The organism is Pseudomonas sp. LBUM1641, from assembly GCF_059716235.1.
Map to the genome: position 1 here is coordinate 5,880,785 of NZ_CP166815.1, position 57,671 is coordinate 5,938,455.

45 protein-coding genes and 3 pseudogenes (2 of these 48 running past the window's edge) are annotated in these 57,671 nt (G+C 60.8%); 27 read left to right on the forward strand and 21 right to left on the reverse strand.

Annotated elements, in window-relative coordinates; genetic code table 11:
* Nucleotides 1–414, reverse strand: partial view of an amino acid ABC transporter permease gene (locus ACA046_RS27055; RefSeq protein WP_497675323.1) — the 5' end (the start) only. 768 nt of this gene lie to the left of the window's left edge; the window shows 414 of its 1,182 coding nt (coding positions 1–414); its start codon is at nt 412–414; its stop codon lies off the left edge, out of view.
* 72 nt (nt 415–486) lie between these two features.
* Entirely contained in the window at nt 487–1,518 is a 1,032-nt protein-coding gene (locus ACA046_RS27060; protein WP_076015685.1) for an amino acid ABC transporter substrate-binding protein, read from the reverse strand.
* Nucleotides 1,519–1,865: 347 nt separating this feature from the next.
* Between ACA046_RS27060 and ACA046_RS27065 the strand changes: the two genes are divergently transcribed.
* The 3 genes from ACA046_RS27065 to ACA046_RS27075 all read left to right on the forward strand — a co-directional run bounded on the left by ACA046_RS27065 (nt 1,866) and on the right by ACA046_RS27075 (nt 5,418).
* Nucleotides 1,866–2,522: an alpha/beta hydrolase gene (locus tag ACA046_RS27065; RefSeq protein WP_003216319.1), complete on the forward strand. Its 657-nt coding sequence runs from the start codon at nt 1,866–1,868 to the stop codon at nt 2,520–2,522.
* A 96-nt stretch (nt 2,523–2,618) separates the two neighbouring features.
* A complete protein-coding gene (gene rhlB, locus ACA046_RS27070) occupies nt 2,619–4,106 on the forward strand; it encodes an ATP-dependent RNA helicase RhlB (protein ID WP_167662859.1) in 1,488 nt (495 codons plus the stop codon).
* Between the two features lie 175 nt (nt 4,107–4,281).
* Complete coding sequence (locus ACA046_RS27075; RefSeq protein WP_459023662.1) at nt 4,282–5,418, forward strand: NAD(P)/FAD-dependent oxidoreductase; 1,137 nt, start codon at nt 4,282–4,284, stop codon at nt 5,416–5,418.
* A gap of 105 nt (nt 5,419–5,523) precedes the next feature.
* Here ACA046_RS27075 and moaE read toward each other — a convergent pair whose 3' ends face one another.
* From moaE to ACA046_RS27100, 5 genes are all read right to left on the reverse strand, one after another.
* Nucleotides 5,524–5,973, reverse strand: a complete 450-nt coding sequence (gene moaE / locus ACA046_RS27080) for a molybdopterin synthase catalytic subunit MoaE (RefSeq protein WP_167662860.1) — start codon at nt 5,971–5,973, stop codon at nt 5,524–5,526.
* Between the two features lie 2 nt (nt 5,974–5,975).
* Complete coding sequence (moaD, locus tag ACA046_RS27085) at nt 5,976–6,218, reverse strand: molybdopterin converting factor subunit 1 (protein ID WP_459023664.1); 243 nt, start codon at nt 6,216–6,218, stop codon at nt 5,976–5,978.
* Complete coding sequence (moaC, locus tag ACA046_RS27090; RefSeq protein ID WP_010170404.1) at nt 6,215–6,688, reverse strand: cyclic pyranopterin monophosphate synthase MoaC; 474 nt, start codon at nt 6,686–6,688, stop codon at nt 6,215–6,217. The genes moaD and moaC overlap by 4 nt, the downstream gene beginning before the upstream one ends.
* A 143-nt stretch (nt 6,689–6,831) precedes the next feature.
* Nucleotides 6,832–8,226 (reverse strand): PhoH family protein, encoded by a 1,395-nt coding sequence (locus ACA046_RS27095; protein WP_088424175.1) that lies wholly within the window; start codon nt 8,224–8,226, stop codon nt 6,832–6,834.
* A gap of 349 nt (nt 8,227–8,575) precedes the next feature.
* Nucleotides 8,576–9,700 (reverse strand): polysaccharide deacetylase family protein, encoded by a 1,125-nt coding sequence (locus ACA046_RS27100; RefSeq protein WP_497675324.1) that lies wholly within the window; start codon nt 9,698–9,700, stop codon nt 8,576–8,578.
* A gap of 965 nt (nt 9,701–10,665) precedes the next feature.
* Here ACA046_RS27100 and yaaA point away from each other — a divergent pair.
* From yaaA to ACA046_RS27165, 13 genes are all read left to right on the forward strand, one after another.
* The gene (gene yaaA / locus ACA046_RS27105) at nt 10,666–11,445 is read left to right on the forward strand and encodes a peroxide stress protein YaaA (protein ID WP_076014351.1); all 780 of its coding nucleotides are present in this window, start codon (nt 10,666–10,668) and stop codon (nt 11,443–11,445) included.
* An 891-nt stretch (nt 11,446–12,336) separates the two neighbouring features.
* Nucleotides 12,337–13,653 (forward strand): nucleotide sugar dehydrogenase, encoded by a 1,317-nt coding sequence (locus ACA046_RS27110; RefSeq protein ID WP_076014352.1) that lies wholly within the window; start codon nt 12,337–12,339, stop codon nt 13,651–13,653.
* Between the two features lie 84 nt (nt 13,654–13,737).
* Entirely contained in the window at nt 13,738–15,219 is a 1,482-nt protein-coding gene (alg8, locus tag ACA046_RS27115) for a mannuronan synthase (protein WP_497675325.1), read from the forward strand.
* A gap of 36 nt (nt 15,220–15,255) precedes the next feature.
* Nucleotides 15,256–16,425: a PilZ domain-containing protein gene (locus tag ACA046_RS27120; RefSeq protein ID WP_497675326.1), complete on the forward strand. Its 1,170-nt coding sequence runs from the start codon at nt 15,256–15,258 to the stop codon at nt 16,423–16,425.
* A gap of 2 nt (nt 16,426–16,427) precedes the next feature.
* Complete coding sequence (gene algK / locus ACA046_RS27125; RefSeq protein WP_497675327.1) at nt 16,428–17,819, forward strand: alginate biosynthesis TPR repeat lipoprotein AlgK; 1,392 nt, start codon at nt 16,428–16,430, stop codon at nt 17,817–17,819.
* Nucleotides 17,816–19,303 (forward strand): alginate export family protein, encoded by a 1,488-nt coding sequence (locus ACA046_RS27130; protein WP_459023674.1) that lies wholly within the window; start codon nt 17,816–17,818, stop codon nt 19,301–19,303. The genes algK and ACA046_RS27130 overlap by 4 nt, the downstream gene beginning before the upstream one ends.
* Nucleotides 19,303–20,895 carry a mannuronan 5-epimerase AlgG gene (algG, locus tag ACA046_RS27135; RefSeq protein ID WP_459023676.1) on the forward strand — a complete coding sequence of 531 codons (1,593 nt, stop codon included), beginning with the start codon at nt 19,303–19,305 and terminating at the stop codon, nt 20,893–20,895. Before ACA046_RS27130 ends, algG begins: the two co-directional genes overlap by 1 nt.
* 11 nt (nt 20,896–20,906) lie before the next feature.
* Nucleotides 20,907–22,355 carry an alginate O-acetyltransferase gene (locus ACA046_RS27140; protein ID WP_459029420.1) on the forward strand — a complete coding sequence of 483 codons (1,449 nt, stop codon included), beginning with the start codon at nt 20,907–20,909 and terminating at the stop codon, nt 22,353–22,355.
* A gap of 8 nt (nt 22,356–22,363) precedes the next feature.
* A complete protein-coding gene (locus tag ACA046_RS27145) occupies nt 22,364–23,473 on the forward strand; it encodes a mannuronate-specific alginate lyase (RefSeq protein ID WP_143503550.1) in 1,110 nt (369 codons plus the stop codon).
* 217 nt (nt 23,474–23,690) lie between these two features.
* Nucleotides 23,691–25,256, forward strand: coding sequence for an MBOAT family O-acyltransferase (locus tag ACA046_RS27150; protein WP_497675328.1), 1,566 nt, complete (start codon nt 23,691–23,693; stop codon nt 25,254–25,256).
* An 11-nt stretch (nt 25,257–25,267) separates the two neighbouring features.
* Nucleotides 25,268–26,455: an alginate O-acetyltransferase gene (locus ACA046_RS27155; RefSeq protein WP_497675329.1), complete on the forward strand. Its 1,188-nt coding sequence runs from the start codon at nt 25,268–25,270 to the stop codon at nt 26,453–26,455.
* Between the two features lie 16 nt (nt 26,456–26,471).
* The gene (locus ACA046_RS27160; RefSeq protein WP_318303498.1) at nt 26,472–27,128 is read left to right on the forward strand and encodes an alginate O-acetyltransferase AlgF; all 657 of its coding nucleotides are present in this window, start codon (nt 26,472–26,474) and stop codon (nt 27,126–27,128) included.
* 215 nt (nt 27,129–27,343) lie between these two features.
* Nucleotides 27,344–28,795, forward strand: coding sequence for a mannose-1-phosphate guanylyltransferase/mannose-6-phosphate isomerase (locus ACA046_RS27165; protein ID WP_459023682.1), 1,452 nt, complete (start codon nt 27,344–27,346; stop codon nt 28,793–28,795).
* 103 nt (nt 28,796–28,898) lie between these two features.
* On the opposite strand, the gene ACA046_RS27170 is transcribed toward ACA046_RS27165, so the two are convergent.
* A complete protein-coding gene (locus ACA046_RS27170) occupies nt 28,899–32,282 on the reverse strand; it encodes a dermonecrotic toxin domain-containing protein (protein WP_497675330.1) in 3,384 nt (1,127 codons plus the stop codon).
* Between the two features lie 197 nt (nt 32,283–32,479).
* On the opposite strand from ACA046_RS27170, the gene ACA046_RS27175 reads away from it, so the two are divergent.
* Both ACA046_RS27175 and ACA046_RS27180 read left to right on the forward strand, forming a co-directional pair.
* Complete coding sequence (locus ACA046_RS27175) at nt 32,480–32,944, forward strand: multidrug transporter (RefSeq protein WP_167663427.1); 465 nt, start codon at nt 32,480–32,482, stop codon at nt 32,942–32,944.
* Between the two features lie 17 nt (nt 32,945–32,961).
* Entirely contained in the window at nt 32,962–33,774 is an 813-nt protein-coding gene (locus ACA046_RS27180) for an SDR family oxidoreductase (protein ID WP_497675331.1), read from the forward strand.
* 120 nt (nt 33,775–33,894) lie between these two features.
* Here the strand turns inward: ACA046_RS27180 and ACA046_RS27185 are convergent, their stop codons facing one another.
* Nucleotides 33,895–34,776, reverse strand: a complete 882-nt coding sequence (locus tag ACA046_RS27185; protein WP_459023688.1) for a LysR family transcriptional regulator — start codon at nt 34,774–34,776, stop codon at nt 33,895–33,897.
* A 111-nt stretch (nt 34,777–34,887) separates the two neighbouring features.
* Here ACA046_RS27185 and ACA046_RS27190 point away from each other — a divergent pair, with 111 nt between their 5' ends.
* Together ACA046_RS27190 and ACA046_RS27195 are read left to right on the forward strand one after the other, a co-directional pair.
* Nucleotides 34,888–36,078, forward strand: coding sequence for an MFS transporter (locus tag ACA046_RS27190; RefSeq protein WP_497675332.1), 1,191 nt, complete (start codon nt 34,888–34,890; stop codon nt 36,076–36,078).
* Nucleotides 36,075–36,476 (forward strand): DUF4440 domain-containing protein, encoded by a 402-nt coding sequence (locus ACA046_RS27195; RefSeq protein ID WP_076014367.1) that lies wholly within the window; start codon nt 36,075–36,077, stop codon nt 36,474–36,476. The genes ACA046_RS27190 and ACA046_RS27195 overlap by 4 nt, the downstream gene beginning before the upstream one ends.
* A 256-nt stretch (nt 36,477–36,732) precedes the next feature.
* On the opposite strand, the pseudogene ACA046_RS27200 reads toward ACA046_RS27195, so the two are convergent.
* From ACA046_RS27200 to ACA046_RS27215, 4 genes and pseudogenes are all read right to left on the reverse strand, one after another.
* A pseudogene (locus ACA046_RS27200) lies at nt 36,733–37,630 on the reverse strand (efflux RND transporter periplasmic adaptor subunit); the annotation flags it as partial.
* A 10-nt stretch (nt 37,631–37,640) separates the two neighbouring features.
* Nucleotides 37,641–37,841: a DUF1656 domain-containing protein gene (locus ACA046_RS27205; RefSeq protein ID WP_076014369.1), complete on the reverse strand. Its 201-nt coding sequence runs from the start codon at nt 37,839–37,841 to the stop codon at nt 37,641–37,643.
* Nucleotides 37,831–40,014, reverse strand: a complete 2,184-nt coding sequence (locus ACA046_RS27210) for an FUSC family protein (RefSeq protein WP_459023692.1) — start codon at nt 40,012–40,014, stop codon at nt 37,831–37,833. The genes ACA046_RS27205 and ACA046_RS27210 overlap by 11 nt, the downstream gene beginning before the upstream one ends.
* Nucleotides 40,015–40,024: 10 nt before the next feature.
* On the reverse strand, nt 40,025–41,536 hold the full coding sequence (locus tag ACA046_RS27215; protein ID WP_459023694.1) for an efflux transporter outer membrane subunit: 1,512 nt from the start codon (nt 41,534–41,536) through the stop codon (nt 40,025–40,027).
* Nucleotides 41,537–41,727: 191 nt separating this feature from the next.
* Between ACA046_RS27215 and ACA046_RS27220 the strand changes: the two genes are divergently transcribed.
* Nucleotides 41,728–42,696: a LysR family transcriptional regulator gene (locus ACA046_RS27220; RefSeq protein WP_003216257.1), complete on the forward strand. Its 969-nt coding sequence runs from the start codon at nt 41,728–41,730 to the stop codon at nt 42,694–42,696.
* 13 nt (nt 42,697–42,709) lie between these two features.
* Here the strand turns inward: ACA046_RS27220 and ACA046_RS27225 are convergent, their stop codons facing one another.
* Genes ACA046_RS27225 through ACA046_RS27240 form a run of 4 tightly spaced genes read right to left on the reverse strand, consistent with a single transcriptional unit; the run spans nt 42,710 to nt 49,031 of the window.
* Nucleotides 42,710–44,074: a heavy metal sensor histidine kinase gene (locus ACA046_RS27225; protein WP_497675333.1), complete on the reverse strand. Its 1,365-nt coding sequence runs from the start codon at nt 44,072–44,074 to the stop codon at nt 42,710–42,712.
* Nucleotides 44,064–44,741 (reverse strand): heavy metal response regulator transcription factor, encoded by a 678-nt coding sequence (locus ACA046_RS27230; RefSeq protein WP_003216255.1) that lies wholly within the window; start codon nt 44,739–44,741, stop codon nt 44,064–44,066. The genes ACA046_RS27225 and ACA046_RS27230 overlap by 11 nt, the downstream gene beginning before the upstream one ends.
* A gap of 31 nt (nt 44,742–44,772) precedes the next feature.
* Entirely contained in the window at nt 44,773–47,868 is a 3,096-nt protein-coding gene (locus ACA046_RS27235) for a multidrug efflux RND transporter permease subunit (RefSeq protein ID WP_076014373.1), read from the reverse strand.
* Nucleotides 47,865–49,031 carry an efflux RND transporter periplasmic adaptor subunit gene (locus tag ACA046_RS27240; RefSeq protein ID WP_459023699.1) on the reverse strand — a complete coding sequence of 389 codons (1,167 nt, stop codon included), beginning with the start codon at nt 49,029–49,031 and terminating at the stop codon, nt 47,865–47,867. The genes ACA046_RS27235 and ACA046_RS27240 overlap by 4 nt, the downstream gene beginning before the upstream one ends.
* Nucleotides 49,032–49,245: 214 nt before the next feature.
* On the opposite strand from ACA046_RS27240, the gene ACA046_RS27245 reads away from it, so the two are divergent.
* From ACA046_RS27245 to ACA046_RS27265, 5 genes and pseudogenes are all read left to right on the forward strand, one after another.
* On the forward strand, nt 49,246–49,488 hold the full coding sequence (locus tag ACA046_RS27245; protein ID WP_003216247.1) for a hypothetical protein: 243 nt from the start codon (nt 49,246–49,248) through the stop codon (nt 49,486–49,488).
* Nucleotides 49,489–49,655: 167 nt separating this feature from the next.
* Nucleotides 49,656–50,447: a transporter substrate-binding domain-containing protein gene (locus tag ACA046_RS27250; RefSeq protein WP_497675334.1), complete on the forward strand. Its 792-nt coding sequence runs from the start codon at nt 49,656–49,658 to the stop codon at nt 50,445–50,447.
* A 107-nt stretch (nt 50,448–50,554) separates the two neighbouring features.
* Nucleotides 50,555–50,836, forward strand: a pseudogene (locus tag ACA046_RS27255) (PAS domain-containing protein); the annotation flags it as partial.
* A gap of 246 nt (nt 50,837–51,082) precedes the next feature.
* Nucleotides 51,083–52,129 (forward strand): methyl-accepting chemotaxis protein, encoded by a 1,047-nt coding sequence (locus tag ACA046_RS27260; RefSeq protein WP_497677143.1) that lies wholly within the window; start codon nt 51,083–51,085, stop codon nt 52,127–52,129.
* A 158-nt stretch (nt 52,130–52,287) separates the two neighbouring features.
* Nucleotides 52,288–53,446 (forward strand): annotated as a pseudogene (locus tag ACA046_RS27265) (transporter substrate-binding domain-containing protein).
* A 1-nt stretch (nt 53,447) separates the two neighbouring features.
* Here ACA046_RS27265 and ACA046_RS27270 read toward each other — a convergent pair.
* The 4 genes from ACA046_RS27270 to ACA046_RS27285 form a co-directional block, all read right to left on the reverse strand.
* Nucleotides 53,448–54,191 (reverse strand): YkgJ family cysteine cluster protein, encoded by a 744-nt coding sequence (locus tag ACA046_RS27270; protein ID WP_459023703.1) that lies wholly within the window; start codon nt 54,189–54,191, stop codon nt 53,448–53,450.
* Between the two features lie 108 nt (nt 54,192–54,299).
* The gene (locus ACA046_RS27275; RefSeq protein ID WP_459023705.1) at nt 54,300–54,782 is read right to left on the reverse strand and encodes a GNAT family N-acetyltransferase; all 483 of its coding nucleotides are present in this window, start codon (nt 54,780–54,782) and stop codon (nt 54,300–54,302) included.
* A gap of 3 nt (nt 54,783–54,785) precedes the next feature.
* Nucleotides 54,786–55,688, reverse strand: a complete 903-nt coding sequence (locus ACA046_RS27280; RefSeq protein ID WP_063027220.1) for a chemotaxis protein CheV — start codon at nt 55,686–55,688, stop codon at nt 54,786–54,788.
* Between the two features lie 178 nt (nt 55,689–55,866).
* Nucleotides 55,867–56,841, reverse strand: a complete 975-nt coding sequence (locus ACA046_RS27285; protein WP_459023707.1) for a 2-hydroxyacid dehydrogenase — start codon at nt 56,839–56,841, stop codon at nt 55,867–55,869.
* A 349-nt stretch (nt 56,842–57,190) separates the two neighbouring features.
* Between ACA046_RS27285 and ACA046_RS27290 the strand changes: the two genes are divergently transcribed.
* Nucleotides 57,191–57,671, forward strand: the beginning of a protein-coding gene (locus tag ACA046_RS27290; protein WP_459023709.1) for an OprD family porin. 842 nt of this gene lie beyond the right edge of the window; only the first 481 of its 1,323 coding nucleotides appear in the window; its start codon is at nt 57,191–57,193; the stop codon falls past the right edge of the window.

Genomic DNA, 57,671 nt, shown 5'->3' on the forward strand with positions numbered 1-57,671 from the left:
CAGCAGCGGCGGAATGTTGCGGAACACTTCCACATACACGGTCGCCAGCTTGTTGATCATCCAGTTGGGCGACAAGCGCGCCACGCCGATGATGAACCCGAGGATGGTCGCCAGGACCACACCGATCACGGTCACCAGCAAGGTGTTGAGCAGACCGATCACAAAGACCCGGGCATAGCTGTCCGATTCGGTGTAGTCGATCAGGTGCTGAGCGATGCCGAAGCCGGCACTGCGCTCAAGAAAGTCGAAACCCGAGGTAATGCCCCGGTGTTGAAGGTTGGTTTGCGTGTTGTTGAACAGGTACCAGCCCAACGAGACCACCGCCACAATCGTGATGATCTGGAATAGCCACGCACGCACTTTTGGATCACTGAAGCTGAGCTTCTGTTTTGGTGCGCCGATTTGATTTTGCATTAAGTGCCCCAGGAATAATGGAACAGAACATCACCCGGCGGTTGGCCCACCGGGTGATAGAACCATCAGCGATCAGCGCACAGGTGGTGCGTATTGAATGCCGCCGTTGTTCCACAGCGCGTTCAGGCCACGGTCGATTTCCAGCGGAGTGCTTTTGCCGAGGTTTTTCTCGAACACTTCACCGTAGTTACCCACTTGCTTGACGATCTGTACGACCCAGTCCTTCTTCACTTTCAGGTCTTTGCCGTATTCGCCATCAGCACCCAGCAGACGGGCTACGTCCGGGTTCTTGGTGGATTTGGCTTCAGCTTCGACGTTTTTCGAAGTGATGCCGGCTTCTTCAGCGTTGAGCATGGCGTAGCCAACCCAGCGCACGATGGCCAGCCACTCGTCGTCGCCGTTACGCACGACAGGGCCCAGTGGTTCCTTGGAAATGGTTTCCGGCAACACCACGTAGTCCTTCGGCGAGGCCAACTTGCTGCGCTGGGCAAACAGTTGGGACTTGTCGGAGGTCAGTACGTCGCAACGCCCGGATTCCAGCGACTTGGCGCTTTCATCGGAGGTGTCGAACGTGATCGGGGTGTACTTCAGGTTGTTGGCGCGGAAGTAGTCGGAAACGTTCAGCTCGGTGGTGGTACCGGCCTGGATGCAGATGGTTGCACCGTCCAGTTCCTTGGCGCTTTTAACGCCAAGCTTGTTGTTAACCAGGAAGCCAACACCGTCGTAGTAGGTGATGAAGCCCGGGAATTTCAGGCCCATGCCGGCGTCGCGGGAGCTGGTCATGGTGGTGTTACGCGACAGGATGTCGACTTCGCCAGACTGAAGCGCGGTGAAACGCTCCTTGGCATTCAACTGGCTGAATTTGACCTTGGTTGCGTCGCCGAATACGGCAGCGGCAACAGCACGGCATACGTCAGCGTCGATCCCGAGGATCTTGCCACTGGCGTCCGGCACCGAGAAGCCTGGCAGACCGTCGCTCACGCCACACTGCACAAAGCCTTTCTTCTGCACGGCATCCAGAGTGGCGCCAGCCTGGGCAAAACCACTGACACCCAATACGGCAGCCGCGGTCACGATGGCCAGGGTGGATTTCAATACCTTCATTCAAACCTCCAGTTTTGCTCTTGTTGTGTCGGAGCTAGAACCCCACCGCACCCTTATGAGGCGACATCGACCCGTGTTGGCTTTTTTTGGGGTCAAACAGCATGAGGTTTTTGCTTTAAGTCCAGTTGCTATCCCCCAGGCGTCAGTCACTGATAGTGTTACCGCCTGGGGTGAGCCTTGACATCGGGTTTCTCATAGCAAGCCCCGTACCAGACTGGTGGCTGAGTCGTTTCAGCCCATGGTCAAGAGCAAAAGATTCAATCTTGCGACATTCTCTTAACAGATCAACTCGTCGCGCACCGTTCCGACGCACTCAATCGGAGCGCACGCACATTTATGGAGCAGACATGACCGAACCCTTGATTCTTCAGCCCGCCAAGCCCGCAGACGCCTGCGTAATCTGGTTGCATGGCCTGGGTGCCGATCGCTACGACTTCCTGCCGGTGGCCGAAGCCCTACAGGAAAAACTCCTGTCTACGCGCTTTGTCCTGCCCCAGGCGCCGACACGCCCGGTGACCATTAATGGCGGCTATGAGATGCCCAGCTGGTACGACATCAAGGCCATGAGTCCGGCGCGCTCAATCAGCGTTGAGGAACTGGAAGCCTCGGCAAAAATGGTCACTGACCTGATCAAGGAACAAAAAAGCAGCGGGATAGACGCCTCGCGGATTTTCCTCGCCGGCTTTTCCCAGGGCGGTGCCGTGGTGTTCCACACCGCTTTCCTGAAATGGCAGGGCGCCTTGGGTGGCGTGATTGCCCTTTCCACCTACGCTCCAACCTTCGGTGATGAACTTGAATTGTCGGCCAGCCAACAGCGGATTCCGGCGCTGTGCCTGCATGGCCAATACGACGACGTGGTGCAGAACGCCATGGGCCGCAGCGCCTATGAGCATTTGAAGTCGCGCGGTGTCACCGTTGCATGGCAGGAATACCCAATGGGCCACGAAGTGTTACCCCAGGAGATACACGATATTGGTGACTGGTTGGCCGCCCGCCTGGGCTGAAAACCGACCATTGTGTAGCCGTATGACCAACGCACTACGCCGCGCCCGATTCTTGCATTACACTGGCCGGCGTACATTCCTTAACCAATTGATGAGATGACCGTGCTCAAAGCACTCAAGAAGATGTTCGGTAAAAGCGAGGCTGAGCAGCTCGCGCCAGGTTCCAGTGCCCCCGCCCACGTTCAAGGCAGCCGCAATGACGGCCAGCAGCCTGGCCGGACCGCACCTGTAGCCTCGCCAAAAAAAGAGCCGGTGACCACACCCGCCACGGTTAACGTCGCTGAAGAGCCAGCCGCCGACCAACCACGCCAGGAGCCACGCCAGGAAAAACCGCGCCGCGAACGCGCGCCGAAACCTGTGGTTATTCCCTGGAAACTGGAAGACTTCGCCGTCGAACCCCAGGAAGGCAAAACCCGCTTTCATGACTTCAAGCTCGCCCCGGAACTGATGCACGCCATCCAGGACCTGGGTTTCCCGTACTGCACGCCGATCCAGGCGCAGGTATTGGGCTTCACCCTCGCCGGCAAAGACGCCATCGGTCGCGCACAGACCGGTACAGGCAAAACCGCCGCGTTTCTGATCTCAATCATCACCCAACTGCTGGAAACCCCGCCGCCGAAAGAGCGCTACATGGGTGAGCCGCGCGCACTGATCATCGCCCCGACCCGGGAGCTGGTGGTACAGATCGCCAAGGACGCCGCCGACCTGACCAAATACACCGGCCTCAACGTGATGACGTTTGTCGGTGGCATGGACTTCGACAAGCAGCTCAAGCACCTGGAAGCGCGCCACTGCGACATCCTGGTGGCCACACCGGGCCGCTTGCTGGACTTCAACCAGCGCGGCGACGTGCACCTGGACATGGTCGAAGTGATGGTGCTGGACGAAGCCGACCGCATGCTCGACATGGGTTTCATCCCACAAGTGCGTCAGATCATTCGCCAGACCCCGCCGAAAAACGAGCGCCAGACCCTGCTGTTCTCCGCGACCTTCACCGAAGACGTGATGAACCTCGCCAAGCAGTGGACCACTGACCCGTCCATCGTCGAGATCGAGGCACTCAACGTTGCCAGCGAGAACGTCGAACAGCACATCTATGCCGTGGCCGGCGCCGACAAATACAAGCTGCTCTACAACCTGGTCAACGACAACGGTTGGGAGCGGGTCATGGTGTTTGCCAACCGCAAGGACGAAGTGCGGCGCATCGAAGAACGCCTGGTGCGTGATGGCGTGAATGCTGCGCAACTGTCCGGCGACGTGCCGCAGCACAAGCGCATCAAGACCCTGGAAGGTTTCCGCGAAGGCAAGATTCGCGTGCTGGTGGCCACCGACGTGGCCGGGCGCGGCATTCACATCGACGGCATCAGCCACGTGATCAACTTCACCCTGCCGGAAGTGCCGGACGACTACGTGCACCGGATTGGCCGTACCGGCCGTGCGGGCGCTGCGGGCGTGTCCATCAGCTTTGCCGGTGAAGACGATTCGTATCAGTTGCCGTCAATCGAAACACTGCTGGGCCGCAAGATCAGCTGCGAAACGCCGCCGACGCATTTGTTGCGTCCCGTAGAGCGCAAACGCCCTTAAGCTGGAATGCGGTAAAAAATGTGGGAGCTGGCCTGTGTGGGAGCTGGCTTGCCTGCGATAGCATCACCTCGGTGTAACTGACATACCGAGGTGCCTGCATCGCGGGCAAGCCCGGCTCCCACATAAGCCCGCTCCCACATTTGGTTTCAGCGCTTTCAAATTCCAGGAGGAACACATGAACCAGGCCGACTACCTCATCATCGGCGGTGGCATCGCTGGCGCATCCGCCGGCTACTGGCTGTCACAACATGCGCGCGTCATTGTGCTGGAGCGCGAGTCGATGCCGGGCTACCACTCCACCGGCCGCTCCGCCGCCCTCTACATCGCGGCGTACGGCACGCCACAGGTACGCGCCCTCACCCTCGGCAGCCGCGCCTTCTTTGATCACCCGCCCACAGGCTTTGCCGAACACCCGTTGCTCACACCCCGCGGTGAAGTGTTGGTGGACTTGATCGGCGATCCCGATGAGCTGCAGCGCCAGTACCTGAGCGCCAAGGCCCTGGTACCGGAAACGCGACTGCTCGACGTCGAAGAGTCGATGGCCATGATGCCAATCCTGCGCCGGGAAAAAGTCCATGGCGGGATCTACGACCCGACCGTCTGTGACATCGACACCGATGCGCTCTATCAGGGTTACTTGCGCGGCATTCGGCGCAATGGCGGTGAAATCCACACCGACAACGACGTGCAGAAACTGACCCGCGACGTTCAGGGGGTGTGGCAGGTACGCACCGCGCAACAGCATTTCAGCGCCCCGGTGATCATCAACGCCGCCGGCGCGTGGGCCGATCACATCGGTGAGTTGGCCGGCGCACAGAAAATCGGCCTGCAACCCAAACGTCGCAGCGCCTTCGTCTTCGCCCCGCCTGCCGAATTGAACATTCATGCATGGCCGGAGCTGGCGGCCCTCGACGGTTCGTTCTATATGAAACCCGATGCGGGCATGTTCCTCGGCTCACCGGCCAATGCCGACCCGGTAGAGCCCCACGATGTGCAGCCGGAAGAGCTGGACATTGCCACGGGGATCTATCACATCGAGGAAGCCACCACCCTGACCATCCGCCGCCCCGCACGGACTTGGGCCGGGCTGCGCAGTTTCGTCAGCGATGGTGATCTGGTTTGCGGGTTCGATCCACAGGTGGAGGGATTGTTCTGGATTGCAGCCCAGGGCGGTTATGGGATTCAGACCTCACCGGCCATGGGCCAGGCCAGTGCTGCGCTGGTGCGCGGGAAGCCGTTGCCGGATGCATTGGCGGCGTTCGGGTTGACCGAAGCGATGCTGTCGCCGCACCGGCTGCAAGCCTCGACCTAACCCCTGTGGCGAGGGAGCTTGCTCCCGCTGGAGTGCGCAGCGCTCCCAAGATTTTGGGGCCGCTACGCAGCCCAGCGGGAGCAAGCTCCCTCGCCACACGTCTTGTTATTTCCAGCGATCAGCGGCAGCGTGATCGCTGTCGCGCCCTTCTACCCAGCGCGGCCCCTCACTGGTGTTTTCTTTCTTCCAGAACGGCGCCCGCGTCTTCAGGTAGTCCATCACAAAGGCACAGGCATCGAACGCTGCCTGACGATGGGCACTGGCCGCCGCAACGAACACAATCGGCTCACCCGGCTCCAGACCGCCGATGCGGTGCAGCACTTCCAGCTTGAGCAGCGGCCAGCGTTGCTCGGCCTCCACGGCGATTTTGCCGAGGGCTTTTTCAGTCATGCCCGGATAGTGTTCGAGGAACATTCCGGCCACATCCAGGCCATCATTGAAGTCGCGCACATAGCCAATAAAACTCACCACCGCACCCACGCCCACATTGGCCGCATGCATCGCGTTGACTTCAGCACCGGGGTCAAATGCCTCGGCCTGCACCCGAATCGCCATGATCAGCCTCCGGTCACGGGCGGGAAGAACGCCACTTCGTCGCCGTCAACGAGGGGCTCGTCCAGCGAGCACAGCTCTTCGTTGCGGGCGCACATCAAGCCAGTTTCATTGAGCACTTCAAAACCGGGGTCGCCCGCCAATGCCTGGCGTAAGGCGTCAATCGTGGCGAACTCACCTTCAACCTCCAGCGAGTCCAGGTCCACGGCTTCGCGGTAGCGCGCAAAAAACAGTACGGTAACGCTCATGCCTGGTCCGCCTTGAAATGCCCGCTCTTGCCGCCGAGTTTTTCCAGCAGCCGAATGTTTTCGATGGTCATGCCACGGTCCACGGCCTTGCACATGTCGTAGATCGTCAGGGCGGCGACACTGGCCGCGGTCAGCGCTTCCATCTCCACGCCAGTCTGGCCGGAGAGTTTGCAACGGGCGACGATGTGCACCGCGTCCAGGCCATCGGCGCTGAGTTCAACCTTGACCCCGGTGAGCATCAAAGGGTGGCACAGGGGAATCAGATCACTGGTTTTTTTCGCGGCCTGGATCCCGGCGATACGGGCCACGGCAAACACGTCGCCCTTGGGGTGGGCGCCGTCGACAATCATTTTCAGGGTCTCGGGCAACATGCGCACCCGCGCTTCGGCCACCGCTTCACGGAACGTCACGGCTTTTTCAGTGACGTCGACCATGTGGGCGCGACCTTGGGAATCGAGATGAGTCAGCACAGGGATACTCCTGATCAGGAGCCCCGATTGTAAACCCTGTAGGAGCGAGCTTGCTCGCGAAAAACCAGAGAACAACGCGGGGCACCAGATGCCCCGCGTTATCGTTGACGTCCTTCGCGAGCAAGCTCGCTCCTACAGGAAGGTTACAGGTGAGATTCGGCGTATTCAGCCAGAATCGAGCGAGGTACCCCTTGCAGCGCGATGTGCACGCCGTTCGGGAAGTCCTTGAAGCGTTCCGTCAGGTAAGTCAGCCCGGAGCTGGTCGCGGACAGGTAAGGGGTGTCGATCTGTGCCAGGTTACCCAGGCACACCACTTTGGAACCGGCGCCGGCACGGGTGATGATGGTTTTCATCTGGTGCGGCGTCAGGTTCTGGCACTCATCGATCAAAATCAGGCTTTGCTGGAAGCTGCGACCTCGAATGTAGTTGAGGGATTTGAACTGCAACGGCACTTTGCTGAGGATGTAGTCGACGCTGCCATGGGTGTTTTCGTCATCCATGTGCAAGGCTTCGAGGTTGTCGGTGATCGCCCCCAGCCACGGCTCCATTTTTTCCGCTTCGGTGCCGGGCAGGAAACCGATTTCCTGGTCCAGGCCCTGCACGCTGCGGGTGGCGATGATGCGGCGATAGCGCTTGGTAACCATGGTCTGTTCGATGGCGGCAGCCAGGGCGAGGATGGTTTTCCCCGAGCCAGCGGCACCGGTCAGGTTGACCAGGTGGATGTCCGGATCAAGCAAGGCATACAGCGCCAGGCTCTGGTAGATATCACGCGGTTTCAGGCCCCAGGCTTCCTGGTGCAACAGGGGTTCCTGATGCAGGTCGAGGATCAGCAGCTTGTCGACCTGGATCTCTTTGATCCAGCCCACAAAACCCTGCTCGTCGATGATGAATTCGTTGATGTGCACGGCCGGCAGGTTGTCGATCAGCTGTACCTGGTGCCAGGTGCGGCCATGGTCCTGACGGGTTTCGACCTTGCTGACGCGATCCCAGAACGAGCCGGTCATGGTGTGATAACCACGAGACAGCATCGACACGTCGTCAACCAGTTGGTCAGTACTGTAGTCCTCGGCAGCGATCCCACACGCTCGTGCCTTGAGGCGCATATTGATGTCTTTGGTCACCAGCACCAGGCGCAGGTCCTTGTCGCGCGCGTGCAGGTCGATCAATTGGTTGATGATTTTGTTGTCGTTCAGATTCTCCGGCAGCAGGCTGTTGGGCTCGCTGCGCTTGTTCATCAGAATCGACAGCAAGCCCTTGGGCCCGCTTTTGCCACGCTGGATCGGTACGCCCACCTCGACATCGTCGGGGGAGGCTTCGCCGAGGGTCTTGTCGATCAGGCGGATGGCCTGGCGGCATTCGGCGGCAACGCTGTGATGCCCGCTTTTGAGTTTGTCGAGCTCCTCAAGCACGATCATCGGGATGGCGACGTGGTGTTCTTCGAAGTTAAGCAGTGCGTTTGGATCGTGAATCAGTACGTTGGTATCAAGCACATAAAGGATTGGCTGGTCGGAAGAAGGGTTACGTCCATGATCATCCATACTCGGTCACCTTTGTGGGAGCCAGTCGACGCAATACCACGACAGTGCTGCGCCTCGATTCGACCGTCGAACGCACTTGAGGGGCGTCAAGTGCGGTGCACACAAGAGGTGTCTTGGAAGACGCCACCTGTGTTGCAGGTTTCGGCTGTCTGCCTTCGTAATACCGCAAAACACATGACAGGAAAAAGCACTTTGACGCTTTTTTGAAGTTTATTTTTCAGGATGACGAATAGCACTAGGCGAGCCGGCATTGCACCGTTAAAGTCGGAAGTCCGCCTGTATTGAAATATCTCCCAAATTCCCCCCTAAAAAACCTCAGCCCCAACAGGGCCGGGCTTTTTGTGCTTTTTCAGCGAAACGCTTCGCGGCAATCCTGCCAGCCGAGTCCACTTTCTGCCGTGGCGTGTAAAAGCCAGGGTAATGCGATGCGCGCCTTGTCCTGGGTGTCGTGGAATACGATCACCCCGCGCCGCCACAGCAGCATCAACGTGAGCACGCGGTTGGCCGACTCATCGGCCTTGAGCTTGCCGGGCTGGTCTTCTGAATCGATGTCCCACAACGCCACTTGCAGCCCTTGTGCCTGGAAGAAACCTTGGCTGTCGGAGCGGCGCTGGCCGTAGGGTGGGCGGAATAGCGGCAGGTAGTTTTCCGGCATCAGGCTTTGGGCCAGGGAGGCGCTGCGGGTGATGGAGGACTGCCAGTCGACCCAGTGGCTATGGGAACGGTACTGCCAGCCCTGGGTGCCGACGCACTGGCCCTGGTACAGCGCCTGCACATCGGTGGCCGAGCTTTTCTCGACGCGGGTTTGCAGGCTATTGCCGAGCACGAAGAAGAGGCCGTGCATTTTCTGTTTGCGCAGGTAGTCGGTGAGCCAGTCGGTGTTGCCGCTCACGGGGGACGGGCCGCTGTCGAAGGTCAGCAGGAACATCCGGTCGTTGAGTTCGTCGCCGTTGCGTTCGTGGTCGCCGAAGCGCGCGATTTCGCTGCTGATCTGGGGGAACAGGGCGGCCTTGCGCAACTGTTCATCCAGGTAGCGTTCGTGGAATGTGCGGCTGGGGCCGGCCCAGCCTATATAGAAGGAGTCGTCGCTCACTTCGAATTTGGCGGCTTGTTCGCGCAGGTCGTCCATGTTTTCCACCAGGTAGCAGAAGGAGGCGTCCTGTTCGCAGCTTTGTTGGGCGAAGGTGTAGTTTTCCAACAGGCGTTGCCACAGTTGGCGGCGCAGGTCGTCGATGGCGGCCAGGTTGATGATCTTCAGGCCCAGGCGCTGCTTGAGGGCGGGCTCGTCGAGGGATTCGCTGGCCAGCAGGGTGTGGGCGAACATCAGGATTTCTGCGCGTGAAGCGACGTCGAACAGGGCGGGGTTGCTGAGGCGTTCGGGCCAGATGCCGCGGTCCAGGGTCGCGACGTCCACGGGGGCGGCTTGGGCGCCCAGGCAGATGAGCCAGGCTGACAATAAAAACGCAATTCGCACGAAGGGTCTCCCTTTCCAGAGTCGTCGGGCACTATAGCCGATCGTGTGGGGGGGCTATTGGGTTGGTGTGTATATCCGTTGTTTGGGTGATGGCTTGTATTGGTTCCGCTCTTACAGCGGCTCACTTTTGAAAAACGCAAAAGTAAGCAAAACGCTCTTGCCCCACCACTCGGCACCTCGCTTAGGCTCGGTGTGCCCTCACTCCGGCACCACGAAGCGGGCCGCCGCGACGGGGCGTCCCTGCCCCGTCGCGGCTAAACCGGCGTCCTGCCGGTTTACCCGCTCCGTACTGCCTACGTTCGGCCAGCGTGGTTTAACGGGGCGCCTAAGATCAAGATCAAAAGCAGATCAAGAGCACAGCGGCCTACAGGCCGGCTTGAGTGTGGTGGAGCAACAGCAAAGTCAGAAGCGGGCACGGTCCAAATGTGGGAGCGGGCTTGCTCGCGAAGGTCGTTAACGATGACGATGGCATCCTGGTTCAACGCGGCGCTCTCAGGTTTTTCGCGAGCAAGCCCGCTCCCACAGAAAAGCAGCCCTGCTTTCGCTCTGGATCTTGCCTCTGCTTCTCACACTCAAGCCGGCCTGTAGGCCGCTGTGCTCTTGCTTTTGATCTTGATCTGACTGCCCCATTCAGCCCGAGGCCGAACGCAGGTATTGAGGAGCGGGTAAACCGGCAGGACGCCGGTTTAGCCGCGCCGGGCCATGGATGGCCCGTCGCGGCGGCCCGCGGAGCAATGCCGGAGTGAGGGAACGCCGAGCCTAAGCGAGGCGCCGACAGGCGGGGCAGAGCGTTTTGGTTACTTTTGCGCTTTTCAAAAGTGACCCGCTGTAAGAGCGGAACCCTAAGCCGCCGTTACCTAAATAACGGATATACACACAAACCCCCAGCCATCTATCACCTTCATAGGTGGAGTCAAACCGCCCTACCCCCTAGAATCCCCCCCACGATTAAAGGAGACGACTTCATGCTGACGGTGATTTCCCCCGCCAAAACCCTCGATTTCGAGTCAAAGCCGGTCACCCCGCGCTTCACCCAACCGCAATACCTCGACCACTCCCAGGAGCTGATCGAACAACTGCGCGAACTGAGCCCGGCGCAAATCAGCGAACTGATGCACGTCTCCGACAAAATCGGCGGCCTCAACGCCGCACGCTTCGGCAGTTGGACCCCAGCCTTCACCCCCGCCAACGCCAAGCAAGCCCTGCTGGCCTTCAAGGGCGACGTCTACACCGGCCTCAACGCCGAAACCTTCAAGGACGCCGACTTCACCTACGCCCAAGACCACCTGCGCATGCTCTCCGGCCTCTACGGCCTGCTGCGCCCCCTGGACCTGATGATGCCGTACCGCCTCGAAATGGGCACCAAGCTGCCCAACGCCCGTGGCAAGGACCTGTACGCTTTCTGGGGCACCCGCATCAGCGAATGGCTCAACGAAGCCCTGGCCGAACAAGGCGATGACGTGCTGCTCAACCTGGCCTCCAACGAGTACTTTTCAGCAGTCAAACGCCCGGCACTGAACGCGCGGATCATCAACACCGAGTTCAAGGACCTGAAAAACGGCCAGTACAAGATCATCAGCTTTTACGCCAAAAAGGCCCGGGGCATGATGAGCCGTTTTGTGATTGAAGAACGCATCAACGACCCGGCCAAACTCAAGGAGTTTGACGTGCAGGGTTATCGCTTCAATGCGGAGCAGTCGAAGCCTGACAACCTGGTGTTTCTGCGGGATCACGCACCGGAATAACTCAGCCTTTCTGAAACCGGAAACCCGTGGCGAGGGAGCTTGCTCCCGCAGGGCTGCGCAGCGGCCCCAAAAAAGCCAGGGCCGCTTCGCGCCCCTGCGGGAGCAAGCTCCCTCGCCACAACAATTCCCTCGAATAAACCCCTCTTCAGCTCGAATAATCGTCATTTATTTGGCGTCAAAAATAATTCTTCAGAATCCCTAACATTTATTTCACTCGACATTCGTCAATTTTTTTCGTAGTGGCACCACTTTTTTCAAGGAGTAGTGGCACAAAACTATTTAACCCTCGCAACTCCCCGCAACTATTGGCCCAAATAGCAAGTGCTATCACAATAGTACTAGTGCCATCTTTTCTAATATTTCAAGAAATTTCCGGAAACAGGATGAGTGGACAGGAACTATGTCCTAAAGCACCGCTCATACCACCGGTAACGATTATCTCTGCAGATGTAAGAGATGACTTACGCGGCGACCAACGGAAGTAGCAAAGTTGTCATACAGCTTTGACTCAATGGTCAAATCATCAACTGATTAGTTGAAGGCGGACGAAAAGTTTTCACTACTTTCTCCGACAAGGCCAAGGCTGAGCTCACCTGTATGGGTCAGTGAGACAACCCAAGCCGTTGATATATAAGGGCTAAAAACCCATGTCAACGCCTTGCGGCACTGGCGCCAGGCCCTTCCCCAGGAAGGCTGGCTGCATTTCAGGGCAAGCCCCAACAATAAGGCCACGTTGCGCACAACTTGAGTGCATTAGTTAGTCACTCGACTTTTAGTATGCCTGCACTGGATATACCGACGTTTACTCGTCGCACTTTCCAGTGCCTGAGTGACGCTTCAAAACATGAACTCCGGCCATCTAGTGGCACGATTAACAATGAGGTAAATGCGATGCGCATCAGCATATTTGGTTTGGGTTACGTCGGCGCGGTATGTGCCGGTTGCCTGTCTGCACGGGGCCATGAGGTCATTGGCGTAGACATCTCCAAGGACAAGATCGACCTGATCAACGCGGGCAAATCCCCCATCGTTGAACCGGGTCTGGGCGAACTGTTGAGCCAGGGTATCCAGACCGGCCGACTGCGCGGCACTACCAATTTCGCCGACGCTATCCGTGATACCGACCTGTCGATGATTTGCGTCGGCACGCCGAGCAAGAAAAACGGCGACCTGGAACTCAACTACATCGAATCGGTGTGCCGCGAAATCGGGTTTGTCCTGCGTGACAAGACCACCCGCCACACCATCGTGGTCCGCAGCACTGTGCTGCCAGGCACCGTGGCGAACGTGGTGATCCCGATTCTCGAAGACTGCTCCGGCAAGAAAGCCGGCGTCGACTTCGGCGTTGCGGTAAACCCTGAGTTCCTGCGTGAAAGCACTGCCATTGCCGACTACGACCTGCCGCCAATGACCGTCATCGGCGAATTCGACACCGCTTCCGGCGATGTCCTGCAGTCGCTGTACGAAGAACTCGACGCGCCGATCATCCGCAAGGACATCGCCGTCGCCGAGATGATCAAGTACACCTGCAACGTCTGGCATGCGACCAAAGTGACCTTCGCCAACGAGATCGGCAACATCGCCAAGGCGGTAGGTGTCGACGGTCGCGAAGTGATGGAAGTGGTCTGCCAGGACAAGACTCTCAACCTGTCCCAGTACTACATGCGCCCAGGCTTTGCCTTCGGCGGCTCCTGCCTGCCCAAGGACGTGCGCGCCCTGACGTACCGCGCCGGCTCCCTCGACGTGGATGCACCGCTGCTCAACTCGCTGATGCGCAGCAACGAGTCCCAGGTGCAGAACGCCTTCGACATCGTCTCCAGCCATGACAAACGCAAAGTCGCCCTGCTGGGCCTGAGCTTCAAGGCCGGCACCGATGACCTGCGCGAAAGCCCGCTGGTGGAACTGGCAGAAATGCTGATCGGCAAGGGATTCGACCTGAGCATCTACGACAGTAACGTCGAATACGCTCGCGTCCACGGCGCCAACAAGGACTACATCGAAGGCAAGATCCCTCACGTGTCGTCCCTGCTCAACTCGGACTTCGACGAAGTGATCAACAACTCCGACGTGATCATCCTGGGCAACCGCGATGAGAAGTTCCGTGCCCTGGCGCATAACGCACCCCACGGCAAGCAAGTGGTCGACCTGGTGGGCTTCATGTCCAAGGCCACCAGCGTGAGCGGTCGTACCGAAGGCATTTGCTGGTAACAGCAACGGCAAGTTTCCAGCGGCAAGCGTCCTGATCCCCGACGCTTGCCGCTCGAAGCCTCCTTCACCTGCGGAATGACGCCTATGTCCAAGTTAAAACACGTACTCCTCCAATCCGCCGGCTGGCTGTTTTTCCTGAGCCTGCTGATGGGTCTCGCCCTGCTGTTGCCGGCGAGTACGTTCGACTCCGAGTCGAAGAATTTTATTTTCCTGATTGGTGCCGTCGGTATCTGGCGCTACTCGATGGGTGCTACGCATTTCTTTCGCGGCATGCTCTTCCTGTACGTGGTCTACCCGCACCTGCGGCGCAAAGTGCGCAAGCTGGGCAAAGCGGCAGACCCGTCCCACGTATTCCTGATGGTCACCAGCTTCAGAATCGATGCGCTGACCACTGCCCAGGTCTACAGCTCGGTGATTAGCGAGGCCATCGAATGTGGCTTCCCTACCACCGTGGTCTGCTCCCTGGTGGAAATGTCCGATGAGCTGCTGGTCAAGAGCCTCTGGGCCAAGATGAACCCGCCGGACCACGTCAAGCTGGACTTCGTGCGTATCGCCGGTACCGGCAAGCGTGACGGCCTGGCCTTCGGTTTTCGCGCCATCTCCCGCCACCTGCCGGACGACCGCGCCGTAGTGGCCGTGATCGATGGCGACACCGTGCTCGCCGAGGGCGTCGTGCGCAAGACCGTGCCGTGGTTCCAGCTGTTCGGCAATGTCGGCGGCCTGACCACTAACGAGTTCTGCGAAGTGCGCGGCGGCTACATCATGAGCGAGTGGCACAAGCTGCGCTTCGCCCAGCGCCACATCAACATGTGCTCCATGGCCCTGTCCAAACGAGTGCTGACCATGACCGGTCGCATGTCGGTGTTCCGCGCCAACGTGGTCACCGACCCGGGCTTTATCGCCGACGTGGAAAGCGACTCGCTGCAACACTGGCGCCTGGGCCGCTTCAAGTTTTTGACCGGTGACGACAAGTCCAGCTGGTTCAGCCTGATGCGCCTGGGCTACGACACCTTCTACGTACCGGATGCCGCGATTCACACCGTGGAACACCCGCCGGAAAAAAGCTTCATCAAGGCCAGCCGCAAACTGATGTTCCGCTGGTACGGCAACAACCTGCGCCAGAACTCACGTGCCTTGGGCCTGGGGATGCGTCGCCTCGGCCTGTTCACCAGCATCGTGCTGTTCGATCAACGCGTGTCGATGTGGACCTCCCTGCTGGGGCTGACCGTGGCGATCATCGCCACCTTCAAATACGGCGGCGCGTTCATCCTCGCCTACCTGCTGTGGATCGGCATCACCCGCCTGATTCTGACCCTGCTGCTGTCGTGCTCCGGTCACCGGATCGGCCCGGCTTACCCGGTGATTCTCTATTACAACCAGATCATGGGCGCGCTGGTGAAGATCTACGTGTTCTTCCGCCTTGATCAACAGTCCTGGACACGCCAGGACACCAAACTGACCCGCGATTTGGCCAGCTTTCAACGTTGGTTCAACACCTGGTCGTCTCGGACCATGACCTTCTCCGCCGGCAGCATTTTCGTCGCCGTGTTGCTGATGATGGTTTGACCCTGCCAAGCCTGAATTAACTAGGAACTAAACACCATGAATAGCCAAGTAAACGCCAACGTTGTCCACGAATCCGAAGCCCAGCGCCAACACGCCCGGGTAAAAATCCCGGCCAAGCTGCGCTTCTTCGGCGCCGACCACACGCCGATGGAAGTGCGGGTCATCGACCTGTCCGCCGGCGGCCTGGCGTTCAACGCCCCGCAACAGCCGCTGAAAGTCGGCGATGTGCACAAGGGTCGCCTGCAGTTCGTGATCGATAACCTGGGCCTGGCGATGGACGTCGAGCTGCAGATTCGTTCCTACGACCGCCAGACCGGCCGCACCGGTTGCCAGTTCCAGAACCTCGATGCACAAGACATCTCCACCCTGCGCCACCTGATCACCTCGCACTTGTCCGGCGACATCGTGACCATGGGCGACGTGCTGGCGACCCTGCAACGCGACAACTTCACCAAGGCGCGCAAGGTCAAGGACAGCGGCAGCAACATGAGCGTCGGCGGCCGCCTGCGGGCCGTGACCTTCAGCCTCGGGATCTTCGTGGTGGGCCTGGCGGCATTCGGCTTCGTAGTCAAATCGGTGTACGGCATGTACTTCGTCAGCCACGCCACTTCCGGCCTGGTGAGCGTCCCGGGCATGAACGTGACCATGCCTCGCGACGGCACCGTGCAGAGCCTGATCAAAGGTGACGCGGTCGCTGCCAAGGGCGCGCCATTGGCGACGTTCAGCACCAGCATGCTCGATGTGCTCAAGGGCCATCTGGACGAAGACCAACTGCAACCGGCCAAGGTTGAAGAGCTGTTCGGCAAACAAATGACCGGCACCCTCACCTCCCCGTGCGACTGCGTCGTGGCCCAGCAATTGGTCGCCGACGGTCAGTACGCCAGCAAGGGCGATGTGATCTTCCAACTGGTACCGCGCGGCAGCCAGGCCAACGTTGATGCACGCTTCTCCTATCGCCAGTTTGCCGACGTTCGCCCGGGTACCCGCGTGAACTTCCAGGTGGCGGATGAAGAGCAGGTGCGTACCGGCACCATCGTCAGCAGCACCAGCCTCAACAGCACCGAGATGTCCTCCGATATTCGCGTGCAGATCAAACCCGACGCCCCACTGGACAGCACCTATGCCGGTCGCCCTGTTGAAGTCACCAGCGACCGCGGCCCATCCCTGAACTGGCTGATCGACAAAGCCATGGCTGCAGGTCTTTAACCATGAGCGCCCTTCGATCCCTGCCGGTTCCATTGGCGCTGGCCATCGCCCTGGCCGGTTGCGCCGGCCTGCCCGACCAACGCCTGGCCAATGAAGCCCTCAAGCGTGGTGACACGGTCACCGCGCAGCAGAACTACCAGCAACTGGCAGACCTGGGCTACAGCGAGGCCCAGGTGGGCCTGGCGGATATCCAGGTCGGCACCCGCGACCCCGAGCAAATCAAGCAGGCCGAAGCGACCTATCGCGCGGCTGCCGATACCTCGCCCCGTGCCCAGGCACGCCTGGGTCGCCTGCTGGTGGCCAAGCCGGGCGCCACTGAAGCCGAGCACCACGAAGCCGAAGGCCTGTTGAAAAAAGCCTTTGCCAATGGCGAAGGCAACACCCTGATTCCGCTGGCAATGCTGTACCTGCAATACCCGCATGATTTCCCGAACATCAACGCCCAGCAGCAAATCAGCAAATGGCGCGCCTCGGGTTACCCGGAAGCCGGCCTGGCCCAGGTGCTGCTGTATCGCACCCAGGACACCTACGACCAGCATCTGGATGAAGTGGAAAGCATCTGCAAGGCCGCGCTGAACACCACCGATATCTGCTACGTCGAGTTGGCCACGGTCTACCAGAAAAAAGCCGAGCCGGAAAAACAGGCCGAGCTGCTCAAGCAAATGGAAGCCGGCTACAGCCATGGCACCGTCACCGCCCAGCGGGTCGACAGCGTCGCTCGCGTACTGGGTGATGCAAGCCTGGGCAAGACTGACGAAAAAACCGCCCAGGCCCTGCTGGAAAAAATCGCCCCGGCTTACCCGGCGTCCTGGGTCAGCCTGGCGCAACTGCTCTACGACTTCCCGGAACTGGGTGACGTCGATCAGATGATGAAGTACCTGGACAACGGCCGCGCCGCCGACCAGCCCCGCGCCGAACTGTTGCTGGGCAAGCTCTACTACGAAGGCAAGTGGGTCCCGGCAGATGCCAAGGCCGCCGAAGAACACTTCCAGAAAGCCGTCGGCCGCGAAGTGGCTGCCGATTACTACCTCGGCCAGATTTACCGCCGTGGCTACCTGGGCAAGGTCTACTCGCAAAAGGCCCTGGACCATCTGCTGACCGCTGCGCGCAACGGCCAGAACAGCGCCGACTTCGCGATCGCCCAACTGTTTTCCCAAGGCAAGGGCACCAAGCCCGACCCGCTTAACGCCTATGTCTTCAGCCAGTTGGCCAAGGCCCAGGACACGCCGGAAGCCAACGACCTGGCGACCCAGCTCGAAGCTCCGCTGACCCCGGAACAACGCGCCGAAGGCCAACGCCTGGTGCAACAGGAACTGGCCGTGCGCGGCACCCTGGCCCAAAGCACGCTGCAATTGCACGCCCTGCAAGAAGAAGACGGCGAGGAATCCCTATGAAGCTCAATCCATTCGTCAAGGCCGGCATCGGCCTGACCTTCGCCCTGCTGTGGTCGTGCCCGACCCTGGCCGCGCTGACCGAAGCCAAGAACTTCGGCCTGGAAGTCAAAGTCACCGGCCAGTCCGAAGATGACCGCGACCTGGGCACCCAGAAAGGCGGCGACGTCAACGGCATCGGCCTTGACCTGCGCCCCTGGATCTACGGTGAGAGCGGCAACTGGAGCGCCTACGCCATGGGCCAGGCCGTGACCTCCAGCGACATCATCGAGACCGATACCCTGCAACAGTCCTCGGATGACACCACCGAACAATCGAGCAACGACGACCGCAAGTCGAAGAAAAACTACCTGGCGATGCGCGAGTTCTGGGTCGCCTACGGCGGCTTCACGCCCTACCCCGGCGAGATCCTCAAGCTCGGTCGCCAACGCCTGCGCAATGACGACGGCCAATGGCGCGACACTAATATCGAAGCGCTGAACTGGACCTTCGACACCACCTTGCTCAAGGCCAATGTTGGCGTCGCCGAGCGTTTCAGCGAATACCGCACCGACCTCAAGGAACTGTCGCCCAAGGACAAGGACCGTCAGCACCTTTACGCCGACGCTGCCTATCAGTGGACGCCAGGCCAGTGGATCGGCCTGCGCGCTCACCACACCCATGACGACGGCAAGCTCGACTTCCCGGAACCGGGCGTGGCCACCGATTCGCTGGACAAACGCGAGAACGGCGACCTGACCTGGCTCGGCATCGAAGCCAACAGTGACGCCTATAACTGGCGCAACACCAACACCGTCAACTACTGGGCGAGCGTCACCGGCATGCAGGGTGACCGCGACACGGTCAACGCCTTGAACGCCGACGGCACCCGCCCCACCAATGCCAAGCGCAGCGATGACGTGAATGGCTGGGCCACCGATTTGGGTGTGCGCCTGCGCCTCGACCCGCAGTGGCAAGTGGGCGCCGCCTACTCCCGCGCGAGTGCCGAATACGAGCAGAACGGCTTGCAAAGCAACCGTTCGAACTGGACCGGTACCCAGTCCCGCGTCCACCGTTTCGGCGAGGCGTTTCGCGGCGAGATGAACAACATGCAGTCCATGAGCCTGTTCGGTTCGTGGCAGCTGCGCGAGGACTATGACGCAAGCCTTGTGTACCACAAGTTCTGGCGCGTCGACGGTAACAAGCCGGTGGGCAGCAACGGCATCGACGCCGTGCAGAACAACACCGATGACGTGACCGGCGCGATCCTGTCCAGCACGTCCCTGCCGCTTGAAGATGGCAAGAAAGACCTGGGCCAGGAGATGGACCTGGTGGTCACCAAGTACTTCAAGAAAGGCCTGCTGCCGGCCGGGCTCAGCCAGTCGATCGACGAACCGTCGGCCCTGGTGCGCTTCCGTGCAGGCGTGTTCAAACCGGGCGACGCCTATGGCAGCCAAGTCGACTCGTATATGCATCGCGCCTTTGTCGACGTGATCTGGAAGTTCTGATGGGAGCCTGCGCAATGAACCCTCAAGCCCTCAAAGGCTCGGTCAGCCTGCTGGTCGCAGCCATGCTGCTGGCCAGCACTTCGGCCTTCGCCGATGTCGCGCAGCAGGTCAAGGCGCCGACCATCGCCAAAGAGCTGCAACAGGCCAAGACCTACACCATCTCCAGCCCGCCGACCGCGCCGCTGGAGTTGGCCAAGCCTGCGCTGCCGGACGTGTCCGGCTACACCGCGGCCAATATCGCCAAGAAAATTGTGCGCACCAAACCCGGCAAAGTCAGCATCCGCCGGATGATGCAGGAAGACGCCCTGAAGGACTTCATCGGCGGCGACAACAAGATGGCCGAATGGGTAGTGCGCCAGCACGGTATTCCCCAGGCGATCTTTGTCGACGACGGCTACATGAACCTCAAGGACCTGCTGAAGAAAGTGCCCAAGCAGTACTTGAGCGAAACCTCGCCGGGTGTGTTCCTGGCCAAGTTGCCGATCGTGGTGGGCCGTAAAGGCATCCTCGAAATCGACAAGCAGACCCAAGAACTGCGCCTGTCCCAGGAAGCCGGTTCGTTCCTGATCAACGACGGCCAGCTGTTTGTGCGTGACACCAAAATCACCGGCTGGCGCGAGAAGACCAACGGCCCGGCGACCTTCCAGTCGCCCAAGGAATTTCGTCCGTTCCTGCTGGCCTGGGGCGGCACCGAGACCTACATCGCCAACAGCAAGATGGCCAGCTTCGGCTACGCCAACAGTAAGTCGTATGGCGTGAGTATTTCCCAGTACACGCCGAACATGGCCAAGGTGCTCAAGCGCCCCGAGCCGACGGGCTGGATTGTCGACTCCGAGTTCTCGGACATGTGGTACGGCTTCTACTGCTACGAAACCACCGGCTTTGTGCTCAAGGGCAATACCTACAAAGACAACATCGTCTACGGCATTGACCCCCACGACCGTTCACACGGTTTGATCATCACTGACAACACCGTCTACGGCACGAAGAAGAAGCACGGCATCATCATTTCCCGGGAAGTGAACGACAGCTTCATCTTCAACAACCGCAGCTTCGACAACAAACTCTCGGGCCTGGTGATCGACCGTAACAGCGTCAACAACCTGATCGCCGACAACGAGATCTACCGCAACCACACCGACGGCATCACCCTCTATGAGAGCGGCGATAACCTGCTGTGGGGCAACAAGGTGATCAGCAACCGTCGCCACGGCATCCGCGTGCGTAACAGCGTGAACATTCGCCTGTACGAGAACATTGCCATGGCCAACGGGCTGACCGGCGTGTACGGCCACATCAAGGATTTGACCGACACCGACCGCGACATCGCCCTCGACCCGTTCGACACCAAGGTCTCGCTGATTGTGGTGGGCGGTGAATTGGCCGCCAACGGCAGCGGGCCGCTGTCCATCGACTCGCCCTTGAGCGTCGAGTTGTACCGCGTGTCGATGCTTGCGCCGACCAAATCCAGTGGCATCAGCTTCTCGGGCGTTCTTGGCGATCGCCAGGAAGAGATCCTCGACTTGCTGGTACGCCAGAAGAAAGCCGTGCTGATCGACCCTGTCGAACGCCAGACCGAAATGCAGGACTGAGGATGACCTTTATGCACCCACACATGATCAAACTGCTCAGCCTTTCGGGTTTGACCCTCGGCCTGCTCGCGGCCAGCCAGGGCGTGCGCGCCGACGAAGTACAGGCCCCGACATTCAGCGCCGAACCGTGCTGCAGCCTGTGCCCGGCTGCCCACGACGCGAAGAACTACACCACGCGCTACCAGCAGAACTTCACCACCCTGGTGCAAGCCCAGGGCGATTGGTTGTTCCGTACCCAGGAAGACCTGCGCACCGAATTCGACACCAGCCCCGCCGGCTACAAACGCATGCAACAGCTGCACGATGCGTTCAAGAGCAAGGGCGTGGAACTGGTGGTGGTCTACCAGCCAACCCGTGGTTTGGTGAACCGCAACAAGCTCAACCCTGAAGAGAAAGCCAAGTTCGATTTCGACAAGGCCCTGGGCAACTACAAAACCATGCTCGGGCGTTTCGCCAAGATGGGCTATGTCGTGCCGGACCTGTCGCCGCTGACCAACGAGCAGTTGCCGGATGAATTGCCGGCCCACGACTTCTACTTCCGCGGTGACCAACACTGGACGCCATACGGCGCCCAGCGCACCGCCAAAATCGTCGGCGCGAAAGTGCGCGCGATGCCTGAGTTTGCCGGCATCCCGCAGCGTGAATTCGAGACCAAACGTTCCGGGCGCATGGGCAAGACCGGCACCCTGCACAACATGGCCGGGCAACTGTGTGGCACCAGCTACGCGATCCAGTACATGGACCAGTTCACCACCGAGCCCAAGGGCGAAGCGGCGGACGGCGACCTGTTCGGTGATTCCGGCAACCCGCAGATCACCCTCGTGGGCACCAGCCACAGCGGCAAGAACTACAACTTCGCCGGCTTCCTGGAACAGGAAATCGGTGCCGACATTCTCAACGTCGCCTTCCCCGGCGGTGGTCTCGAAGGCTCGATGATCCAGTACCTGGGCAGCGACGAATTCCAGAAGACCCCGCCGAAGATCCTGATCTGGGAATTCTCGCCGCTGTATCGCCTCGACCAGGAGACCATCTATCGCCAGATGATGTCGCTGCTGGACAACGGCTGCGAAGGCAAGACCGCCCAGATGAGCGCCAGCACCACGCTGAAACCCGGCAAGAACGAATTACTGGTTAACAGTTCGAACAAAGACCTGCGCAACGCCAGCCATCAGGTCGACATCCGCTTCGCCGACCCTTCGGTGAAAACCTTGCAAGCCACCCTCTGGTACATGAACGGGCGCCACGAGGACATCAAGATCGACAAACCCGAAACATCCGATACAGACGGGCGTTTCGCCTTTGAACTGCGCACCGATGAAGACTGGGCCACGCAAAACCTGCTGGCCGTGGAAGTGCAGGGCCCTGAAGCGGGCCAGGCAGCGCAGAAAGTCGAAGCGAAAATTTGCACACGCAACGTATTCCCCGCCGGTGGTCAACAGACCGCATCTGCCGGGCAATGAGGTTACTTATGCAGAAGCTATTGATTCCAACATTACTGGGCATGGCGATCTTCGCCGGGTCCGTCAATGCCGCCGCGCCATTGCGTCCACCCCAGGGTTATTTCGCCCCGGTGGAAGCATTCAAGACCGGCGACTTCAAGAATGACTGCGACACGATGCCGGCGCCGTACACCGGCTCGCTGCAGTTTCGCAGCAAGTACGAAGGTTCGGACAAGGCTCGCTCCACGTTGAACGTGCAATCCGAAAAAGCCTTTCGCGACAGCACCGCCGACATCACCAAGCTGGAAAAAGACACCAGCAAACGCGTGATGCAATTCATGCGTGACGGCCGTCCGGAGCAGCTGGAGTGCACCCTGAACTGGCTGACCAGTTGGGCCAAGGCGGATGCGTTGATGTCCAAGGACTTCAACCACACCGGCAAGTCCATGCGCAAATGGGCGTTGGGCAGCATGGCGTCGGCCTATGTGCGCCTGAAGTTCTCCGATTCCCACCCGCTGGCCAACCACCAACAGGAGTCGCAGTTGATCGAGGCCTGGTTCAGCAAAATGGCTGATCAGGTGGTGAGCGACTGGGACAACCTGCCGCTGGATAAAACCAACAACCACTCCTACTGGGCCGCCTGGTCGGTGATGGCGACTTCCATCGCCACCAACCGTCGCGACCTGTTTGATTGGGCCGTGAAGGAATACAAGGTCGGCGCCAATCAGGTCGATGCGCAAGGCTTCCTGCCGAACGAATTGAAGCGTCAGCAACGGGCTTTGTCGTACCACAACTACGCCCTGCCGCCGCTGGCGATGATTGCCAGTTTCGCCCTGGTCAACGGTGTTGACCTGCGCCAGGAAAACAACGGCGCCTTGAAACGCCTGGGCGACAACGTGCTGGCCGGGGTGAAAGACCCGGAGATCTTCGAGAAGAAGAACGGCAAGGAACAAGACATGAAGGACCTCAAGGAAGACATGAAGTTTGCCTGGCTTGAGCCCTTCTGCACCCTCTACACCTGCGCGCCGGATGTGATCGAGCGTAAGCACGGGATGCAGCCGTTCAAGACGTTCCGCCTCGGGGGTGACCTGACCAAGGTCTTCGACCCGGCGCACGAGAAAGGCAACAAAGGCAGCTGACGAAACGCACTTCAAATGTGGGAGCGGGCTTGCTCGCGAAGGCGGTGTATCAGTCGCCCTCTGTGTTGAATGACACACCGCATTCGCGAGCAAGCCCGCTCCCACATTTTGAGCCGGTTTCGTCAGTGGGAATGTAATACCGCCCCTCTCCGTTTTCGGTGGGGGGTTTGGGGGGGCCGTTGGCCCTTGACTGTTGGTTAAACATGGAGAGATCGGGATGGTTTTCTCGTCCAATGTGTTCCTGTTTCTGTTCTTGCCGATCTTCCTCGGCTTGTACTATTTGAGCGGGCAACGCTATCGCAATCTGCTGCTGCTGGTTGCCAGCTATGTGTTCTACGCCTGGTGGCGAGTCGACTTCCTGGCACTGTTCGCCGCCGTGACGCTGTGGAACTACTGGATCGGCCTCAAGGTCGGTGCGGCAGGCGTGCGCACCAAGCCGGCCCAGCGCTGGCTGCTGTTGGGTGTGGCGGTCGACCTGTGCATCCTCGGCTACTTCAAGTACGCCAACTTCGGCGTCGACAGCATCAATCTGATGATGAAGTCGGCGGGCCTGGAACCCTTCATCCTGACCCACGTGCTGTTGCCGATCGGTATCTCGTTCTACATCTTCGAGTCCATCAGCTACATCATCGACGTGTACCGCGGCGATACCCCGGCCACCCGCAACCTGATCGACTTTGCGGCGTTCGTGGCGATCTTCCCGCACCTGATTGCCGGCCCCGTGTTGCGCTTTCGCGACCTGGCCGACCAGTTCAACAACCGCACCCACACCCTCGATAAATTCTCCGAGGGCTGCACGCGGTTCATGCAGGGTTTCATCAAGAAGGTGTTCATCGCCGACACCCTGGCGGTGGTCGCCGACCATTGCTTCGCCCTGCAAAACCCCACCACCGGCGACGCATGGCTCGGCGCGCTGGCGTACACCGCGCAGCTGTACTTCGACTTCTCCGGCTACAGCGACATGGCCATCGGTTTGGGCTTGATGATGGGTTTCCGCTTCATGGAAAACTTCAAGCAGCCGTACATCAGCCAGTCGATCACCGAGTTCTGGCGGCGCTGGCACATCAGCCTGTCCACCTGGCTGCGTGACTACCTCTACATCACCCTGGGCGGCAACCGTAAAGGCACGCTGACCACCTACCGCAACCTGTTCCTGACCATGCTGCTCGGTGGCCTGTGGCACGGTGCGAACATCACCTACATCGTGTGGGGTGCCTGGCACGGCATGTGGCTGGCGATTGAAAAAGCCATCGGCCTCAACACCGCACCGCGCAGTTTCAACGTCGTGCGCTGGGCCTTCACCTTCCTGCTGGTGGTGATGGGCTGGGTGATCTTCCGCTCCGAAAACCTGCACGTTGCCGGCCGTATGTACGGCGCGATGTTCAGCTTCGGCGAGTGGTCACTCTCGGAACTCAATCGCGCCAGCCTCACCGGCCTGCAAGTGGCAACCCTGGTGGTGGCATACGCAACCCTGGCGTTTTTCGGTCTGCGGGACTTCTACAACAACCGTCCACCGGAAAAAACCAAGCCTGTGGTCAACACCCAGGCCCATGGCCCGGCGACTGCACAACCTGGCTTGATCAAGGCCGTACCGGGCGACACCCCGGGCAGCATCCATGAGCCCGGCTACACCGTTGGCACCGAGGCCACCGTGCAACCGGCCTACTGGACCGCCACCTGGCCACGCTACGCCATGCGCGCCGCAGTACTGCTGCTGTTCGTGGCGTCGATTCTCAAACTTTCGGCGCAGAGCTTCTCGCCGTTCCTTTACTTCCAGTTCTGAGGGAGCCGACCATGACCCGTTCATTACGCGTCCTCTATATCGCCTTGTTCATGGCCGTGCTGCTGGCGTTGGGCGCCTGGTCGATGCGCAGTTTCCTGGGCTTCAGCACCAACGCCGACGCTACCGTGCTCAACGGTCGCTGGACCAAGGCCGTCGAGACCCATTACGACGACCAGTTCCCGATCAAGCGCCTGGGCACCAACCTCTGGGCAGCCCTGGACTACAAGCTGTTCAATGAAGGCCGCCCTGGCGTGGTGATTGGCCGCGATCACTGGCTCTACAGCGACGAGGAATTCAACCCCATCGTCAACGAAGACCAGAACCTGCAAGGCAACTACGCCTTGGTGGAAGGCGTGCGCCAGAAGCTCAAGGCCCAAGGCATCCAACTGGTAATGGCGATCGTGCCGGCCAAGGTGCGCCTGTACCCGGAACACCTGGGTGAAGTGCAGCCGGCGAGTATCCACGCCGGTCTGTACCAGGACTTCCATGCCCGCATGGCCGCCGACAAGATCGTCGCTCCCGACCTGATGGGCCCGCTGCAACAGGCCAAGCTGCACGGCCAGCAAGTGTTCCTGCGCACCGACACCCACTGGACACCGGACGGCGCTGAAGTGGCGGCCAAAGAATTGGCCAAGACAATTGCCAACAAAACGCCCCTGAGCGGCGAGCCTCAACGCTTTGTCACCGAAGCCGAGAAGACCGAGCCACACAAGGGCGACCTGCGCCTGTTCCTGCCCCTGGACCCGCTGTTCGAAAACCTGATGCCACCCAAGGAGCCGCTGCAAAAACGCGTGACTTACCTGGCTGAAACCAAAGGCGACGACGCCCTGTTCACCGACAGCGAAACCCCGGTGGCCCTGGTGGGCACCAGCTACAGCGCCAACCCGAACTGGAACTTTGTCGGCGCGCTGAAGCAAGCCCTGGGCAGCGACGTCATCAACTACTCCGAAGACGGCCACGGCCCGATCCTGCCAATGCTCAGCTACCTGAAAAGCGACGACTTCAAGAACAGCCCGCCACAGGTGCTGATCTGGGAGTTTCCTGAACGTTATCTGCCTGTGAACAACGAAATCGGCGATGCCGACCCGCAGTGGGTTGCGCAGCTCAAACAAGCCGGTGCGCGCCAACAGAACATGGCTATCAACACCCCCGCCGTTAAAAACATGAACTCCGAGACGCCCAACCGGGCGCAAAACTGAAAGAGAGGTAACTCACATGACTTTCACTACTACTCCGCGTCGTCTCGCAAAAACCTTTGCCCTCGTTGCAGGCATGAGCGTTATTTCGATGTCCGCCTTCGCCGGTGGCGACGCCGCCCTCTACGGCCCCGTCGCGCCAAAAGGCTCGAGCTTTGTGCGGGTATACAACGCCAGCAACCAGGAAGTCAGCGCCACCGTCGGCAGCACCAACCTCAACGAGGTTGCCCCGTTGGCCAGCAGTGACTTCAGCTTCATGCCGGGCGGTGACTACAGCGCCAAGGTCGGCAGCCAGACCCTGCCGGTCAAGCTCGCCTCCGACCACTACTACACCTTGGTCAGCAGCGGCAGCGGCCAGCCACAACTGATCGAAGAACCGCCGTTCAAGAACAAGCAGAAATCCCTGGTGCGCGTGCAGAACCTCAGTGACAAGTCGCTGACCCTGAAAACCGCCGACGGCAAGACCGACGTGGTCCAGGCCGTGGCCGCCAAGGGCCGTGGCGAGCGCGAAATCAACCCGGTGAAGGTCAGCCTGGCCTTGTACGAAGGCGACAAGAAAGTCGGCGACGTGAAGCCGGTAGCCCTGGAGCGTGGTGAGGCCGCAGTGCTGTACGTCACCGGCAGCGGCGCCAACCTGTCGCCAGTGTGGGTCAAGCGCCCCGTGTCGACCCGCTAACTATTTACCGGACTAACCGCACCCCTGGAGGAGCGAGCTTGCTCGCGAAGAACGCTAACGATGACGCAGCGCCCTGGTTTATCCCGGCGCTCTCAGGTTTTTCGCGAGCAAGCTTGCTCCTACAGGATTAAGCGGCCAGCCCGGACCGAGACAAAAACAAGAGTGAAACGACAGAACGCAGTAGCTCTAACCCATATTGATTCAAGGAGAAACACATGATCCCAGTAATCCTTTCCGGTGGTAGCGGCTCACGTCTTTGGCCGCTTTCGCGTAAACAGTTTCCCAAGCAGTTCCTGGCCCTGACCGGCGAGCACACCTTGTTCCAGCAAACCCTGGAGCGCCTGGTGTTCGACGGCATGGACGCACCCATCGTGGTCTGCAACAAAGACCACCGCTTTATCGTCAACGAGCAACTGGCCGCCCGCAAACTGGAAACCCAGCGCATCCTGATGGAACCGTTCGGCCGCAACACCGCGCCGGCCGTGGCCCTGACGGCAATGATGCTGGTCAACGAAGGCCGTGACGAGTTGATGCTGGTGCTGCCGGCCGACCACGTGCTGGACGACCAGAAAGCCCTGCAACGCGCCCTGGCCCTGGCCACTGTGGCCGCTGAGCGTGGCGAGATGGTGCTGTTCGGCGTGCCGGCCACCCGTCCGGAAACCGGCTACGGCTACATCAAGTCGACCAACGATTCGCTGCTGCCCGAAGGCGTCAGCCGCGTGCAACAGTTCGTTGAAAAACCCGATGAAAAACGCGCCGCCGAGTTCGTCAAAAGCGGTGGTTACTTCTGGAACAGCGGCATGTTCCTGTTCCGCGCCAGCCGCTTCCTGGAAGAGCTGAAAAAGCACGACCCGGACATCTACGACACCTGCCTGCTGACCCTGGAACGCAGCAACCACAGCGCCGACACCATCGACATCGACGAAGCCACTTTCGCCTGCTGCCCGGACAATTCCATCGACTACGCCGTGATGGAAAAAACCCAACTGGCCTGCGTGGTGCCATTGACCGCCGGCTGGAGCGACGTGGGTTGCTGGGCATCGCTGTGGGACGTGAATGAAAAAGACGCCAACGGCAACGTCAGCAAAGGCGACGTGGTGATCCAGGACAGCAAGAACTGCATGATCCACGGCAACGGCAAGCTGGTGTCGGTGATCGGCCTGGAAAACATCGTGGTGGTAGAAACCAAGGACGCGATGATGATTGCCCACAAGGACAAGGTCCAGGGCGTCAAGCAGATGGTCAACACCCTCAACGAACAGGGCCGCAGCGAAACCCAGAACCACTGCGAGGTCTACCGTCCGTGGGGCTCGTATGACTCGGTGGACATGGGCGGCCGCTTCCAGGTCAAGCACATCTCGGTCAAGCCGGGCGCGTGCCTGTCGTTGCAGATGCACCACCACCGCGCCGAACACTGGATCGTGGTCAGCGGCACTGCCGAAGTCACCTGTGACGAGAACGTGTTCCTGCTCACCGAGAACCAGTCCACCTACATCCCGATCGCCTCGGTGCACCGCTTGCGCAACCCGGGCAAGATCCCATTGGAGATCATCGAGGTGCAGTCCGGCAGCTACCTGGGTGAAGACGATATCGAGCGTTTTGAAGATATCTACGGTCGGTCTACGCCGATCGAGCGTGGCGTGTCGGTGAAAACCATCGCGCAGTAAAAGAGCGGCACAAGAAGCCCCCGTCACACCGACTGCGTCCCCTATCCGCAGCCGGTGGGTCGGGGGCTTTTTCAGATCAATGCCCCAGCGCTTTCAAACGCGCTCACCCGAAATAGTCGGGAAACTGATTTGGCCCCAAATACAGGAAGTTCGACTCAGTCAGCTTGATTTCTTTGTTCATCTTCAGCTCAACGAACGGGCTGCCCGCCGTGATGGAACCCAGATCCTGCGGAACCTGATCAGTGCTGAATATCACCATGTAGTCGCCCCTGCCCACATAGCGTTCATTCCCCAGGAACAACAGGTTTTCGACGTTCTCGCCGTTAAATTGCTGACCGGGGGCGTTAACGTACACGCCGCCCTTTGAACCCGCGCGCGTTTCCCCACGCGACAGGTCATTGATATTTTGCCCCCGAGCGATCGCTTCGGCGCCTTCCTTGCTGGTGTAGTGGATATAAATGGGTTGCCCGTTGTGCATGCCTGAGTCCACGGCCTTCTGCCAATCCGGATGATTGACCAGTTGCTTATTCGTTGTAGCGAGTGAGGCAGAGTTGCCTGGCCGGCCAAGGGCCTTTTGCGCCTGGGGCTGGCTGGCCTTCTTTGAACCTGGGGTTCCTGACTTGATACCACCCGGCAAACGATTCAATCGCCATTCGCCCTCGCCCGCCGACTGCAGGAATGCCACAGTTTTTTTGGTTTGCGGGTCAATGACTCGTACAGCTCCCCCCTCGACCTTGTACACCGGGCTGATTTCATAGGGTTTGCTGACGCCGCTGCCATCTGTGTAACGCACATAAAACTGCTCGCCGACTTGATAAGTGCCATCGCCCCGCATCGTACGGCCGCTGAGCAGGCTGTCAGGCACGGAATGGGCGCTGATATCCGGCAATGCGCGAACTGAGACGCCCCCTGCCGGTACCTGGTGTGCCGCCGGTGTGGTCGTCAGCGGCACAACGACTCTGCTTGCCGGCGCCGGGTTAAGGACCGGGCGCATAATTGGGCTGGCCTTGCTACCCGCGGCCATGCCGCTGCCGTCGCCATACCGGGCATAGATCATGGCAAGGCGGTTGGGTTTGTTGAGTACGTTGACGATGGATTGTCCCGGTGCCCGGATGACACGCAGCCCCGCCTTGGTCAGCCGGGTCGCGGTCGAAACGCCCTTTCCGACAATGGGCAGCAGGTCCATGAACATCGTGGCGACCTCGATGCCAAACAGGGTCTTGTTGTATCTCGATTCTTTAGCTACTTCATCTGAGCTGACAGATCCGACGTCCGCCTTATCGATCAGTACTTCCGTCAGTTGTTTGTACAGAGTGTCCTGTAAATTACCCTGGATAGGCGTGAGGTAGGCGTTGCTACCCAACTCATTCACCCGTACCAGCCGCCCCACATTTTCAACAATGCTCCCCTGGGCGATTGCACTCAAACCGTCCGGATTGAGCGGCGATGTTTTGCTACTTGCGTAGGTTCGCCATCCCGGTTCTTTGAAAAGCGCACTGAGCGCCGCCTGATTGGCGACTTCCCGAAAGGAGATCCCGTCGGGCGCATCCGGGCTATACAGCACAAGCGGCCCGTCCTGGCCGTTGCCAATGGCGACCACCCCCTGAAGCTCCTGACCGTAGTGGCTGACGGTGTTGGCGACAACGGTCTTTCCATCCACTTGGGGCCGCGTGGCAGCGTCCGGAAAATCGAGCACGGCCCGGACCCATTCAGGTCCCGAGGAGCCTTGTGGATAAGCCTGCGGATTCAACTGCCCCAGAAACGCCTGCTTCTGCATGACATCCGACAGGTTGGCTTTCCATGCCGAGCGCAGTTTCCCCGGTGCTCCCGTCTGGGCGTCAGGCGCCATTCGTTCCTTGAGCAGGGTGATGTAGTTACCGCCCACATCCAGCTCATTCACCAGAGTCTTGAGTTCCTCGGTTCCCAACACCACGGGTTTTCCATCTGCCCCGAGCACCGGCTTGCCTGAAACATCGGTCAGCTTTGCGGCGAATTTCACCTCAACATGCTGGTGGCTTTCTGCGGCGGGCCATGCAGTAGGGTTTTTCAGGGCAAGCTCAATCAATGAGCTGTGCTGCCTGCTGACATTGCGCGCAACGTAAGCGCCTTGCCGACCGGTATGAGTTCTGGATTGTGTGGTGGTGGTGACCACGATCTTGTCCGGGTCGATATTTACCGTGGGGTATTTTTTCCTGAGCGCCGCCGCCAATTTGTCACGGGCAAAGCCCTGCAGTGAAGGAATCGCTTCCAGCAACGGCACCAGTGACTGGAGGGATTGCTGCTCGCTCGCCTCCAGAGACTTGTATTCGCCCTCGTTCATGCGCGACAGGTTTTTCAGCCACTGCGGCTGTTGTTTATCTTCAAGCCTTTCTCCCCGGGCGAGCATTGCGTTGCTGCCGTCCAGTTGAGTAGACCAATTGGCGGCGCTGTTCATGGCCTGGGAGATTTGTGGGCCGTTCATGTCGCTGGTGTCTGAGTGAGTCAGTGCATTCAGTTCGGCTTTTTGTCGCTTCAGAAGCTGAGGAATCGCTTCAGCAATCACGTCCCCTGAGGTGGGAGCGAAACTGAGCATCAGGTCTTCGCCGCGTAAAGGCTTGCGCAGGTTTTCCGCCGACAAGGGCAAGCTCTGTGACAGCAGCTCTGCAGGAACGCCCCCTTTGTCAATTCGTTGCATCAGCGTCGCCTGCAATTGGGCAGGGGTCGCGAACTCCTCAAAGCCCTCACCGGGGGTGTAGAGCACCACAGGTCCGTTGTCTTGGTTGGCAAGCATGTTTTTATTGCCGTTGGGCCAGTGAGGCTGGGTTTGCAGGGAGCCATCGGTGGCGGTAATCATGAAGGCCCCGGCCAGGCGCGCGCCGTTCAGCGTCGTGTCATCAACCGTGAGCGGATATACACCGGGCCGCGCACCGTTGGGGAAAGCGCTTTCCCGGGACGCCAGGGTCGGATAACGGAACGCGTTGTCGATCAGCGCTTTGCTCGCCGGGCTCAGGGTACCGTCCTCGACGCGCAGGGCCGCTTGAGTGGAGAGCATTTGGCGGTGCAGGTTGATCAGTTGGTCTTGAGGCGGGCTGGGGTCTGTTTCAGTGGGGCGGGGAGACGTCCAGAATCGAGTGACGGCGTTGGCAAACAGCTCACCAATTTGCCCTACGGCGCCAGGCGTCTTGGCAACGTACTCCTGATACTCCTGCACAAACTGCTCATAGGTGGGCTGCTGGCTGACCAGCCGGTTGATTTTAACGTTGAGCATATCGTGCTGGGTGAGAAACCCCTGTTGGGCAGAGGCGGGCCTACCAAAAACATACTCGGCGACGGTGGCCGGACGAATGCTCCGAACGACCGGCATAGCAGGTGCACCAGGGACGGCCTGGCCAGAAAATGACGCCGCGCTACTGAGCTGAGGCGTCTGGTTTTCAGCGGCTCGCTGGCCGTTTAAAGCTGAAGGAGGGGCAAGATCGGGCTGATACTCGGTATGACGTTTAACAATCATTGAATGGACCCTGTGCAAAAGGGAGTTAGTCCATTGTTACCCTGGTAAAAGAGATATCACTCCAGTGATGAATCAATCCGTGGTGTAAGAGTGCCAGCGGGTTCCGGTGGTAAAAGTGCAATGCATTACCGCAAGTGATTAGGCTTGGCCCCCGGGCTCAGCTACGATGAATGCTCATGGCAAGCGAGGGTTTTATCGTGTTCATCGGCGTTCTACTGATCATCACCTGGTTGATCCTCCTGCTGCGCTATCCGGCCAAGGCGTTGCCGGTTTCCCTTGCGGCCGCCATCGGCCTGGGTTTGGTCGCGGTAGGCGTAGTGTGGCTGGACAAGCGTGAGGCCCAACAATTGGCACGCCTGGAATTGCGCACCGTCTACGCGCCTCAAGAATGCCCGGCAGACCGGCCACTCAAACTCACTCTGAACAACGGCAACGATGTGCCACTGACCGAACTGCGCTGGCGCGTCGCAGCTTATGCACCAGGCGACACCGTCAACCTGGCCGACAACGTCTACGCGGCCCCACGCTATCGCGGCCCCGGCGAACTGCAAGCCGGCGCCACCTGGGAAGACTGCCTGCCGGTACCGCCACTGCGCCCCGGCTATCGCCCGCAAACCCTGGAATTTCGCGCCGAGCATTTGCAAGGCAGCTTCTCCGACTAACAACAAAGGACTGATCCATGCCCAACGTACTCATCACCGGGTGTTCCAGTGGTATTGGCCGTGCCCTGGCGGATGCCTTCAAGCAAGCCGGTTTTGACGTGTGGGCCAGCGCCCGGCGCACTGATGATGTGACGGCACTTCGCGCCGCCGGCTTCAACGCCGTGCAACTGGACGTCAACGACAGCGCCGCGCTCGCTCAATTGGCCGGCCAGATCGGCGAGCTGGATGTGCTGATCAACAACGCCGGCTACGGCGCCATGGGCCCGCTGCTCGACGGCGGCACCCAGGCGATGCAGCAGCAATTCGAGACCAATGTGTTTTCAGTGGTCGGGGTGACCCAGGCGCTGTTCCCGGCCCTGCGTCGTCGTAAAGGGTTAGTGGTGAATATCGGCAGCGTGTCCGGCGTGCTGGTCACACCGTTTGCCGGTGCGTATTGCGCCTCGAAAGCGGCAGTGCACGCCTTGAGTGATGCGTTGCGCATGGAACTCGCGCCCTTCGGCGTACGGGTGATGGAAGTACAGCCGGGCGCCATCGATACACGTTTTGCGAAAAACGCCGGCACCCAGGCCGAGCTGTTGATCAATGAAAAATCGCCTTGGTGGCCGCTGCGCGAAAGCATCCGCGCCCGGGCCAAGGCCTCCCAGGATCGGCCTACGCCCGCCAGCCAGTTTGCGGCGGATGTCCTGAAGGCCGTGCAACAGACAACACCGCCACGCCTGTTACGCTCGGGTAATGGTTGCCGGGCATTGCCGTTGATGGCGGCGCTGTTGCCCAAGGGTTTGCTGGAGACCGTCTTGAAAAAGCGCTTTGGCCTAAGCGGCCAGCTCTAGTGACTCCCCCCCGTAGCAGCTGTCGAGCCCCAGCGAGGCTGCGTTGGCAGCACCTCGATTAACGAGCCAGGCGCTGAACCGAGGCGCGCCCGACGCAGCCTCGCTGGGGCTCGACAGCTGCTACCGGGGAGTAAGGCGGGGCTGTTTCATGAAATCAATGAACGCCCGTACTTTCAGCGGCAAATGCCGGGTATCCGGATACATCGCATACACCCCCTGTGGCGCAAATCGATGACCCGGCAGCAGACGCACCAAACGCCTCGCCTCCAGGTCTTCCTGCACCAGCCACTGGGGCAGGATCGCCACACCATGCCCGCGCACGGCAAAGGCCTGGAGAATGGCGGCGCTGTCCGCAACCAATGAAGCCTTGCCAGGCCCCGGGCGATACATATGTTCGAGGCCTGCCGGATCAACCACCGCCAACTCCGTCAGCCGCCCATGGCCCAGTTTGGGCAATTGCTCCAATTCATCCAGCGTGGTGACCCCGGCAAACTCCGGCGCGGCCACGGCAAAAATCTCGTAGCTCGACAGCTGCACCGCCCGGTGATTGGAGTCGAGCATCCGTCCCAATCGAATGGCCACATCAAACCGCTCGGAGATCAGGTCAGCGTGGCTGGAGGATGTGGATAACTGGACGTTCAATTCCGGGTGCAGGCCGCGAAAAGCTTCCAGTGCCGGCACCACCACGGCCAATCCGTATTCGACGGTGGTGGTGATACGCAACGTGCCTTTGAGCTGGCTGTGTTCCGAACGGGCTTCCTCGACCGCCAGCCGTGCCTCTTCCAGCATCCGCGTGCAGCGCAGGTAAAAGCGTTCACCGGCATCGGTCAGTGCCAGTTGCCGAGTACTGCGGGTCAGCAGGGTGACACCCAGTTCGGCCTCCAGGCGCTTGAGGTTGAAGCTCACCACCGCCCGCGTTTGCCCGAGGAAGTCAGCGGCTGCGGTCAATGAACCAGCCTCGACCACGGCCTTGAAGGTGTCGAATCGATCCAGGCTGACCATTGGCCACACCCTCCTTTGTCAAAATATTTTTGACAAACTAACAGTCAAACCGCTGTTTCCCAAGTGCACGCACCCGCCTACCCTGCCGCCATCCACTGCAGGAACAGCGCAATGACCTACCGCTCGAAAGTCACCTGGATCTTTCTACTGGGCTTCGCCCTCGACCTGGTGAACATGTTTGTCGCCGCCATCGCCTACCCGGATATCGCCCGGGAGTTACACGCCTCGATCACGCAACTGGCGTGGATCGGCAACGCCTATATGCTCGGCCTGACCGTGGTGATTCCCCTGAGCGTGTGGCTGGCGGCGTTGATGGGTGAACGACGCTTGATTGCCGTAAGCCTGCTGCTGTTCGGTGTGGCCTCGGTGCTGGTGGGCCAGGCCGCATCGATTGAAGCGTTGATCGGCTGGCGCCTGCTGCAAGGCCTGGGCGGTGGCGTGTTGATTCCTGTCGGCCAAGCCCTGGCCTATCGGCATTTTGCGCCGGCAGAACGCAGCCAACTGACGGCCAAAGTCATGCTGGTGGCGTTACTGATTCCGGCGTTGTCGCCAGCATTGGGCGGCTTGGTGGTGGACAGTGTGTCGTGGCGCTGGATCTTTTTCGCCAACCTGCCGCTGGCGCTGATCACCTTGATGTTGACGTTGAGCTGGCTGGAGGCGGACACGCCCGCTGCCACCCGCCCAACTCTGGATCTCGGCGCGGTGCTCGCGCAGATTCGCCGGCCAATGCTGCGGGTCGCGATGCTGGTCTACCTGTTCATTCCGGGCGTGTTTATCGGCACCAGCCTGGTGGCGATTCTTTATCTGCACGGCCTCGGGTTTAGCGCCAGCCACATCGGCGCGCTGATGCTGCCGTGGGCGCTGGCCTCGGGGCTGGCGATTGCCTTGAGCAAAAAACTGTTCAATCGCTGCGGGCCTCGGCCGTTGCTGTTGGCGGGCATGCTGCTGCAATCCATCGGCATCCTGTTGCTGATCGAGCCACACCCGATAGTCGTGGTGCTCGCCTACATCCTGATGGGCCTGGGCGGCAGCCTGTGCAGCAGCACCGCGCAAACCCTGGCCTTTCTCGACATTCCGGCCGAGCGCATGGGGCATGCCAGCGCCTTGTGGAATATCAATCGGCAATTGAGTTTTTGCCTCGGTGCCGCCGTGCTCAGCGGGGTGCTGGCCGCGCTGGACTCCTTCACCGCGACCTTCGCGATTGCCGCAGCGTTGACCCTCTTCCCCTTATTTGCAGTACTGTGCCTGGATGCGTCCAAAGTACGGACACTGCTTCACCCTGCCAGCGAGCCCACACAATGATTGATTACCGTGATTTTTTTGATGAAGTGATCCAGACCCATGTCGAGATCGAACAATGGTTTGCAGGCGTTGCGCCCGAGGGAACACTGAACACCTTGTTGGCGCGCTTCTCCCCCGACTTCAGCATGATTGCGCCTTCCACCGGCACGCGGATGAACGCGGCCGGGGTCAATTACCTGTTCACCCGCCTGGGTGGCCAGCGTCCGGGGCTGAAGATAACCTTGAGCGAACTGACTGGCATTGACCGTCATGCACGTGGCGCGACCGTGACGTATCGCGAGCATCAGATCGATGACAGCGGCACCCAGACCGACCGCCGCGCCACCGTAGTATTCGAAAAACTGGCCAGCGGCGCCCTGCTATGGCGGCACTTGCACGAGACCTACTGCCAGGCCTGACTTCCCAAACAACAGAAATCAACTGTGGGGCTTGTCGGGTCGCCGCATCGCTGCGATGCAGACACCTCGATACACCTGAAAGCACTGGATCAAAATGTGGGAGCGGGCTTGCTCGCGAAGGCGGTGTGCCAGTCAATACATGTGGCGATTGATCCACCGCCTTCGCGAGCAAGCCCGCTCCCACATGGTTACTGCATTTTCTCAGGTTGACCGAGGTGTCTGCATCGCAGCGATGCGGCGACCCGACAAGCCAGCTCCCACATTGACCCGGTTCCTGCCAGGGAATTGAGGGTGTATCAGAGGTCGTCGTTAACGATCACGGTGCAGGTAATCCCCGCCGCCAACAGCACGCCCTCCGGCACTTCATCGATGTGAATCCGCACCGGCACCCGCTGGGCCAGACGCACCCAGTTGAAGGTCGGGTTCACATCGGCGATCAGCTCGCGGCTCTCCGGGTTGTCCCGGTCGTAGATCCCGCGTGAGATGCTTTCCACGTGGCCCTTGAGGGTTTCGCCGCTCATCAACTGCATGTCTGCCTTGTCCCCGACTTTGACGTGGGGCAGCTTGGTTTCTTCAAAGAAGCCATAGACCCAGAACGAGTTCATATCCACCACCGCCATCTTCGCCTCGCCGATGCGTGCGTAGTCGCCACGGTGCACGTTGAGGTTAGTGACGTAGCCGTCCACCGCCGCCACAACCTGGGTGCGTTTGAGGTTCAGTTCGGCTGCTTCGAGTTGCGCCAACGCGTGCTGGTAATCCGCCAGGGCCGAGTCGGCGATGTTGCTGGCGTCGTCGCGGTTTTCCTTGGAGATCACCAAGGCGTCGAGGTCGGCGCGGCGGTGGGCGTTGACCTTGCGCATCTCCCAGGTGGCCTTGCGGGAAGCCACCAGGGATTGCGCCTGCTTGACCGCAATCTGGTAATGCTCGGGGTCGATCTGCATCAGCAGGTCGCCCTTTTTCACCAACTGGTTGTCACGCACCGGGACATTGACCACCTCGCCCGTAACGTCGGCAGCGACGTTGATGATGTCGGCGCGCACGCGGCCATCGCGGGTCCATGGGGTTTCCATGTATTGCACCCACAGCGTACGACCAATCCAGATCGCCAGGGCCAGTACCAGCAAGGTCGCGAGCAGGCTGAAAAACTTTTTCATCGGGGCATTCTCAACGGTAGACGGTCAGCGCCAGGGCGCCGAACAAGCAAGCGAACAGGCTCAGGCGCAGCAGCGCCGGGTGCCAGAAAAAACGGTACAGATCAAAGCCGGCCAGAAACCGGTCGAGGGCCCAGGCCACGCCCGCCGCGATAAAAAACATCAGGGTCATGGTGGGCATGTAGACGCCGTGGAAGGCGATTTCACGAGGCATGAGCGGGTCCTTCGGACTTGAGTGCAGCCAGGGGTGATTGCGGGTCCAGCAATGAGGTACGGATAAAGTGCAGGTAGCTTTTCACCCGGCGCAGGGCCGAGGTGTCGAAGTGCGGGGCGAAGGGTTCGTCGGTGGCCTGCACCCGGCTGATCGCATGGTCCACGGCGATCAGGCTGCGCTCCAGGTTGCTGGCGCTGGGTTGCAGGAACAGCCGCACCAACGAGCGGCCCATCACCCGGATCGCTTGGCGCCACGGCTGGGATTCGGCATACGCCGGGTGTACCGGCAAGATCGCCTGTTCCTTGCGCAACTCGATGATCGCGTGGCCGACTTCCAGCACCACGAACATCCAGCGCAGCAGGTTGCGTTGCACCTGGGGTTGCCCGGCGGCGAAGCCGTAGGCCTGGTGCAGCAGGTCGCGGGTGCGGCTTTCGAAACCTGACGCCAGGCCCTTGAGCTTGCCGCTGATGGCGAACACCACTTGCTCGCGCAAGTCCTGCTCCAGCCGGCGCCACAACCAGCGGCTGTTGGGCGGCAGGATGATCGCGCCCGCCGCCGCACACACCAGCATGCCGATGACCATCGCGATGTAGTCGTTGATGAAGGTGTACGGGTTATAGATCGTGAGGTTGTCCGGCACCGAGCCGGTACTGAAGAAAATCAGCAACCCCACGCCAACCCCGGCGTACTGCGGGCGCGAAGCCAGGAACGAACCGAAGATGATCACCGGGGCGAGCATCACGCACAGCAGCGGGAAACCGTCGATCCAGGGGAACACGAAGAACATTTCGACAAACCCCACCAGCGCCCCGATCAAGGTGCCGCAGGCCATTTGAAACGCCATGCGCTTGGGATTGGGCGTGGCGGCCGACAAGCCCACCGTCGCCGCGGCGATCAGGGTCATGGTGGCGCCGCTGGGCCAGGCCGTGGCCACCCAGTAACTGCCGAGGACGATCAGGATAAATGAAGCGCGAATCCCCGAGGCGGCGCAGGCCAGCCAGTTGGTTTTCGGGGTATAGGGCTCGTCCCAGTGTTCGCGTTCATGGCTGTGATCCGCGAGGGACGCGTGGGTCTGGGCGTAGTTGTGCAAGTCGTCGACGAAACGGTACAGCAGCTCATAGGCAGTGTGGAAATCCAGCTGCTCGGCGTCACTGGGCTGACTTTCCTGGAAGCTCGTGCGCAGGCTGCGCACCTTGGCGGGCAGGCCTTCCTTATAGGTATTCAACTGATTGGCCAGGCGCGCCGCATCGGGGCTGATGAGGGCGCGGCCGGAAAAACCGTCGAGCAATTCCGCGAGGTCTTGCAGGCCGGGCTTGATAGCGGCCACCACGTGATCGGCCTCTTGGCTGCGCAGGCGTTCCAGCAACTGGTGCAAGGCGTTGAAGCGAGTGGTGATGCTCATGAACTCACTGTTCAAGCGCGTCAGCCGGCCATTGCGCCGGCGCATGTGCGGGTCTTCGAACACGGTGATGCTACGCAGGCCTTCCAGGCCCACGGCTTCAGCGATGAAGCGCACGTTGCTGCGCTCAAACCCTTCACGCTCACTGCGACCGCGCAGGCCTTCGGTGACGAACAACGCAAACACACCGAAGCGCTGGTACAAGGCGTTGCGCATCGCGGCGCTGGCGGTTTGCGGCAGGATCGCTGCGCTGACCAGCGTGGAGCAGACAATCCCCAGGGAAATTTCCAGGACCCGCCACACCGCCGCCATGAACGCGCCGTCGGGATGGGCCAAGGCCGGCAGGCCAACCATCGCGGCGGTGTAGCCGGCCAGCACAAAACCATAGGCGCGAAAGTTGCGATTGCGGGTAGCGCCAGCAGTGCAGATGCCGACCCAGATCGCCAACGAACCGAGGAACAGTTCCGTGTTCTGCGCGAACAACGCGATCAGAAACACCATCACCGCCGAGCCCGCCAGGGTGCCAAGGAAGCGGTAAAAACTCTTCGCGAATACCTGGCCGCTCTGCGGCTGCATCACGATAAATACCGTGATCATCGCGGTGCGCGGCTGCGGCAGTTCCAGGCGCATGGCCAGCCACAGCGTCAGGAACGCCGCGATCAGCACCTTGAAGATATAGACCCAGGTCACGCCGTCACTGCGCGCCCAATCGAAGAAACCACGGCGCCACTCAAGGGAGTGCAACCAGCGCAGCGGTGCAGGCAAGGGAGTCATTGCATCCTACTCAGTGATCAAACACGGCGAGGGCCGCCGGGGTCTTGCTCGGAAGAGTCTTGCTGTCCAAGGGCACGTCGCTGCCGGCACCGAGGCCGCCGCCCAATGCGGTCACCAGTTCGGCATGGGCACTCAGGCGCGCGGCCTGGACCTGCTGCTGCACCTGCTGCTGGCGGAACAACAGGCTCTGGGCATTCAGCACGTTGAGGTAATCGGTGAGGCCGCGCTGGTAGGCGATCATCGCGATGTCGTAGGTCTTCTGCGCGGAGGCCACGGATTCAGCGGCGAAGGACTGCTGTTTGTCCATCGACTCGCGGCGGATCAACTGGTCGCTGATGCCCTTGAGTGCATTGACCAGCGTCTGGTTGTAATGCGCGACGGCGATGTCGTAGCCAGCACTGGCTTCACCCAGTTGCGAGCGCAGGCGGCCGCCGTCGAAGATCGGCAGGCTGATGGCCGGGCCGGCGGTGTAGTTGAGCTTTTTACCCGTGAGGAAACTGAGCATCCCGCCGCCGGTGGCGACGTAGCCGAGGCTGCCCACCAGGTCGACGTTGGGGTAGAAACCGGCGTGAGCCACATCAATGCCACGGGCCTGGGCCGCCACTTGCCAGCGGCTGGCAACCACGTCCGGGCGCTGGCCGAGCAGTTCGGCGGGCAAGGTCGACGGCAATTTAAGCGGTGCACCGAGGGACAGCGTGGGCCGCTGTAACTGCGCGCCCTCCCCCGGCCCCTTGCCCGCCAACGCAGCCAGCTGGTTGCGACTCAGGGCGATGGCTTCATCCAAAGCATCCAGTTGCCGATGGGTTTCCGGCAGCGGCGTCTCGGCCTGGCTGACTTCAAAGTGGGTGCCGATCCCGCCATTCAGACGCTTTTGCGCCAGGTCGAGGATCTGTTGTTGCTGAGCCAGGGTGGCGGCCACGATATCGCGCTGGGCGAAGTGCAACGACAGCTGGATATACGCGCGCACCACGTTGTTCTGTAATTCGAGCTGGGCCTGGCGCGCTTGGGCTGCGCTCATGTGGGCCATGTCCACGGCACGCTCGGTGGCATTGCTTTCGCGGCCCCAGAGATCGAGGGCATAGCTCAAGCCCAGGGAAGCGTTGTTGTCCCAGGTGGTGGAATTGTCCAGCGCGCCCGGGCCGTAGAATTGGTCGCTGGGCCAGTTATGGCGTTTGAGCGTGGCGTCGCCATTGACCTGCAACGACTCGGCCGACTCGGCGATCCCGGCCATGGCCCGGGCTTCGCGCACACGAGCGGCGGCCATGGCCATGTTCGGGCTGCCTTGCACGGCGAGGTCGATCCAGTGGTTGAGTTGCGGGTCGCCGTAGGCTTGCCACCATTGCGCGGTGGGCCAGTGGGCGTCCCGGGCGGCGGTGTTGATCGCTTCGTCGGTGGCCAATGAATTGGCGACGAGTGACTGGCCTTGAGGGGCAATTCCTCCGGTTCCGATGCAGCCGCTGATTGCTAACGATAAGGCCCAAACACTGAGAGTCTTCAGCTCTCTGCTGATGCGACGCGGCACTGCTGCGAATTCCTGAGAGGGTGTTGCGGGGAAGGTGGCGCAATTCTAAGGGCCGGGCCGGATGGCGATAAGGTGGGATTCTTGTGAATCTTTGTTACCGTTCAGGCGATAATCCGTTCGTAGGTTCATTATTCGCTCTGCAAAAAAAAGAAACTTCGTGTCACAATTTGCCATCTCCCAGAGAGCACCCCATGGACACTTTGCAAAACATGCGCGCCTTCAGTTGTGTGGCCGAAGCCGGCAGCTTCACCGCCGCCGCCGTGCAACTGGACACCACCACGGCCAACGTCTCGCGCGCGGTCTCCAACCTTGAGGCCCATCTGCAAACCCGTTTGCTCAACCGCACCACCCGCCGCATCGCCCTGACCGAGGCCGGCAAGCGCTATTTGCTGCGTTGCGAGCAGATCCTGGCGTACGTCGAGGAAGCCGAGGCCGAAGCCAGCGACGCCCACGCCCGCCCGGCCGGGCAGCTGAAGGTGCACACCATGACCGGCATCGGCCAGCACTTCGTGATCGATGCGATTGCCCGCTACCGCCGCACCCACCCGGACGTGACCTTTGACCTGACCATGGCCAACCGCGTCCCGGACCTGCTGGACGAGGGCTACGACGTGTCCATCGTGCTCGCCAGCGAACTGCCGGATTCGGGTTTTGTTTCGCAACGCCTGGGGATAACTTACAGCATCGCTTGTGCGTCGCCGGCTTACGTCAAGGCCAATGGCTGTGCACAACGGCCCAGCGACCTGCTTAACCACGCCTGCTTGCGCCTGGTCAGCCCGGTGATTCAGCTGGACAAATGGTCGTTCAACGGGCCCGAGGGCCAGGAGAGCGTGGCCATCAACAGCTCACCGTTCCTGGTGAACTCGGCGGATGCGATGAAGACCGCCATCACCAGCGGCATGGGCGTTGGCCTGTTGCCGGTGTATGCGGCGATTGAAGGCCTGCGCAACGGCACCCTGGTGCGGGTGATGCCCAACTATCGCTCCCAGGAACTGAACCTGTACGCCATCTACCCGTCGCGCCAATACCTGGATGCGAAGATCAAGACGTGGGTGGAATACCTGCGCAGTTCGCTGCCGGAGATCATGGCCGCCCATCAGGCGGAACTGGCGGCCTATGAGCTAAGTGGCAGTTTGGGCGGGGTTCGGTTGAGTAACTGAGGGCGGTCAGCCGTTACACCGGCAGCGTAATGCCAAAGGTATTGCCGCCGCCCTCGCTGCGCACAAACACATCCCCGCCGTGCATCAGCGCGATCGCCTTGACGATCGCCAGCCCCAAGCCGTGATTCGCCCCGCTATTGCTGCGGGACGCATCCACCCGATAGAACCGCTCGAACAACCGGGGCAGGTGCTCACTGGCAATCTCATCACCCGGGTTGGTCACCCCGATCGCCACGTGATCCTCCAACACTTCGATCTTCACCTCGATCACCTGCCCAGGCAGCGTGTGCTGCACCGCATTGCTCAACAGGTTGATCAACGCCCGGCGCAAATGCGCCTTCTCGATCTGCACCTGGGCATCGCCGCTCACGCGGACCTGCACCTGGGCGTCTTCGAGGATGAAGTCCAGATAGTCCAGGGTGGTCGCCACTTCGTCCGCCAGTGAACTGCTGATCAACTTGGTGGCCTTGCTGCCCTGGTCGGCGCTGGCCAGGAACAGCATGTCATTGATGATCGAACGCAGCCGTTCCAGCTCTTCGAGGTTCGATTGCAGCACCTCGAAGTAATGCTCGGCCGAACGCCCACGGGTCAGTGCCACCTGGGTCTGGCCAATCAGGTTGGTCAACGGTGAGCGCAGTTCATGGGCCACATCGGCGTTGAACGACTCCAGGCGCGAATAGGCCTGCTCCACCCGGTCGAGGGTCGAGTTGAAGGAATTGACGAACTGCTTCAGCTCCGGCGGCAACGGCGACAGTTGCAGGCGCCCGGAGAGTTTCGGTGGCGCGAGTTTCTGCGCCTCATCCGACAGTTTGATCAGCGGCTTGAGGCCGATACGTGCGACCCAAAACCCCAGCAGCGACGCCAGCACCACGCCGACAAATGCCAGGCTGATCAGCGCCACCAGCAGTTGATGCTGGGTGGCGCGAAAGTTCTCGGTGTCGACGGCGATCATGAAGCGCAACGGCGGACGCTGGTCCTTGGCCGGGAACTGGCTGACCAGCACTTTGAACGGATGATGATGGCCCGGCAGGTGCAAATCGCGCTTGCCGGTCGGGCCTTCGGCAAAGGCCCGAATCTGCGCGTCCGGGTTGCCGTATTCGTAGGTCGGATCGCTGCTCACCACCCAGAAGCGGATGCGCTTGTCTTCCTCACCCAACAGCTTGAGCTTGGCGGTGATCTTCGCCCAGTGGTCCGGCGTACCAAAGCGGTTCACCGAAGACTCCAGCACGCTGTAACGCGCATCCAGCTCGGCACCGGGCAACAGGCCCAGGCCTTTGTCCACCTGCTGGTACAGCGCGCCGCCGATCAACAGGAAGATCAGCAGCGCCACCAACGTGAACATGCCACTCAGGCGCAGGGCGATGGAGTTAGCCGACACTGCGGTTCTCCAGCACATAACCCATGCCGCGGATGGTGTGCAGCAGTTTCTGTTCGAACGGCCCGTCGAGCTTGGCCCGCAGGCGCTTGATCGCCACTTCCACCACGTTGGCGTCGCTGTCGAAATTGATGTCCCAGACCATTTCCGCAATTGAGGTCTTGGACAGGATTTCACCCTGGCGCCGGGCCAACACGCTGAGCAGCGAGAACTCCTTGGCGGTCAGGTCCAGGCGAACGCCGTTGCGGCTGGCCTTGCGACTGATCAGGTCGATCCACAGGTCGGCGATGGTCACCTGCACCGGCTCGTGCCCGCCACTGCGGCGAGTCAGGGCCTGCAGGCGCGCCACCAGTTCGAGGAACGAGAATGGCTTGCCGAGGTAATCGTCCGCACCTTCGCGCAGGCCGCGAATGCGGTCTTCCACGCGCTCGCGGGCGGTCAGCATGATCACCGGCGTTTGCTTGCGCGCCCGCAGTGCACGCAACACGCCAAAGCCATCCAGGCCGGGCAGCATCACGTCGAGCACGATTACCGCGTAATCGTTCTCCAGGGCCAGGTGCAAACCCTCGACACCTTCACGGGCAACGTCGACGGTATAGCCTTGCTCCGTCAGGCCGCGGTGCAGGTAGTCGGCGGTTTTTTCTTCGTCTTCAATAATCAGTACACGCATGAGCCTTTTGTTCCAGGACGGGGCCTCAGCCTCAGAGTGTGGTTGCCAGCTGGGGAGCTGGTTTGGGTCTATGGAAAAACTTCTCAAGGTACAAGTATATGACCGGCGTGGTGAACAGCGTCAGCGCCTGGCTCACCAGCAACCCGCCCACCACCGCGATACCGAGTGGCTGGCGCATTTCTGCACCGGGGCCGGAGCCCAGCATCAGCGGCACCGCCCCCAGCAACGCGGCGAGGGTGGTCATGATGATCGGCCGGAACCGCGTGACACAGGCTTCATAAATCGCCTCTTCAGGCGGCAAGCCGCGTACACGCTGGGCATCCAGGGCAAAGTCGATCATCAGGATGCCGTTCTTCTTCACGATACCGATCAGCAGCACCAGGCCGATCAGGGCCATGATCGAAAAGTCCTGGCCCATCAGGGACAGCATGATCAACGCGCCCAAACCCGCCGACGGCAAGGTGGAGATGATCGTCAGCGGGTGCACGAAGCTCTCGTACAGCACACCCAGGATAATGTAGACCGCCACCAGTGCCGCAAGGATCAGCCAGGGCTGGCTGGCCAACGAACTCTGGAACGCCTGGGCCGCGCCCTGGAAGTTGCCGATGATGGTAGTCGGCATGCCGATTTCGTTCTTGGCCTGGTTGAGCATGATCACCGCATCGCCCAACGCGACGCCCGGCGCCAGGTTGAACGACAGGTTGGCCGCCGGGAACATGCCGTCATGGCTGATGGACAATGGCCCGACGGTGGGCGGGTCGACCTTGGCCACCGCCGACAGCGGCACCATCTCGTTGGTCAGCGGCGAGCGCAGGTAGAAGTAGTTCAGGCTTTCGGCCTTGCCGCGTTGCTGGGTGTCCAGCTCCAGCACCACCTGGTACTGGTTGATCTCGGTCTGGAACTCGTTGATCTGGCGCTGGCCGAAGGCGTCGTACAGCGCCTGGTCCACATCGGTGGCGGTGAGACCAAAACGCGCAGCGGCCTGACGGTCGATGCTGATGTGGGTGATGCTGCCACCCAGCTGCAAGTCGTTGGACAGGTCGCGGAACGCCGGGTTGGCCCGCAGTTTTTCGGTGAGGCGCTGGGTCCAGGTATTCAGGGTCGGGCCGTCGTTGCTCTTGAGCACGTACTGGTACTGGGCGCGGCTGGGGCCGGAGCTTAAGTTGATGTCCTGGCCGGCACGCAGGTACAGCACGATGCCCGGCACTTTCGCCAGTTTCGGCCGGATCCGGTCGATAAACTGGCTGGCTGACACGTCGCGATCTCCGCGATCTTTCAAGGCGATCCAGAACCGGCCGTTGGCGATGGTCTGGTTGCTGCCGGTCACGCCCACCGAATGGGAAAACGCTTCCACCGCCGGGTCATCCTTGACGATCTCGGCGATCGCCTTGTGCTTGGCGACCATGTCCGGGAAGGACACGTCAGCCGCCGCTTCGCTGGTACCGAGGACGAAGCCGGTGTCTTGTACCGGGAAGAACCCCTTGGGGATGAACACGTAGCCGACCACGGCCAGGGCCAAGGTCACCATGAAGATTGCGGCCATGGTGCGCTGGTGGGCCAACGCGCGGCGCAGATTGCGCGCATAGCCGGCAAGCAGGCGCTCGCTGAAGCCGGGTTTGTCGTGGGCGTGATGGGTCGGGGCGCGCATGAACAACGCGGCCAGGGTGGGCGCCAGCGTCAGTGAGACCACCACCGAAATCAGGATGGTCGAGGTGGCCGTCAGCGCAAACTCCTTGAACAACCGCCCGACCACACCGCCCATGAATAGCAGCGGAATAAACGCCGCCACCAGCGAGAAGCTGATGGACACCACGGTAAAGCCGATTTCCCCCGCGCCCTTGATCGCCGCTTCGCGCTTGTCGAGGCCCGCCTCCAGATGGCGGTGAATGTTTTCCACCACCACGATGGCATCGTCCACCACAAACCCCACGGAGATCACGATCGCCACCAGGGTCAGGTTGTTCAGGCTGAAGCCCATCAGGTACATCAGCGCAAAACTGGCGACCAGCGACACACCGAGCACGCTGGACACAATCAACGTGGCCGACAACTGGCGCAGGAACAGCGCCATCACCGCCACCACCAGCAGGATGGCGATCAGCAGGGTCACTTCCACTTCATGCAAGGACGCGCGGATGGTCTTGGTACGGTCGGTCAATACGCTGACCTGCACCGAGGCCGGCAACATGGCTTGCAGGCGTGGCAGCTCGGATTGAATGCGGTCCACGGTCTCGACGATATTCGCCCCAGGCTGGCGGGAGATCACCAGGTTGACCCCTGGCGTGTCGCCGGACCAGGCCTGCACGTAGGCGTTTTCCGAACCGTTGACGACTTTGGCGATATCCCGCAGTTGTACGGGCGCCCCGTCCTTGTAGGACACGATCAGTTGGGCGTAATCCTCGGGATGGAACAACTGGTCGTTGGTCGACAAGGTCGACACGCTGTTTTCGCCGTAGATCGCGCCCTTGGCCAGGTTCAGGCTCGATTGCTGGATCGCCAGGCGCACGTCCGCCAGGGTCAGGCCGATGGCCGCGAGTTTATCGGCTGACGCCTGCACCCGGATGGCCGGGCGTTGCTGGCCGGTGATGTTGATTTGGCCTACGCCGTCGATCTGGCTGATCTGACGGGCCAGCAGGGTTTCCACGTAGTCGCTCAGTTCGGTGCTGGGCATGCTGTCGGAGCTGACGCTGAGGATCAGCACCGGGCTGTCCGCCGGGTTGACCTTCTTCCAGGTCGGCAGGCTTGGCATGTCGCTGGGCAGTTTGCCGGACGCGGTGTTGATCGCCGCCTGCACTTCTTGCGCGGCGGTGTCGATGCTCTTGGTGAGGGTGAATTGCAGGGTCAGGAGGCTGGAGCCCAAGGCACTGCTGGAGGTCATCTGGGTCATGCCGGGGATGGCGCTGAATTGCACTTCCAACGGCGTGGCCACGGAGGACGCCATGGTGTCCGGGCTGGCGCCGGGCAGCGTGGCGCTGACCTGAATCGTCGGAAATTCCGCTTCCGGCAGTGGGGCGATGGCCAGTCGTGGGAAGGCAATCATCCCGAGTAACACCAGGGCGAAGGTCAGCAGCAAGGTGGCGACCGGATGGTCGACGCACCAGGCCGACGGCGAACGACTGCCACTCATGGCTGCACCTTGGCATCAACGGTCTGGATCACCTGCGGCGGCTCCTTGAGCACCTCGACCTGAGCGCCTGCCTTGAGCCGTGACTGGCCGTCGCTGACCAGCACGTCGCCGGCCTGCACGCCCTGGAGGATGTTCATGTCGCTGTTCTGATACAGCACCTGCACCGGCACCACCTCTACCTTGTCACCCTTGAGCCGGTATACGAAGTGCGAATCCAGCCCGCGTTGCACGACGGTGGGCGGTACCACCAGGGCGTTCTTGTGCAGGGCGGTCTGGATCCGGATCGTCACCAGTTGCCCCGGCCAGAGTTTTTGCGCGCCGTTGCTGAACTCGGCCTTGGCGCGGATGGTGCCGGTGGTGCCGCTGATCTGGTTGTCGATCAGGCTCAGGCGACCTTCGCCCAGGAGGTCGCCGGTCTGGCCGTCGGTGTCGGCGCCCATATAGGCGTTGACGTCGGCGGGCAGTTGCGCGGTGATCAGGCGTTGCAGAGTCGGCAGCATTTGTTGCGGCAGGGAAAACTCGACGGCAATCGGGTCGATCTGGGTCACGGAGAACAAGCCCTGGGTGTCGCTCATGCGCAGGAAGTTGCCTTCATCCACCGTGCGAATCCCGACGCGACCGGTGACCGGAGAGCGAATCTGCGTGTAGGAAAGCTGCACCTGAGCCGAGTCAATGGCCGCCTGGTTGCCTTGGGCCGTGGCCTTGAGCTGGTTGACCAGGGCTTGTTGCTGGTCATAGGTCTGCTTGGACACGCCGTCGTCGATGCTCAGTTCCTTGTAGCGCTTGAGGTTGACTAGCGCGACTTGCAGTTGCGCCTGGCTTTCCCCCAGTTGCGCCTTGGCCTGGTCCAGGCTGGCGCGGATCGAGCGGTCATCAATGGTCGCCAGCAGGTCGCCGGTCTTCACCAGTTGACCTTCCTTGACCAGCAATTTGGTGAGGATGCCGTCGATCTGCGGGCGGATCACCACGCTGTGCAACGACAGCACCGAACCAATGCCGCTGACAAAACCCGGGATGTCCTGCTGTTTGACGCTGATCACTCGCACTGGAATCGCTGCCGACGCAGTCAGTTTGGTTTTGGCCGGGCGGGTCACCACCCAGGCAACCACGGCCAATACCACAAGGACGCCCACGATCAAGGCCGTTTTTCGTTGAATGTGCATGGGGTGAGGCGCCAGGGCAAAGGATCGGAAGAATGTAGGTTCTTTATAGCCCGCCAACCCGGTCAGCAAAGTGACTGCTAACTGACAGCGCCGTCAGTAAAGTCCGACCATTCGTACGAGCAGTGGTTAAAGATCCGAGGCGCGCAGGTATACTGCGCGGCGGTGTGGCCTGCAAGTCGGGCCCGCGTCATTTTCAGTACTCCCCGGAGCTTCCATGAATTCCCCGACACAACCCGCTGTTGAAGCGGTCGACATCGACCAACAGGCCAATCCTGACAGCGTCGAAGGCGAAACCAAGGCCGAGATCCCGGCATTCAAGTTTCCGTTCAAGCCGGGCGAACTGGCCGGGGCAAAAAACGCCAGCCAGCCGTGGTACAAAAACGGCGCGAAGAACGGCCACACCAAGAGCCCGGGCATGGCACCGCCCGGCACCCGTCGCTCCATGGGCAAGCGCTGACCGGTAATAAATCCTTCGCAATGGAGATTTATGCCTACAAGAGTTACTGACGTTTCGCCTTGTAGGCCTGCGGCCAATTCTTGAAAGCTTGCACGCACCCGCCAGCCCCGACTTTTTCGCTCTGGGCTGGACGTGGTGCAGCTGGTTTTCCGGAATAGGACGTCCCTGTGGTTCTTATACGCACCTGTGTTGTGCTGGGCTTGTCGCTGATAGACGGTGTCGTCTCCATCGCTGCGGCCGGTGATCAACCACGCAGCGAAATTCGTTTTGCCGTGGCCGCGCAGTTCCCGCCCTTTCAAAGCCGCAATCAACAAGGCCAACTTGTAGGACTGAACATCGAATTGGGTAACGCCCTGTGCATACAGCTCAATATGCGATGTACCTGGGTCGACCAGATCCTGGTGGAAAATTTCACCGCCCTTGAAGCCAGGCAATTCGACGCGATCATGGGCATCGCCCCTACGTCGAAACGGCACCGGCGAGTGAATTTCACCGATGACCTCTATCCGATGATCACGCGCCTGGTGGCCCGCAAGACATCAGGCTTGATGCCGACCCCTCGGTCGCTGAAGGGCAAGCGCGTGGGCGTGCTGGTGGGCAGCAACCGCGAGGCGTTTGCCCTGGCGAAGTGGGCGCCGAAGGGCGTGATCGTCAAGGGTTTCTGGCGCAATGACGAATTGGTCCGCAGCCTGTTGGCCGGCGACATCGATGCGACGCTGCAAGGCACGGTGGAAATTCGTGAGGCGCTGCTCGACACCGCCGACGGCCAGATTTTCGACTTCCTCGGCCCCGCCGTCTCCACCGATCTGCTGGGTAACGGCGTGGCAATTGCCCTGCGCAAGCCCGACACCGCGCTGCGCAATGACCTTAACTGCGCCCTCGAGCAACTGATGCAGAGTGGCGAATACCAGCGCATCGTCCAGCCCTACCGTCTTGACGCACCGCCCGCCAGGCCGTAATGGCCAATTAATTGCACCGAACATGAGCTGGATCAGTATTTGCCCAACCCGTGCGCTTAGAGTCGACGCCCTGCCGACTCCTCCAACAATCACGAGCGCGCGTTTCCATGAAGATCAATCTGCCGGTCACCGGTCGAAATGTGGATTTTGCCCCCGACGCCAACATCCTCTCGACCACTGACCTGACTAGCGCAATTACCTACGCCAACCAGGACTTCATCGATATCAGCGGCTACACCCGCGAGGAGTTGTTGGGTACCCCGCACAACCTGCTGCGTCACCCGGACATGCCGCCGGCTGCGTTTGCGCACATGTGGCAGGTGTTGAAAAGCGGCCGCTCGTGGATGGGCATGGTGAAAAATCGTTGCAAGAACGGCGATCACTACTGGGTCAGCGCCTACGCCACGCCGGTCACCCGGGACGGCGTCACGGTGGAGTATCAGTCGGTGCGCACCAAGCCCGATGCGCGGCGGGTGCAACTGGCCGAACGGGCCTATGCCCGCTTGCGGGCCGGCACTCGGCGGGCGCCGCCGGTAGTGGGAGTGACCCTCAAGTTGTCGGCGTGGGTGCTGGGGGTTTGCGCCGCAACGTGGGCCTTGGGCCTTGGACTGGCGACCTATCCCGTGGCCTGGCAACTGCTGGCGCTGACGGCGGCATGTGCCGTGGGGGTAGCGGGCGTGCACGGTGCGTTACGGCCTCTGGCGCAGTTGAACCAGCGGGCGCGGCTGATTGCTGACAACACGCTGAGCCAGACGATCTACACCGGACGCGGGGATGAGTTCGGGCGTATCGAGTTTGCCATGCAGATGCTGGAAGCCCAGGTGGGTGCGGTGGTCGGCCGGATTGGTGACGCCTCGCGACGTCTATCCGGGCATGCAGCGGCGTTGGTAGAGCAGCTGGACAGCAGCCACTGCAGCAGCCTCGGCCAACAAACCCAGACCGATCAGGTTGCCGCCGCGATCAATCAAATGGCCGCCAGCGTGGCGCAAGTCGCCGAGCACGCGCTGCAGGCTTCCAAGGCCGCTGACCAGGCTGGCAGCGAGACCCGGGAAGGCCACCAGCGGGTGGATGAAAGCCGCGATGCGGTGCTGCGTTTGTCCCGGGAACTGGCACGGGCCACCGAAGTGATCCATCAACTGGAAAGCCACAGCGGCGATATTTCCGGGGTGCTGGAAGTGATCCGGGCGATTGCCGAACAGACCAACTTGCTGGCGCTCAATGCCGCCATCGAAGCGGCGCGGGCCGGGGAACAGGGACGCGGGTTCGCCGTGGTGGCCGATGAAGTACGCGGGCTGGCCCAGCGTACGCAGGATTCGACCAATGAAATCCAGCGCATGATCAGCACACTGCAAGGCGGCGCCCGGGATGCGGTGCAAGCCATGGCGCAAAGCAGCCAGCATGTGGAGGCCAGTGTCGACCAGGCCCAGCGCGCCGCGGCGGCGCTGGATGGCATCAGCCAGCGGGTGACCCAGATTACTGCCATGAGCCAGCAGATCGCGGCGGCGGTGGAAGAGCAAAGCGCAGTCAGCGAGGACATCAACCGCAACATCATCGGCATTCGCAATGCCGGCGAGGTGACAGTCAGCGCCGGCCAGCAGAGCCAGCTCAGCTCAGGCGATGTGGCGGGGCTGGCGGAGGATTTGCGGCGGTTGGCGGAGGAGTTCTGGAGTAAGCGGCGGTAGATCAAAAAACGTCCGACAAGGTTTTGAGTCAACTCCTACGGGAAGAACGGAAGTGCCTTGATTGAAGGCCAGCGTGTGGCTGTGAAAGCTTCTGAGGGGGGCAGGCGCCGGTAACGGGGCCGGGACGCCTCCCACTTTTCTTCCTACAGGACAGGCAAATGACATCCCTGAGAATACTATTGGCACTGGTTTTATCTACGGCCACAGGAACCCTGTGCTCCGTAACGTACGCGGCTGAAAAATCGCTGGCCGAGATACGCTTCGGGGTGGAGGCGCTGGTACCGCCGTTTGAAAGCCGCAATGCCCAAGGTGAGCTGGTCGGTTTGAACATTGAGTTGGGCAATGCCTTGTGCGCCGAACTCAAGGCGCGCTGCGTGTGGGTCGATCAAGAGTATGCAACCAACCTGGCAGCACTCGAGGCGCGTCGATTCGATGCGATCATGCCCATGTCGGCCACCCCGGCACGGCGGCAGAAAATCGACTTCACCGATAATCTCTACGCCCTTGAAACGAGGCTGGTAGCGCGCAAGCGCCTCGGGCTTGTGCCTGAGGCCAAGGCGCTTCAAGGCAAACGGATTGGCGTGCTGGCGGGCACCAGCCGAGAAGCCTATGCCTTGGCGCGATGGGTACCCCATGGCGTGGTGGTACGAAGTTTCAACCTGAATGCCGAGTTGATCAGCAGCCTGCTGGCCGGCGATATCGACGCAACGTTGCAAGACACCCTCGAGATCTCCGACGCCTTGCTGAAAACCCCAGAGGGCGCGGGCTTTGAGTTCGCGGGGCCTGGGATTGTCGATGAAATGCTCGGCAGCGGCGTCGCCATTGGGGTTCGCAAGGGCGAGCCCGACCTGCGTTTGGCGCTGAACCAGGCGCTTCAACGCTTGAAGGAAAGTGGCCAGTACTCGCTGATTACCCAGCGTTACCTGCGCACCTCAAACAGCGATCCGGTTCCGATGTTGTATACGCCGGCAGAGGGTGGCTTGCCTTTCTCGCAAACGGTGCAAGTGGGGCAAACCCTCTACATCTCCGGGCTGCTGGGACTTGACGAGCGCGGCGAACTGGTCAGCGGAGGCATTCGCGCACAAACAGCCAAGGCCTTGGAAGCATTACGAATGCATACTCGAGGAGAAAGAGCTGGGCATGGACAGGGTCGCCAAATGCACGGTAATCCTCGCGAACATCAACGACTTCGCGGCCATGAATAAAGTCTATGCCCGCTACTTTTCAGCGAATCGTCTTCCCACTCGAACGACCTTTGCCGCGGGCGGTTTAATACTGGATGCCCGGGTCGAAATCGAATGCCTGGCCAGCTTTTAGCTCAAGCCGCCCGCAACGAAATGAACGCATAGTTGGCCGGCACCTCGGTGGCAATCCGGGCGCCGGCATCCAGCAACTGCTCGGCAATATCCATCCCGGACACATGGAATACCCACTCATTGGCCTGCACGTCCTCTTGCGTCGCCAACTCGATCGCCTGGGCAAACAGGCCCATATCCGGCAGGTACGCGGTAAACCCATCGCCCTTGAGCGCCGTGGTATGGATGCCCAGCAAACCACACACGGCTTCCTTGGCCTGGATGTCGTCGCGGTCAGCCTGGCGTGAGCGGCGGATCAACTCGGCCAGCTCCTTGTCCATCAACTCGCCGCCCACGATCAGCGCCGGCCCCTGCTCCCAGGATTCCGGCGGGCAGTCCTTGGCGCCCGGGTTCAACGGGATGTGCGGGTTGATCTCCATCGGGTAGATACGGCACACCAACGGCCGCCGCTCGTAAATGCGGCAACGGTCGTCTTCGTCAAGATTCCGGCAGCGCCCGGCGTTATAGGCGGCAAAGGTGATTGCCACATACGCCTCGGTGTTGCCGCTGGGGACGATGGCGGAACGCCTTTGTGCGTGTTCGCGCTGCAACTCGGGCAGCCCAAGCCCGGTGCCCAGGAAACCCTCCACCAGCACGATGACATTGCCGCCGTCAGCCGCCCAGCTGCGGGCTTCTTCGAGGGTCAGGGGCACATGGTGGTCGGTGCAGCATTTACCGCAACCGACGCAGGAAAAGTGGGTATTCATAGAGGATCTGTCACCAGGCAAGGTCAGAAGGCGCTCATGAACGGCGGCGGGTTTTTGCCTCTGCTCACCGTTCTGCCTCTGTACAAAGCAAGTTATGCGCCAGTGCTTCTATTCCTCGGGCACCAGGTCCCGAAGCACAAACACCATGCCGACACTTTCATACAGGTGCCGGGCCCGCCGATTGGACTCCAGCACCTTGAGGTCGACAAACGCCTCGCCGCGTTGTTTGAACACGTGGAAGGTGTGCAGCAATAACGCCCGGCCCAGCCCCATGCCTTGGGCACACGGATGAATGGCCAGGTTCTTGATGTAGGCGCTGGTCCAGCATTGGGACACGCCGAGGATGCCACTGGCATTACTGGCCACCAGGCACAGCTTCGGGTCGAACTCGGCGTCGGTGATGAACTGCTGGCGCCAGTGTTCAAGGGGGCCGACGCGTCCGCCGCCTTGTTCCTGGGCCAGGCTCAATACCGCGTGGATCGCCGGAGCCATTGCTTCGTGGTAATGATCCAGCTGGATATCTGCCGGCCATTGCGGCGCGGGCAGGCTGCCGATGAGGTCACGGCGCAGCAGCTGGAAGTATTCACCCACCGGTCACAGGCCTTGTTGCGCCACGGTCTGGGCAGCCACCACCAGGCACTTGGTCAGTTCGGGGGAGGAGAACTTGGTGAGCACCGCATTGGCACCGGCCAGGCGGGCTTTTTCGCTGTTCATCGCACTGTCCAGGGAGGTGTGCAGCAGCACGTAGAGGTCCTGGAAGTCCGGTGTTTCCCGCAGGGTGCGGGTGAAGGCGTAGCCGTCCATTTCGGACATTTCGATGTCCGAGACCACCACGTTGATTTGCTCGACAGTGCCTTGCAGCTCCAGCAAACGGTCGATCGCTTCCTTGGCGCTGCGGGCGGTGTGGCAGGTCAGGCCGAGGTTGCGCAGGGTGTGCACCGATTGCTGCAGGGCCACCTGGCTGTCGTCCACCACCAGGATTCGGGCGTTGCCCAGCACTTCGGCTTCTTCCATGGTCAGGTCGGTGGGCGCCGCTTCGATCTGCGCCGGGGCGATGCCGTGGATGACTTTTTCGATGTCCAATACCTGCACCAAGGCGCCTTCGACCTGGGTCACACCGGTGATAAACGAACGCGTGCCACCGGAGCCAAACGGCGGCGGGCGAATATCGGTGGTCAGGCAGTGCACGATCTTGCTCACCGCCTGCACATGCAGGCCCTGCTTGGAACGGCTTACATCGGTGACGATCAGGCAGCCACCGTCCGGGTCTTGCAGGGGCATTTCCCCCAGCGCCCGGCTCAGATCGATCACCGACAAGGCGGCGCCGCGCAAGGTGGCGATGCCTTTGACGTGCGGGTGCGACTCCGGCAGCTTGGTCAGCGGTGGGCAGGGAATGATTTCACTGACTTTCAGCAGGTTGATCGCCATCAGCTTGCCGCTGCGCAAGGTAAAGAGCAGAAGCGAGAGTGAGTCTGCGCGGGCTTTGGTGGTGGACATAAAAACCTTCTGTGGATCAGGGATGACGATCTATAGACCGTTATCGACTTGCACGCTGAAAACTGTAGGAGCGGGCTTGCCCGCGAAAAACGTCAACGATAACGCGGGCAGCCTGAATAAACACATCGCCTTCAGGTTCTTCACGAGCAAGCTCGTTCCTACAGACAACAAGCAGTGATCAGCCCTTCCACACCTGCGGGTTCACCAGGTCCTGCGGACGCTGGCCCAGCAGCGCACTGCGCAGGTTTTCCAGGGCACGGTTGGCCATGGCTTCGCGGGTCTCGTTAGTGGCCGAGCCGATGTGCGGCAGGGTCACGGCGTTGCTCAGCTGGAACAGTGGCGACTCGGACAGTGGCTCCTGCTCGTACACATCCAGGCCGGCGCCGCGGATGGTCTGGTTTTGCAGGGCTTGAATCAGCGCCGGCTCATCCACCACCGGGCCACGGGAGATGTTCACCAGGATTGCGCTGGACTTCATCAGGCCCAGTTCGCGATGGCTGATCAGGTGGCGGGTTTTCTCGCTCAACGGCACCACCAGGCAGACGAAATCCGCTTCGGCCAGCAACTGGTCGAGGCTGCGCAATTGCGCGCCGAGCTCCTGTTCCAGTTCGGTCTTGCGGCTGTTGCCGCTGTACAGGATCGGCATATTGAAGCCCAGGCGACCACGACGGGCGATGGCCGCGCCGATGTTGCCCATGCCGACAATGCCCAGGGTCTTGCCGTGTACATCACAGCCAAACAGCGGCGCGCCGACACTCGCTTTCCACTGGCCGGCCTTGGTCCAGGCGTCCAGTTCGGCGACCCGGCGGGCGCTGCTCATCAGCAGGGCGAAGGCCAGGTCGGCGGTGCTTTCGGTGAGCACATCGGGAGTGTTGGTGAGCATGATCCCGCGCTCATTGAAGTACGCCAGGTCGTAGTTGTCGTAGCCCACCGACACACTGGAGACCACTTCCAGCTTGCTCGCGCCTTCCAGTTGGGCGCGGCCCAATTTGCGGCCTACGCCGATCAGCCCGTGGGCGTGCGGCAAAGCCTCGTTGAACTGGGCATTGATGTCGCCCAGCTTTGGGTTAGGCGCAATAACGTCGAAATCCTGTTGCAGGCGTTCGATCATTTCCGGGGTGACGCGGCTGAAGGCGAGGACAGTCTTTTTCATGGAAGGCGGGCTCATCGACTACGTGGGAATGGCAAGCACGCTAACATTCTTGCGTGGGGTTGTCAGGACGCCCCGCGTCCACACCACCAGACTGTTGCGATTTGGGCAACAGTCATTATCTTGTTACACTCTGTATCGCACCGCTCACCTGCGCTAATTTGTCGCATCGATGAGCGCAGCGGTTAAGACCGACCCGCTCTCCCCCGATTTCCCTCGACTTATTTCCAGGGCTCTACACTGGGAATCTGTCTTAAAGCCGCTGAGTTCAGCGGCTTTTTTTTGCGCTGAAAAAAGGCCAGGAACCCCAACAACACTGGCCGGTTTCGATTGACCCAAAGGAGCTCCACCGGTGAAAACCTCGCTGACGTTCACCCCGTTATTCCTCGCGATTGCTGCAACGATCGTTCCCCTTGCCCACGCGGCAGACACCCCGACCGCCGACGGTTTCGTCGAAGGTTCCAGCTTCAAGATCAACACCCGCAACTACTACATGAACCGCGACCGTCGCGACATTCACACCGATGACAGCAAGGAATGGGGCCAGGGCATCATCGGCATTTTCGAATCCGGCTACACCCCAGGCACCGTCGGCTTCGGCCTGGACGCCAACGCCATGCTCGGCCTCAAGCTCGACGGCGGTGGCGGCACCGACGGTTCCAGCATCCTGCCGGTGAGCTCCGGCAACGGTAAAGCGCCTGGCTCGTTCTCCACCGCCGGCGCGACCCTGAAAATGCGTGCCTTCAACACCGAACTGAAAGCCGGCGACCTGTTCCTCAACAACCCGGTAATTGCCGGCGGCATGACCCGCATGCTGCCGCAGACCTTCCGCG

Coding starts and splice junctions, on each gene's coding strand:
- ACA046_RS27060 (WP_076015685.1), bottom strand. CDS start 1,518: ATGAAGGTATTGAAATCCACCCTGGCCATCGTGACCGCGGCTGCCGTA.
- ACA046_RS27065 (WP_003216319.1), top strand. CDS start 1,866: ATGACCGAACCCTTGATTCTTCAGCCCGCCAAGCCCGCAGACGCCTGC.
- rhlB (WP_167662859.1), top strand. CDS start 2,619: ATGACCGTGCTCAAAGCACTCAAGAAGATGTTCGGTAAAAGCGAGGCT.
- ACA046_RS27075 (WP_459023662.1), top strand. CDS start 4,282: ATGAACCAGGCCGACTACCTCATCATCGGCGGTGGCATCGCTGGCGCA.
- moaE (WP_167662860.1), bottom strand. CDS start 5,973: ATGGCGATTCGGGTGCAGGCCGAGGCATTTGACCCCGGTGCTGAAGTC.
- moaD (WP_459023664.1), bottom strand. CDS start 6,218: ATGAGCGTTACCGTACTGTTTTTTGCGCGCTACCGCGAAGCCGTGGAC.
- ACA046_RS27095 (WP_088424175.1), bottom strand. CDS start 8,226: ATGGATGATCATGGACGTAACCCTTCTTCCGACCAGCCAATCCTTTAT.
- yaaA (WP_076014351.1), top strand. CDS start 10,666: ATGCTGACGGTGATTTCCCCCGCCAAAACCCTCGATTTCGAGTCAAAG.
- ACA046_RS27110 (WP_076014352.1), top strand. CDS start 12,337: ATGCGCATCAGCATATTTGGTTTGGGTTACGTCGGCGCGGTATGTGCC.
- alg8 (WP_497675325.1), top strand. CDS start 13,738: ATGTCCAAGTTAAAACACGTACTCCTCCAATCCGCCGGCTGGCTGTTT.
- ACA046_RS27120 (WP_497675326.1), top strand. CDS start 15,256: ATGAATAGCCAAGTAAACGCCAACGTTGTCCACGAATCCGAAGCCCAG.
- algK (WP_497675327.1), top strand. CDS start 16,428: ATGAGCGCCCTTCGATCCCTGCCGGTTCCATTGGCGCTGGCCATCGCC.
- ACA046_RS27130 (WP_459023674.1), top strand. CDS start 17,816: ATGAAGCTCAATCCATTCGTCAAGGCCGGCATCGGCCTGACCTTCGCC.
- algG (WP_459023676.1), top strand. CDS start 19,303: ATGGGAGCCTGCGCAATGAACCCTCAAGCCCTCAAAGGCTCGGTCAGC.
- ACA046_RS27140 (WP_459029420.1), top strand. CDS start 20,907: ATGCACCCACACATGATCAAACTGCTCAGCCTTTCGGGTTTGACCCTC.
- ACA046_RS27145 (WP_143503550.1), top strand. CDS start 22,364: ATGCAGAAGCTATTGATTCCAACATTACTGGGCATGGCGATCTTCGCC.
- ACA046_RS27150 (WP_497675328.1), top strand. CDS start 23,691: ATGGTTTTCTCGTCCAATGTGTTCCTGTTTCTGTTCTTGCCGATCTTC.
- ACA046_RS27155 (WP_497675329.1), top strand. CDS start 25,268: ATGACCCGTTCATTACGCGTCCTCTATATCGCCTTGTTCATGGCCGTG.
- ACA046_RS27160 (WP_318303498.1), top strand. CDS start 26,472: ATGACTTTCACTACTACTCCGCGTCGTCTCGCAAAAACCTTTGCCCTC.
- ACA046_RS27165 (WP_459023682.1), top strand. CDS start 27,344: ATGATCCCAGTAATCCTTTCCGGTGGTAGCGGCTCACGTCTTTGGCCG.
- ACA046_RS27170 (WP_497675330.1), bottom strand. CDS start 32,282: ATGATTGTTAAACGTCATACCGAGTATCAGCCCGATCTTGCCCCTCCT.
- ACA046_RS27180 (WP_497675331.1), top strand. CDS start 32,962: ATGCCCAACGTACTCATCACCGGGTGTTCCAGTGGTATTGGCCGTGCC.
- ACA046_RS27185 (WP_459023688.1), bottom strand. CDS start 34,776: ATGGTCAGCCTGGATCGATTCGACACCTTCAAGGCCGTGGTCGAGGCT.
- ACA046_RS27190 (WP_497675332.1), top strand. CDS start 34,888: ATGACCTACCGCTCGAAAGTCACCTGGATCTTTCTACTGGGCTTCGCC.
- ACA046_RS27195 (WP_076014367.1), top strand. CDS start 36,075: ATGATTGATTACCGTGATTTTTTTGATGAAGTGATCCAGACCCATGTC.
- ACA046_RS27205 (WP_076014369.1), bottom strand. CDS start 37,841: ATGCCTCGTGAAATCGCCTTCCACGGCGTCTACATGCCCACCATGACC.
- ACA046_RS27210 (WP_459023692.1), bottom strand. CDS start 40,014: ATGACTCCCTTGCCTGCACCGCTGCGCTGGTTGCACTCCCTTGAGTGG.
- ACA046_RS27220 (WP_003216257.1), top strand. CDS start 41,728: ATGGACACTTTGCAAAACATGCGCGCCTTCAGTTGTGTGGCCGAAGCC.
- ACA046_RS27230 (WP_003216255.1), bottom strand. CDS start 44,741: ATGCGTGTACTGATTATTGAAGACGAAGAAAAAACCGCCGACTACCTG.
- ACA046_RS27235 (WP_076014373.1), bottom strand. CDS start 47,868: ATGAGTGGCAGTCGTTCGCCGTCGGCCTGGTGCGTCGACCATCCGGTC.
- ACA046_RS27240 (WP_459023699.1), bottom strand. CDS start 49,031: ATGCACATTCAACGAAAAACGGCCTTGATCGTGGGCGTCCTTGTGGTA.
- ACA046_RS27245 (WP_003216247.1), top strand. CDS start 49,246: ATGAATTCCCCGACACAACCCGCTGTTGAAGCGGTCGACATCGACCAA.
- ACA046_RS27270 (WP_459023703.1), bottom strand. CDS start 54,191: ATGAATACCCACTTTTCCTGCGTCGGTTGCGGTAAATGCTGCACCGAC.
- ACA046_RS27280 (WP_063027220.1), bottom strand. CDS start 55,688: ATGTCCACCACCAAAGCCCGCGCAGACTCACTCTCGCTTCTGCTCTTT.
- ACA046_RS27285 (WP_459023707.1), bottom strand. CDS start 56,841: ATGAAAAAGACTGTCCTCGCCTTCAGCCGCGTCACCCCGGAAATGATC.